Consider the following 41554-nt stretch of genomic DNA (forward strand, 5'->3'; position numbering starts at 1 on the left):
ACGTGCCAGAGGATGCCCCAGATCAGCGGCACGTCGGTGCCGGGACGGAAGCGGATGTACTCGTCGGCCTTGGCGGCGGTGCGGGTGAAGCGCGGGTCCGCTACGATCAGCGGCGCGTTGTTCTGCTCCTTGGCCTTGAGGATGTGCAGCATCGCCACCGGATGCGCCTCGGCGGCGTTCGAGCCGATGAAGAACATCGCCCGCGACTTCTGGATGTCGTTGTACGAGTTCGTCATGGCGCCGTAGCCCCAGACGTTCGCCACACCGGCCACCGTCGTCGAGTGGCAGATGCGGGCCTGGTGCTCGATGTTGTTGGTGCCCCAGAACGCCGCGAACTTGCGGATCAGGTAGGACTGCTCGTTGGAGTGCTTGGCCGAGCCGAGCCAGAACACCGAATCCGGGCCGGAGGTCTCGCGGATCTTCAGCAGGCGGTCGCCGACCTCGTTGATTGCCTGATCCCAGCTGATGCGCTCGTACTTGCCGTTGACCAGCTTCATGGGATAGCGCAAGCGGCGGTCGCCGTGCGCGTGCTCGCGGATCGCCGCGCCCTTGGCGCAGTGCGAGCCTAGGTTGAGCGGGCTGTCGAACGCCGGCTCCTGGCCGATCCACACGCCGTTCTGCACCTCGGCCACCACCGTGCAGCCGACCGAGCAGTGGGTGCAGATGGCCTTCACCTGCTTGATCTCACCGGCGCCGGTGGCGACGGCGGCGGCATCGGCCTTGCGGACGGTGCCGGGAAGGCTGGCCGCAACGGCGGCACCGCCGGCGGCGAGTCCGGAGGCGCGCAGGAAGGTGCGGCGGTCGACGGTGGCGCCGGTGAGGCCGGACACCGCCTTCGACAGGCGCTTGCCGGAGACGGCGGCGGCGGACTTCTTGATCAGCATCAGGGCCTCCTAGAACCGGCTCGATTCGTAGGCTTTGCGGACGTGCTCGGTCTCGCGGTAGCGCTGCGCCGTGCGGTCCCCCGCGGCGTTGGGGTCCGCCTTGGCCTCGGCCGGCGCCGCCGGCAGACCGACCGCCGCCGCGCCCAACGCCCCGGCGCCGAGCCCGGCGGCGCGGAAGAGGTCACGCCGCGCCAGAGTGGCCTTGCCCTTCGTACCCGTCATCGTCGTCACCCCTCCGTTTCCCGCGGGCTCGTCGCGGCCCGTCTTCCCTTACACGGCCAGCGCGAACGCCTGGCCCTCGACATCCATGAAGCGCCGCCCCAGCGTGCCGACCGCGCGATAGAAGCGGGCGGTCGGCGAGCCCTCCAGGTCCGCGAAGAAGCGCGGCGCCCAGGGCTCGACGTGGCGGCCGAAGAAGGCGCGCTGCTCGTCGAGGTCCGCCGGCGCATCGAAGGCGCCGGTGATCAGGCCGGCCATCATCTCGCACAGCGCGGCGATGTGGTCCTCGGACTCGGCGATGCCCTCGGCCCGTTCAATGCCCAGGCGCGCCATGTCGCCGCGCAGGTCGGCCAGCGGCTTCTCGTGCAGGAACCCGGTGCGGTAGTAGGAGCCGAACGGCGTCAGCTCGCCGCCGCCGACGCCGATGAACAGGGCGTCGAACTCCTCCGCCACGCCGCGCGGCGTCGCCTCGCGGGCCGCCGCGCCCAGCGCCGCGTAGGCGGCGCCCAACACGCTGTCATCCCCTTCGATCGCGGCGAGCGCGGTCAAGGCGTCGGCATCCGGCGCGCGCGACAGCAGCCCGGCCAGCAACCCGTAAGCCTGAGCCCGCAGAATCTCCTCGTCCGGCAATGCGGACGCATCGTCACCGATTGGCGACACGTGCAACTCCTCCCTTGCGACAATCCTGGCTCTTCTTAGAGCATCGGGATCGCCGTTTGGCAGCTCTTTCGGCCGCCTTCATCCACTTGTCCCAGAACCGCGCCGGGGAGCCCCGCAGCGTTCCGGGTTTGCCGTGCAGCCATGCTGCGGCCGCGAAAAGCCTTGTCGCGCCAGCAGCTTACCGCTGACCTTCGAGCATTTAAATCCTTGTGGTTAAGCTTGTCAACAATCCGCGCCGACGCAGGCCGAACGGCAAGATCGTACCAAGACAAAAGGGCTATGATTTATTTATCATAACCCCTTCGCCTGGAGGGACACCGGCATCAACTCCGGTAATCGCCCCGGCGTCGTCCTGCGGAGCGGCACCCGCGGGCGGCTTCGGCACTGCAGCATCTTCCGTTGCCGCATCCACCTCTTCCAAGGCATCAAGAAAACCTTTGCCGACGCGGTACGCAGTCTTGACGACGCCGCTGCCGCTGAACAGGCCGGTGTAGTCGCCGGCGTAATCCTTCAGCCCGTCGTCGTTGGCGAAGACGGGGTCGGAGGTCCACAGCTTGCGCAACGCCTGCCGGTGCAGGTCTTCCGGCACGCCGGCGCGCAGGAAGGGCGTGAAGTCGGAGTCAGCGGTCAGGCTCTCGATCGGCGGCAGGTCCTTGAGCGGATCCTCATCCCCAGGTTCCGCCGCCTCCGCCGGGGCGTCCGGCGGCGCTGCGGCGTCAGCCATGGCGGGCGGCGTGGGAACCGGTTCCGGCGCCGCGGGGGACGGCTCCGCCTCCCGGCGCTTCAGGCGGGACCAGCGGGAAAGGAAGGATTCTTCGGTCATGGCTCTCGGATCCGCTCAGGACCGGGCCGGCGCGGCCCGTCGGGGTGGTGGCGCTTACGCTCGCGCTTCTCGAAGGGAACGTCGACATGATGCTGGTCCACGAAGTCGCGCACCAGCGCCAGCACCTCGGGCGGCATCGGCACGGTCTCCACGGTCTCGCTGCCGCTGATCTGGTAGACCTCGCACTCGTGCGCCGAGGCGGTCACGAAAAAGGGAACCATCGCCCCCGGCTCGGCGGCATCGTCCGGCCGCAACGCCACCCAGAGCCGCGGGGGATCCTGCGACAGGTTCAACCGGTAACCGTCGGTGTCGGTCCTATACAGCTCCAGCGGGACCGTCGCGGCGTGGAAGTGCGCCCAATCGTCGCCCTCGCGCAGCAGCCGCCAGCCGCCCTCGACCGGGGGCGCGCCGGGAATGACGGCGACCGGCCGCCACGTCCAGTCCTGCCACGGGCTGTTGCTGCGCCGCCGCTCCAGCACCACGCCGAGCGCCATGATTTCAGTTTTCTCCAGCGTTTCCGCCATTTCCTTCTCCGGCTGCGGCGAATCGCGGTGCCTGCCCGGCGCCGCAAGGGCGATGCGCGTTTCTTGGCGATTCTTTCGCCGTCTTATTATCAGCGGACGCGAAGCCGTGCGACAACCCCGTTGCATGCGTTTTTTCCAGGACTGCCGAACGTCAACTTTCCTTTGACCTTTGGCTGGAATGATCTTTAGCTTGAATTCGCCACAGACCGAAGCAGTCACCCCTTCATGGCAAAGTCCGACGAGGCACCGCCGCGCCAGCGCCGCATCTTTTCGGACCTGTCGTCCGACGCGCACGCGGACATCGCTGTCGACCGGCTGAAGAACGGCGGCCGGCGCCTCGCCTTCGCGACTCTCACACTGGGGCTGGCGGCCACCCTTGCGCTGTCCTTCTGGACCTACACCGTGATCGAGCGCGAGGCGTCGGAGCGCTTCTCCGCCCGCGTCGGCGAGATGCACTCGCGCATCGGCGAGCGCATGCTGGCCTATGCGCAGGTGCTGCGCTCGGCCGCCGGCCTGTTCAAGGTGACGCCGGCGGTGTCGCGCCCGGCCTGGGACTCCTTCGTGCGCAGCCTCGACCTGGAACGGCAGTACCCCGGCATCCCCGCCGTGGCGCTCGCCCGCCTGCTGAAGGAAGAGGAATTGAACCAGGCCGCCGAGGCGGCCTGGGCCGACGGCATCAACGAGTTCACCATCCGCCCGCAGGGCAAGCGCGATTCCTACATGGTGAACGTCTACTCGGCGCCGCCGACGCCGCTGAACCGCGCGGCGCTGGGCTACGACATGCTGAGCGAGCCGGTGCGCCGCGCCGTCATCCTGACCGCCGCCGCCACCGGCGAGCCGGCGATCACGCCGCGCCTGACGCTGAAGATCGACGAGCACCGGGCGCCGCAGCCGGCCTTCATCATGTACTACCCGGTCTACCGCCCCGGCGCGCCGACGCAGACCGAGCGGGAGCGGCTCGACGCGCTGTACGGCATGGTGCTGGCGCCGCTGCGCACCTACCCGCTGATCGAGGGCGTCCTCAGCCACAACGTCCACGACGTGGCGCTCAGCATGTACGACGGGCCGTCCGCGGTGGACGAACAGGAGATGTACCGCAGCCCGTCCTACCCCGAGTCCGCCCGCCTGACCGAGACGCGCCCGATCGCCTTCTACGGCCGGACGCTCACCGTCGCCTACCGCTCCACCCCGGAGTTCGATCGCAGCATCGACGGCGACAAGCCGCTGATGGTGCTGGCGGCCGGCGGCACGATCTCGCTGCTGCTGTTCGGCGTGGTGCTGTCGCTGTCTTCCACGCGGGCGCGCGCCATGCAACTGGCGTCGGAGATGACGATGTCGCTGCGCCGGCGCGAGGCGGAGTTGCATCACTTCTTCACCCAGGCGCCGGTTGGCATCCTGATCCTCGACGCCGAGGGGCGGGTGCTGGACTGCAACCCGATGATCGGGCGCTTTATGGGCGCGCCGGCGGACGAGGTGATCGGCTTCAACATGATCACCGACGCGCGCGACCAGTCGCTCGCCCCCGCCATCCGCCGCGCCGCCACCGGCGAGCCGGTGGAGATCGAGACGCAGTACATCTCGACGCTGGGCAACAAGTCCGGCTTCTACCACGTGCATTTCCAGCCGGTGTACCGCAACGACGCGCTGATGTTCGTGCTGGCCTTCGTGGACGACGTGACCGAACGCAAGGCGGCCGAGCAGCGGGTGCACTACCTGGCGCACTACGACGCGCTGACCGGGCTGCCGAACCGCACGCTTCTGCAGGACCGGCTGGCGCACGCGATCGCCGCGGCGAAGCGGTCCAGCGGCACGGTGGCGGTGCTGTTCCTCGACCTCGACCACTTCAAGGTGATCAACGATTCGCTCGGCCACACCATCGGCGACGAGGTGCTGAAGGATGTGGCGGTGCGGCTCCAGCGGGCGCTGCGCGAGGTGGACACGGTCGGCCGCCTGGGCGGCGACGAGTTCATCATCGTGCTGCCCGACGCCGGCAGCGCCGCCGACGTCGCCCGTGTCGCCGCCCGCATCCTGGACTGCGTCTGCGAGCCGATGCGCATCAAGGACCGCGACTTCACCATCTCACCGTCCATCGGCATCAGCCTGTACCCGGCCGACGGCGAGGACGGCGAACGGCTGATCAAGAACGCCGACGCCGCCATGTACCAGGCCAAGGCCGCGGGACGGCACGCGTTCCGCTTCTTCACCACCTCCATGGACGCGCAGCTGAACGAGCGCCTGAACCTGGAGGCCAACATCCGCCGCGCCCTTGATTTGGGCGAGTTCCGCCTGCACTACCAGCCGCAGATCGAACTGGGCTCCGGCCGGGTGACCGGGCTGGAGGCGCTGATCCGCTGGGCTCACCCGGATCTGGGCATGGTTCCGCCGGGCCGCTTCATCCCGGTGGCCGAGGAGAGCGGCCAGATCGCCGCCATCAGCCTGTGGGTGCTCGACGAGGCGTGCCGGCAGGCCAAGCTGTGGCAGGCCGAAGGGTTGCCGCTGCAACGGGTGGCGGTGAACATCTCGGCCCTGCAGTTCCGCTCCGCCGACCTTCCCGGCCAAGTCAGCGCCGCGCTGACCCGCCACGGCCTGCCGCCCTGGTGCCTGGAGCTGGAGGTCACCGAGGGCGCGCTGATCCGCAACGTCGATATGGCGATCCTGATCCTGAAGTCGCTGAAGGAGATGGGCGTCAAGGTCTCCATCGACGATTTCGGCACCGGGTACTCATCGCTCAGCTACCTGCAGCGATTCCCGGTGGACACGCTGAAGATCGACCGCTCCTTCGTGAACGACGTGCCGAACGACCAGAACGACGCGGCGATCGTCAAGGCGATCATCGGCCTGGGCAGCAGCCTCGGCCTCCACGTCATCGCCGAGGGCGTGGAGACCGAGCAGCAGCTCAACTTCCTGCGCGAGGCCGGCTGCCATGGCGGCCAGGGCTACCTGTTCAGCCCGCCCATCCCGGCGGACGACGCCTCGCGCTTCCTGCTGCGTCGGGTGGAACGCACGGCGCTGGTGCATTAAGGGCCCGGCGCGAACACGCTCCCCGCTACGCCACCATCCCCGCCGCCAGCAGCCGCTCCGCCTCCTCCAGGTCCTCCGGCCGGTTGGTGTTGAAGAACGGGTCCACCGGCTCCGTTCCGAATTCCGCCACCGCCAGCTTGTAGCGGCCGGTCCAGGCATCCACCTTGCGGATCCCCTCCTCCACCATGGCGCGCTTCAGGTCGTCGGCAAGGCGCAGCGGCCATAGCCCGAACACCGGGTGGTCCTGCCCGTCCGAGCGCGCGCAGGCAAGGTCGGCGCCCTCGTCCTCCACCGCCGTCAGCAGCCGCGCCACGAGGTCGGCCGGGATGAACGGCGCGTCGGTGGCGAAGCTGGCCAGCCACACCGCCCCCGGCGCGTTGGCCTTCGCCCATTCCAGCCCGGTCAGCACGCCGGCCAGCGGTCCGGCGTAGCCCTCCACCACGTCGGATACCACCGGCAGACCGAAGGCGGCGAAGCGCGCCGGGTCGCCGTTGGCGTTCAGCACCAGGGGGCCCACCTGCGGGCGGGCCACCGCGACGATGCGCTCCAGGATGGTGCGGCCGCCGAGCGTGCGCAGGTTCTTGTCGCCCCCACCCATGCGGCGCGACAGCCCGCCGGCGAGCAGAACGCCGGCCACATCAGTCTTCATCACGGCTCCCCTTGCGCTGGTGTTCCTTGCCCTCGTCGCCGACGGCGCCGGGGTCGGCGTCGAAGACCAGCCGGTCGGTGCCGGCCAGCGCAATGAAGCGCTTGCCCTTGGCGCGCCCGACCAGCGTCAGGTTGGCCTGCCGCGCCAGTTGCACGCCCCACGCCGTGAAGCCGGAGCGCGAGACCAGGATCGGGATTCGCATCTGCACGGTCTTGATGACCATCTCGCTGGTGAGGCGCCCGGTGGTGTAGAAGATCTTGTCCGTCGGATCGACGCCGTTCAGGTGCATGTAGCCGCGCACCTTGTCCACCGCGTTGTGGCGGCCGACGTCCTCCATGTAGACCAGCGGCCGGTCCTCCTGGCACAGCACGCAGCCGTGGATGGCGCCGGCCTCCAGGTACAGGCTGGGCGTCAGGTTGATCTTCTTCGACAGCGCGTAGATCCACGACGTGCGCAGCCGGACGTCAGGGTTCAGCGTCACCGTCTCGAACACCTCCATGACGTCGCCGAAGGCGGTGCCCTGGGCGCAGCCGGAGGTCAGCGTCTTCTTCTTCAGCTTTTCCTGGTAATCGGTGCGCCGCTCAGTGCGCACGACGACCACGTCGGTCTCCTCGTCGACGTCGATGCCGGTGATCTTGTCATCCGGCTTCAGCATGTTCTGGTTCAGCAGGTAGCCGACGCCCAGGTACTCCGGGTAGTCGGCGATCGTCATCATGGTGACGACCTCCTGCCCGTTGAGGAACAGGGTGAGTGGCCGCTCCACCGTGACCGAAGTCTCGATGGCGCGGCCGTCCTGGTCCAGGCCGGACACGCGCTCGGTGAGCCTGGGATCGGCCGGGTCTGGCCGGATGGTGAATTCGTCGAGCGTCATGCCGTCGGGAACCGTTCAACAGGGAAACACAGCAACACTAGGCGTCCGGGCCGCCGGCCTCAAGGCCGCGGCGGGATCTCCAGGCCGCGCTGCACCGCCGGCCGCGCCAGCCCGCGCTCCAGCCATTTTGGCACATGCTCCAGCTCGCCGTACTTCACGAGGTCGCCGGCGCCGTAGAAGCCGATCAGGTTGCGCACCCAGCCGAGCAGCGCGATGTCGGCCACCGTGTACTCCTCACCCATGATCCAGTCGCGCCCCTTGAGCCGCGCCTCGAGCACGCCGAGCAGCCGCTGCGACTCCGCGCGGTAGCGTTCCAGCGGGCGCTTGTCCTCGTACTCGCGGCCGGCGAACTTGTGGAAGAAGCCGAGCTGGCCGAACATCGGCCCCACCCCCGCCATCTGGAAGAACACCCACTGAATGGTCTCCCAGCGCCGCCCCGGGTCGGCGGGCAGCAGCTTGCCGGTCTTCTCGGCGAGGTACAGCAGGATGGCACCCGATTCGAACAGCCCCAGCGGCTTGCCGCCCGGCCCGTCCGGGTCGAGGATCGCCGGGATCTTGCCGTTCGGGTTCAGCGAGAGGAATTCCGGCGTCCAGCTCTCGTTGGCGCCGATGTTGACGGTGTGCGCCTCGTAGGGCAGCCCAGTCTCCTCCAGCATGATCGAAACCTTGACCCCGTTCGGGGTCGGGAACGAATAGAGCTGCAGCCGGTCGGGGTGCTTGGCCGGCCAGCGGGCGGTGATCGGGAAGGTGGAGAGATCGGCCATGCGGGACTCCTCGAATGGATTACCGCCTGACAGATGTTGGCGCGGGGTCCGTTCGGAAAGGGCCGGGCGTCTCTTTCGGCCACGGTTCCGCTGGACGCGCTATGACACGGCATGCATAACGGAAGCGGCATGCACGATGTCTCCGAAGCCTTTTCCACCGCATTGCGCCTGATCACGTCGCTGGACGCCGATCTGCTGGAGATCGTCGGGCTGTCGCTGCGCGTCAGCCTCACCGCGGTGCTGCTGGCGGCGCTGGTCGGGCTGCCGCTGGGAGCGGCGGTGGCGGCCCTGCGCTTTCCGGGGCGGCGCGTCGCAGCGGTGGCGCTCAACGCGCTGATGGGGTTGCCGCCGGTGGTGGTGGGCCTGATCGTCTACCTGATGCTGTCTCGCTCCGGCCCGCTGGGGGTGCTGGGGCTGCTGTTCACCCCCGCCGCCATGGTGATCGCGCAGGCCGTGCTGCTCACCCCGCTGATCGCCGCACTGGCGCGGCAGACGGTGGAGGACCTGCTGGTCGACTACGACGACACGCTGCGCGTCTTCGGCGCCGGAGCGCTGCACACGGTGGGCACGCTGCTGGCCGAGGCGCGCTTCAGCCTCGCCACCACCGTTCTGGCCGCCTTCGGGCGGGCGGCGGCGGAGGTCGGCGCGGTGATGGTCGTCGGCGGCAACATCGAGCACGTCACCCGCGTCATGACCACCGCCATCGCGCTGGAGACCAGCAAGGGCAACCTCGCCCTGGCGCTCGGCCTGGGCGTGATCCTGATGGCGCTGTCGCTGGCGGTGAACGCCACCGTGACGACGCTGCGCCACGCCGCCGACCGCGCGCGGGGTTGAGAGGAACGGGGGCCGGAGCCCCCCGCCCGCCGGTCAGTACGCCCAGAGATAGCCAACCAGCGCGCCGAGGCCGGCGCCGATGGCCATCTGCGTCTGCACCGTCTGGGTCAGCACGTAGCTGCTGGCGGCCGAGGTCGCCCCAGCGGCGTAGGTGCCCGCGGCGGCGGCGCCTTCGAGCGCGGCGGCGCCGACCGTCGGAGCCGTCGCATAGAGCGCCCCGCCGGTGGCGGTGAGCGCGCCGCCGAGCGGCGCCGCGACGACCGGATAGGCGTAGGGCATCGCCACCGCGCCGAGCGCGCCGCCGACCACCACCGGGAAGAAATAGCGCGTCCAAGAGGGGGCGACGCCGGGCTCCGCCGCGGCGGCCTGTGCCGGGGGCAGCGACGACAGCAACGACACCACAACAACCGCGGACGCTGACAGCAGCCTGACCGACATGGCGCGCACTCCCCCTCGTATGGCGTTTCCTTTGGACGAGAGTACCACAGCGTGGGCTTGGCGGAAGGGGCCACCCACCCCCGGCCGTCGTACGCGCACCAAAAAATATCCCCAGAAAGTCGGGGGTCGCAAACCTCCCGGATAGCCGATATTTACTGTATGTAAGGGTGCACAAACACAGAACCGACGCCCTGTTCGGGAGGTTTTCCGTCGATGAAGCTCAACGGCCGCACCGTCCTGGTCTGCGACTGCGCGCATTCCATGCCGCTCGACGGCAAGGATCTCGCCCGCGCCTGCGGTGCCGACGGCGCCACGGTGCACACGCAGCTCTGCCGCAGCCAGCTCGACCGCTTCGAGGCGGCGGCCAAGGGCGCCACCGGCCCGCTGCTGGTCGCCTGCACCCAGGAAGCCCCCCTGTTCGCCGAGGTCGCCGCCGAGTCCGCGCCGCAGGCCGAGCTGTCCTTCACCAACATCCGCGAGCGCGCCGGCTGGTCCGACGAGGGCGCCGCGGCCCTGCCGAAGATCGCAGCGTTGCTGGCCGAGGCGACGCTGAACGTGCCGCCGACCGGCTCGATCACGCTCAAGTCCGAGGGCACCTGCCTGGTCTATGGGACCGACGAGCGCGCCATCGAGGCCGCCCGCCAGCTGTCGGGCACGCTCGACGTCACCGTGCTGCTGAAGAACCCGAAGGACGTGGCGCCGCCGCGCGTCATGGACGTTCCGGTGTTCCGGGGGACCATCCGTGCCGCCAAGGGCTGGCTCGGCGCCTTCGAAATCGTGGTGGACGACTACGCCTACGCCGTGCCCTCCTCCCGCGGGGCGCTGGCATTCGAACCGCCGCGGCATGGCGCCTCCTCGCGCTGCGACGTCATCCTCGACCTCACCGGCGGCGCGCCGCTGTTCCCGGCGCACACCAAGCGCGACGGTTACCTGCGCCCGGATCCCGACAGCCCCGCCCAGGTCGCGAAGGCGCTGTTCGACGCCGCCGATCTGGTCGGCGAGTTCGAAAAGCCGCGCTTCATCGACTTCAAGGCCGATCTCTGCGCCCACCAGCGCAACGCCAAGACCGGTTGCACCCGCTGCCTGGACGTCTGCCCGACCGGCGCCATCGCGCCGGCCGGCGACACTGTGGCCATCGACCCGCACGTCTGCGCCGGCTGCGGTTCCTGCGCTGCGGTGTGCCCGACCGGGGCCAGCACCTACGCGCTGCCGCCCATGCAGACGGTGTTCGAGCGGCTGCGCACCTTGCTCTCCGCCTACGCCAATGCCGGCGGAAAGGACGCCGCGCTGCTGGTGCACGACCCGCGGCACGGCGACGAGGTGATCGCCCTGATGGCGCAGCACGGCCGCGGCCTGCCGGCCCGCGTGCTGCCCTTCGCGGTGCACGAGGTGACCCAGTTGGGATTCGACTTCTTCGCCACCGCGCTGGCCTATGGCGCGGCGCAGGTGGCCGTGCTGACCGGCCCGACCAACCAGGGGGAGACCGCCGGCCTCGCCTCGCAGGTCGGGCTGATCGAAACGGCGATGTCCGGCCTCGGCTACGGCTCCGGGCGGGTGTCGGTGATCGACGCCCGCGATCCCGCCGCGGTCGAGTCGGAACTGTGGAACCTGCCGCACGCCACGGCCGCGGCACCGGGCCTGTTCCTGCCGATGGGCGGCAAGCGCACCTTGGTCATGCTGGCGCTGCGCCACCTGCACAAGGGCGCCCCTACCCCCGTCGATGTCCTGCCGCTGCCGCCGGGCGCACCGTTCGGCCGGGTCGAGGTGAACGTCGAGGGCTGCACGCTGTGCCTGTCCTGCGTCGGCGCCTGCCCGACCGGCGCCCTGCTCGACAACCCGGACAAGCCGATGCTGAGCTTTGCGCAGGACGCCTGCGTGCAATGCGGCCTGTGCAAGACCACCTGCCCGGAGAAGGTCATCACGCTCGCCCCGCAGATCGACTTCCGCGACAGCGCCCGCGGTGCGGTGGTGATCAAGGAGGAGGAGCCGTTCTGCTGCGTGCGCTGCGGCACGCCCTTCGCGTCGAAGTCCTCCATCGAACGCATCGTGACGGCGCTCAGCGGCAAGCACTGGATGTTCGCCACGCCGGAGGCCGCCAACCGCATCCGCATGTGCCAGGACTGCCGCGTCATCGACCAGGCGGAGCGCGGGGAGGACCCCTTCGCCATGGGCGCCCCGCGGGTGCCGCGCACCACCGACGACGACCTGCGCGAACGCGCCGCCCTGGCGGCGGAGGGCGAAGACGACGGGACCTGACCCTGGTCAAGGCGTCGTTCACCGAAAGGCAAGACTCCTTAGGTAGTGAAGCATGGGGTGCGTCGATTGCACGCACCCCACCCGCTTCCATCACCGCGCCATTTCGAGTGATCCGCCAATGTTTCCTGCGCTCTCCCTGCGCCTGCGCCTGCTCCTTCTCACCATCCTCGCCGCCGGCGGGCTCCTCGTGTTGAGCCTCGTGGCGCTGATGCACCTGCGCGACGTGCAGATGGACGGTTACCGGACCATGCTGCGCAACAATGTCGAGACGGCGCGCGGCATCGTCGAGCATTATCACGCCGAAGTCACGGCCGGCCGCCTGACCCAGGCGCAGGCGCAGGAGCAGGCGCGCGCCGCGGTGCGCCGGCTGCGCTACGCCGGGGCGGAGTACTTCTTCGTCTACGACTACGAAGGCACCGCCCTCGCGCTCGGCCCGCGTCCGCAGGTCGAGGGCACCAGGCAGATGCTCGACGCCAAGGACGCCGACGGCGTGCTTTTCCTGCGCGAGTTGATCAAGGCCGGGCGGTCCGGCGGCGGCTTCGTCGCCTACCGCTTCCCCAAGTCCGGCTCCGACCAGCCGCTGCCGAAGCTCAGCTACGCCCACGGCTTCGAACCGTGGCAGTGGATGATCGGCACCGGCGTCTACATCGACGACGTGGAGGCTGCCTACTGGCGCAACGCGCGCACCCTGCTGGGCGGTTCGCTGCTGATCGTCGCCATCGTGGCCGCGGCGGCGCTGCTGATCGGCCGGCAGGTGACCGGCACCGTCAACCGCTTCGCCGAGGCCATGCGCCGGCTGGCCGGCGGCGACCTCGGCATCGCCATCCCGGCGGTCGGCCGGCGCGACGAGTTCGGCACCATGGCCGAGGCGCTGAGCGTCTTCAAGGACGCCACCGCCGAGAACCGCCGCCTGCTCGGCGAGCAGGAGCGCCTGAAGCGCGAGGCGCACGAGCGCGAGAGCCAGGCGCTGCTGCGCATGGCCGACGACGTGGAGAACCGCGTGCAGACGCTGATCGGCCGCGTCGCCATGGAGACCGGGCGCCTCGGCGGCGCCTCGCAGTCGCTGTCGACATCGGCCGAGCAGACGCAGGCGCGCAGCGCCTCGGTGGCCGCCAACACCGAGCAGACCAGCCGCAACGTCGAGACCGTCGCCGCCGCCACCGAGGAGCTGTCCAGTTCCAGCAAGGAGATCGGCCGTCAGGTCGAGCAGTCCGCCGCCGTCGCCCGCCGCGCCCAGGAGGAGGCGGAGCACACTTCGTCCGCCGTCAAGGATCTGGCCGAGGCGACCAAGCGCATCGGCGAGGTGGTGGAACTGATCAACGCCATCGCCAGCCAGACCAACCTCCTCGCCCTCAACGCCACGATCGAGGCGGCGCGTGCGGGCGAAGCGGGCAAGGGCTTCGCCGTCGTGGCGTCGGAAGTGAAGAACCTCGCCACCCAGACCGCCAACGCCACCGACGAGATCGCCCGCATCATCCAGTCGGTCGAGGCTGGGACTCAGACCACCGTGCAGGCGATCGGCCGCATCGAGCAGACCATCCGCGGCGTCAACGACGGCGCCGCCGCCATCGCCGCCGCGGTGGAGGAGCAGAACGCCGCCATGGGCGAGATCGCCCGCTCCGTCCAGGAGGCGGCCAGCGGCACCCAGCGCATCAGCGCCGAGATCGGCGAGGTGTCGGTGAGCGCCCAGGGGACGCTATCCACCGCCCGCGAGATCGCCGAGGCCAGCCGTTCCCTCGACGGCGAGGCGCAGTCGCTGAAGCACCAGATCGAGGCGTTCCTCGGCGAGCTGCGCACCACGGCCCGCAAGGAGGCGTAGCGCGGCATAGCCCCTCCCCCCGCGAGGGGGAGGGGCTATGGGACCACCCAAAGCTTGACAATCATCAAGGCGGCGCCCGGCGCATACGTGCTTCCATCGTCCACAGTCGGCTTGGGGGAGAAATCGTCCGTCGAAAGGCCTATATTGGGCGGAACGATCGGCGCGTTATCCTCGCCACCCGACACGCAGAGCGCCGACGCCCGGGAGGACGCCCTTGACGATGACCGACGCGACGATGCGCCCCGCTCCCTTGGTGGACCCCTTCGGCCGCGCCGTCACCTACCTGCGCGTCTCGGTGACCGACCGCTGCGATTTCCGTTGCGTCTACTGCATGGCGGAGGACATGAGCTTCCTCCCCAAGGCCGAGGTGCTGTCTCTGGAGGAGATCGACCGGCTCTGCACCGCTTTCGTCAAGCTCGGCACCCGCAAGCTGCGCCTGACCGGCGGCGAGCCGCTGGTGCGCCGCGACATCATGAACCTGATCACGTCGCTCGGCCGCCACGTCAAGGCGGGCGACCTCGACGAGCTGACGCTGACCACCAACGGCTCGATGCTGTTCAAGTACGCCGAGGGGCTGGTAGACGCGGGCGTGAAGCGCATCAACGTGTCGCTCGACACCCTCGACCCGCACAAGTTCCAGGCCATCACCCGCTGGGGCAAGTTCGGCAAGGTCGCGGAGGGCATCCAGGCCGCCAAGAACGCCGGCCTCGCCGTCAAGATCAACGCGGTGGCGCTGAAGGGCGTCAACGACGACGAGTTCCACCGGATGGTGGAATGGTGCGGTGAGCGCGGCTTCGACCTGACCTTCATCGAGGTGATGCCGCTGGGCGACCTGGGCGACGTCTCGCGCCTCGACCAGTACATACCGCTGACGCAGGTACGCGCGGAGCTGGAGACGCGCTGGACGCTGGAGGACACCGACTACCGCACCGGTGGCCCGGCCCGCTACGTGCGGGTCAAGGAGACCGGCTGCCGCGTCGGCTTCATCACGCCGCTGACGCACAATTTCTGCGAAAGCTGCAACCGGGTGCGGCTGACCTGCACCGGCACGCTGTACATGTGCCTGGGCCAGGAGGACGCCGCCGACCTGCGCACGCCGCTGCGCCTGAGCGACGACAACGGCCTGCTGATCGACGCCGTGCGCGCCGCCATCCAGCGCAAGCCGAAGGGCCACGACTTCATCATCGACCGCAACCGCCACGGCGCCGCGGTGTCCCGGCACATGAGCGTAACGGGCGGGTAAGGGGGCGTCTGGTAGAGGTGCCTGCGTTGCCCCCCAGCCGAGGATTCCCCCTGCCCCCGACCTGCGCTATGGTCGCGGCACGATGACCGACCCTGCCGCCCCGACCTTCCGCCACGATCCGCCGCACATCGCCTTCGTGTGCGCCGACACCGAGGAGGCCCGCCGCGCCCGCACGCGGCTGGTGCACCGCTACGGCAACGTGCCGATCGGCATGGCCGACGTCATCGTCGCGCTGGGCGGCGACGGCTTCCTCCTGGAGACGCTGCACCGCGCACTGGGGCGCGGTGGCTGCTCGCCGAAGCCGGTGTACGGCATGAACCGCGGCTCGGTCGGCTTCCTGCTCAACGCCTACCGCGAGGACGACCTGGTGGAGCGCGTCCAGCGCGCCCAGCACGTCACTCTGCACCCGCTGCGCATGAAGGCAACGCGGGTCAGCGGCCCGACCGTCGAGGCCATCGGCATCAACGAGGTTTCGCTGCTGCGCGAGACCCGGCAGGCGGCCAAGCTGCGCATCACCGTGGACGACAAGGTCCGCCTGCCCGAGCTGATCTGCGACGGCGCGCTGGTCGCCACGCCGGCCGGCAGCACCGCCTACAACCTGTCCGCCCACGGGCCGATCATCCCGCTGGGCGCCGGCATCCTGGCGCTGACGCCGATCAGCGCGTTCCGCCCGCGGCGCTGGCGCGGCGCGCTGCTGCCGCACACCGCGCACATCAGCTTCGACGTGCTGGAGACCGCCAAGCGCCCGGTCAGCGCCGTGGCCGACTTCACCGAGGTGCGCGAGGTCGAGCGCGTCGAGGTGACCGAGGCTCGCGACGTCTCGCTCACCCTGCTGTTCGACCCGGAGTTCAACTTCGAGGAACGCATCCTCAAGGAGCAGTTCGAACCCTGACGGCCTGCTCCGCCTCGGACGGCCTATGCGCCCGCCTGGCCGCGGAGCGTGGCGGCGATGTCCTGGCACGCCTCGTTGTACCAGCGGTTTCCTTCCTGCTCGTGTTCGCATTGCGATCGCTCGGCCAGCCTCGCGGCCTCCTCCAGCGCCTCGCGGCGGGTGGCGCGGATCGCGTCCTCGACAACGCGGATCTGCTCGCTCCGGCTCAGACCGAACATCGCGGACACTGCCGACTCGGCTTTCTGTTTCGGGATCATGCGCGACTCCTGGTGGGGAGCACCGGACGGACCATCATCTCCCGGCGCTCCGACGGGCTGTAAACGATATGGCTCGTCCGTTTCCCTTCAACCAGGGAGGGCGCGGCGGCTACTCCGCCGCCCGGCGCGCCGTGCGGCTGCCGGCGTAGGCGCAGATCTCGCGGGCGAGCGCGGTCAGGTCGCGCTGCACCACCGCGAAGCCGGCGTGCTTCTCCAGCGTCTCCTCGTTCATGTAGAGGCGCCGGTTGACCTCCAGCTGGATCGAGTGGCGGCCGCGCCCCGGCTTGCCGTAGCGCCGCACCAGTTCCACCCCCTTGTAGGGGTGGTTGAGCGCCACCGCGTAGCCGTGGGCGCGCAGCGTCCGCACCACCAGATCGACGAAGGCGCGCTCCGACGTGGTGCCGTCCCGGTCGCCGACGACGAAGTCCGCCCCGCCGCCATCGCCGCAGGACGGCATGGAGTGGCAGTCCACATGCCACGAGGCGCCGAAGCCCGCCACGTTGGCGTTGATCGCCGCGGCGACCTCGGCGTGGTAGGGGTGGTAGTAGCGATCGAGGCGCGCCGCCACATCCTCGACGCTCAACTTGCCGGGGTAGAGCGGCATGCCCGGCCGGCACAGCGTGCGGATCAGGCCGAGGCCGCCGGCGCTCTTGGCGCTGGGGCGCAGCGGCAGCGGCCAGCGGCCGTCCAGCAGCTTGGGGTCGAGGTCGTCGGCGGCGCGGTTGGCGTCGATGTAGGTGCGCGGGAACAGCGCGCACAGCAGCGTGGCGCCGAACGTTGGAACCGCGCCGAACAGTTCGTCCACGTAGGTGTCCTCGGCCTGGCGCAGCACCGGGTCCGGGCAGAGGTGGTGGAAGTCAAGCGGGTAGACGCTGCCGCTGTGCGGCGAATCGAACAGCACCGGCAGGCGCAGCCCCACCGGATCATGACGGACGAGGACCCCCTCGATCACGAAGCCCATGGCATCCCGCCGCCGCTTCCTGCCGCAACCGATTCTCAAGTGGCTGCGTATAGACGAGGCGGCAACCCGCCGTCGACCGAAAACTGTCATCATCCCTGTGACCGCCCGGGGCTGGCGTGTCATGCCCCGCTCCGCCATACTCCCCGGCGACCCCGGGCCCGCAATCGCAGAGCGTCCCTTGACCGAGTCCAGCACCGCCATCGACCTGACGCCGCCGGACGTCGCGCCCTACCGCCGCGGCAACACCGGGATCGACTACGTCACCACGCTGGAGAGCGGGCGGCCCGGCCCGCACACGGTGATCAACGCGCTCACCCATGGCAACGAGGTCTGTGGCGCCATCGCCATCGACACGCTGTTCCGCCTCGGCGTGCGGCCGACGCGCGGCCGGCTGACGCTGGCGCTGGCCAACGTCGCCGCCTACCTGGGCTTCGATCCCGACAACCCTTACGCCTCGCGCTGCGTCGAGGAGGATTTCAACCGGGTGTGGTCGCCCGAGGTGCTCGACGGCCGCCGCGACTCGGCCGAGCTGCGCCGCGCCCGCGAGCTGCGCCCGGTGTACGACAGCGCCGACCTGCTGCTCGACGTCCACTCCATGACCAACGACACCGCGCCGCTGACCCTGTGCGGACGCACCGCGCGCGGGCGGGAGTTGGCCAGACGCCTCGGCTACCCGTCCTGGATCGTCGCCGACGGGGGGCACGCGTCGGGGCGGCGCCTGCTCGATTACGGCGCGTTCGCCGCGGCCGACGGCGGCCCCACCGCGCTGCTGGTTGAGTGCGGGCAGCACTGGAAGGCCGCCACCGCCGAGGTGGCGGTGGAGACCTGCCTGCGTTTCCTGCTGAACGCCGACATGATCGACGCCGACGTCGCCCTACCGTTCCTGCGCAAGCGCGACGAGCCGCTGCGCATGGTCGAGGTGACACAGGCGGTGACCCCGCACACCGACTCCTTCGCCTTCGTCCGCGCCTTCACCGGGCTGGAGGTGCTGCCGCGCGCCGGCACGTTGATCGGGCGTGACGGCGACACGCCGGTGCTGACGCCGCACGACGACTGCGTGCTGATCATGCCGGCGCGCCGGGCCAAGGCCGGGCAGACGGCGGTGCGGCTCGGCCGGCTGGTGCGCTGATGCGCGGCCGATGGCGGCCGCTGCTGCTGGCCCTGGCGGTCGGCACGGCAGGCGGCGCGCTGTTCAACCATTTCCGGATGCCGCTGGCGTGGATGATCGGCTCCATGCTGTTCACCACGGCCGCTGCCATGGCGGCGCTGCCGGTGGCGGTACCGAAGCCGTTGCGCGGCACCATGATCACCGTGCTCGGCATCATGCTGGGCAGCGGCTTCACCCCGGCCATCGTGGCGCAGATGGGCGGCTGGACGCTGACGCTGTCCGGGCTGCTGGTCTACATCGTCGCCGCCACCGTGGCCGGCCTCCTGTACCTGCGCCGCGTCGCCGGATACGACCCGGTGACCGCCTACTTCACCGCCACCCCCGGCGGCCTCAACGAGATGGTCCTGGCCGGCACCGCCATGGGCGGCGACGACCGCACCATCTCGCTGGTGCACGCGCTGCGGGTCATGCTGGTGGTGATGGTGATCCCGTTCTGGTTCCAGGCGCTGGGCTACTACGCGCCGGGGCAACGCCGGCCGCTCGGCCCCGACCTGCTGGCGGTGCCGCCGGCGGACCTTCTGCTGCTGGCGTCCTGCGCCGTCGGCTACCCCGTCGCGCGGGCGCTGCGCATCCCGGCGGCGCAGATCGTCGGGCCGATGCTGGTGTCCGCCGCCATCCACCTCGCCGGCCTGACCGAGGGCAAGCCGCCGGGCGCGCTGGTCGCCGCGGCGCAGGTGGTGGTCGGCGCCTCGCTGGGCTGCCGCTTCGCCGGCGTCCGGCTGCGCGAGGTCGGCCGCGGTGCCGTGGTGGCGGCCGGCGGCACGGCGCTGATGCTGGTCCTGGCGGTGGGGTTCGGCAGCGCGCTGAACGCCGCCACCGGATTCGGCATGGCCGGGCTGATCCTCGCCTTCGCCCCCGGAGGGCTGGCGGAGATGAGCCTGATTGCGCTGGCGCTGGGCGTCGATGTCGCCTTCGTCTCCACCCACCATGTGGTGCGCATCCTGCTGATCGTCACGCTGGCTCCCGCCGTGTTCCTGCTGTGGCGGCGCTGGACGGCCCGCCGTTCCCGCGGGGCGTGATAAAGTTCGCGCCAACACCATTGTGCGACGCAGCAATTTCCATTGAAAGTCAATCAAAGAAGCAATAAATTGGTATTACCTGTTTCCGTTATGGTCACTCCGTCATGCTGGTCCGCCGCGATCTCACCCTGATCTCGGAACTGGAAGCGTTCTGGGATCTCCGGCGGGGCGGCCGGACGATGCCGTCGCGCCGCGACTTCATCGCCGAGGAATTCCGGCCCTGGTTTGGCCACGTCCGCATGCTGGCGGTGGAGCTGGAGTCGCTGCGCTTCAAGGTGACACTGGAGGGCACGGCGATCCGCGACCTCGCCGGCGAAGACTTCACCGGTCGCTACCTGGACGACGCCTACAAGGCGGCGCACCGCGAGATCCTGCTGGGCCCCTACCGGGAGTGCGTGCGGACCCGCAGGCCACGCCTCGACACTCTGTTGCCCGGCATGGCGTTGCAGAACTTCACGGTGCTGGAGCGGCTGATGCTGCCGTGCGGCGAGGACGAGCGGGTGACGCACCTGATCGTCGCCCTGTACGCGCACGGCTTCCGGCGCAGCGGCGGTTCGATCTACGCGGAATAAGGCGTCAGGAGGCCCGACGCGCCGCCGTGGACGGGCGGCGCGGCGCGCCGACGTTGCGCGGCGCCGGCTTCGACGGTTCGGAAGCCGGCTGCTGCATCTCGCGGGTGATGCGCGCGGCGATCTCGGCGAAATCGGGCCGGCCGACATGGGCGCTCAGCTCGCGCAGCAGCTCCGTGCGATCCTTCTGCATCGACACCCCTCCTCCAAGCGGTCTCGCCGCCGATTACCTTGGAAGTGTCTAAAATTTTTCTTAACCGTGCAAGCTGGATTTCCTGCCCACACCGTCAGGCACGGCCATGACGAAGGAATGAAGCGACGCGTCACTTCTTCGCCACCGGCCGCCCCTTCTCCCACATCGCGTTGGCCTGGAACAGCGGGACGGTGGAGATAGACATCTTGGCCGAGGCGTCCTTCACCTGCCGCGAATAGACCACGTAGACCAGGGTGTCGTTCACCCGATCGTAGATGCGGCGGATGGCGATCGACTTGAAGATCAGGCTCTTGCGCTCGGAGAACACCTCCTCGCCCTTCTGCGACAGGTCGATGTCGCCGACGCTTACCGGCCCGGTCATGCGGCAGGCAATGGAAGCGTTGGACGGGTCCTCGAACCAGTTGCCCTTCGACAGCCGGTCGATCAGCGAGCGGTCGAAGTCCACCAGATGGCAGGTCACGCCCTTCACCTTCGGGTCCTCGATGGCCTGGACGATCAGGCCGTTGCCGGTCCAGTCGTTGCTGAAGCGGCCGACGTCCTCCGCCTGCGCCGGTCGGGCCACCCCGAGCAGCGCGAGAGCCGACAGGGCGGCCAGGGTGTTTAGCAGGGGCAGGCGCGCGCGCATCGCCGGGTGTCTCCAGGAAAGCGGTGTCGAACCCGCAACATCTGGCCCCGCCCGCGCCGGCTTCAAGAACCTTTGGGGGCCCCGCCGCCGCATGTCCGATCGCACCGCCGACTCCACGCTCGACAATCCCCCGCCGCCGGTGACCGAGCCGCTGCCCCCGGCCAAGCATCCGCGCAACCCGATGACGGTCGCGGTGATGGGGCTGTTCGTCATCGCCGTGCTGTACACCGTGTATTTCGGGCGCGACGTGCTGCTGCCCATCGCGCTGGCGCTGATCCTGAGCTTCCTGCTGCGCCCGCTGGTGCGCGGCCTGTACCGCCTGCGCATTCCCGAGGGGATCGGCGCCGCCATTATGGTGCTCGTGGTGTTCGGCATGGTCGGCGCCGGCATCTACACGCTGATCGGACCGGCGACCGAGTGGATCGACCGCGTGCCGCGCGTCATGCACGAGTTGGAGTTCAAGCTGGGCGACATCCGCGAGGGGCTGGAGCGCGCCCGCAAGGCCTCCCAGCAGATCGAGCGGATCGCCGGCCCCGATGGCGAGGCGGCGCGCGAGGTGGTGGTGCGCGGCCCGTCGCTGGCCGACCAGGTGCTCAAGCAGACCGAGGCGGTGATCGCCAACGTCGTGATCCTGCAGGTGCTGCTGTACTTCTTCCTGGCTCGCGGCCGGCAGAGCCTGGAGGCGCTGATCGGCACCATGCGCAGCATCGACGACCGCGTCCACTACGCCATGGTGGCGGGAACGGTGCAGCAGAACATCGCCGTCTATCTGGCCACCATCACCGTCATCAACGTCGTGCTGGGCATCGCCACGGCGCTCCTGATGTGGGTGCAGGGCATGCCCAACCCGACGCTGTGGGGGGCGATGATTACCTTCCTGAACTTCATCCCGTTCATCGGGCCGGCGGTGATGACGGCGGTTCTGTTCCTGGTGTCGGTGCTGACCTTCGACGGGTTGTTCAACATCCTGACGCCGCCCTTGTCCTTCGTGGCGCTGGCGACGATCGAGGGCAACTTCCTGACGCCGATGATCGTCGGCCGCCGGCTGTCGCTGAACCCCATCGCGGTGTTCGTGTCGATCCTGTTCTGGGGCTGGATGTGGGGCATTCCCGGCGCGCTGCTGGCGGTGCCGATCCTCGCCATCTTCAAGATCCTGTGCGATGCTCACGAACCGGCGAAGGCGATCGGCGCCTTGCTGGGGGACTGACGCGAAGAAGGCTTGGGCGATGGTGAGCGGATTCACGCTGTTCGTGCTGGCGCTGGTGGTGCTCGCGCTGGCGCTGGTGGTGCTGGGCGTCAAGACGGTGCCGCAGGGGCAGGAGTGGACGGTGGAGCGCTTCGGCCGCTACACCCGCACCCTGACGCCGGGCCTGCATCTGGTGATCCCGGTCATCGACCGCATCGGCCGCCAGCAGAGCATGATGGAGACGGTGCTCGACGTCCCCTCGCAGGAGGTCATCACCAAGGACAACGCCATGGTGACGGTGGACGGCGTCGTCTTCTACCAGGTGGTGGACGCCGCCAAGGCGTCGTACGAGGTCAACAACCTGCAGCTCGCCATCCTCAACCTGACCATGACCAACGTGCGCACGGTCATGGGCTCCATGGACCTGGACGAGCTGCTGTCCCAGCGTGACAAGATCAACGCGCAGCTGCTCTCGGTGGTGGACGAGGCGACCGGCCCGTGGGGCGTCAAGGTCACGCGAATCGAGATCCGCGACATCCAGCCGCCGCGCGACCTGGTGGACAGCATGGCCCGCCAGATGAAGGCGGAGCGCGACCGCCGCGCCGTCATCCTCGAGGCCGAGGGTCTGCGCCAAGCCGCCATCCTGCGCGCCGAGGGCGAGAAGCAGGCCGCCATCCTCCAGGCCGAGGGCCGGCGCGAAGCCGCCTACCGCGACGCCGAGGCCCGCGAGCGCGAGGCCGAGGCCGAGGCGCGCGCCACCACCATGGTGTCGCAGGCGGTGAACACCGGCAGCGTGCAGGCGATCAACTACTTCGTCGCCCAGCGCTACGTCGAGGCGCTGACCAAGATGGCCTCGGCGCCGAACCAGAAGGTGCTGTTCCTGCCGCTGGAGGCCACCGGCGTGATCGGCGCCATCGGCGGCATCGCCGAGATCGCCCGCGAGGCGTTCAAGGGCGGTGGCGATGGCAGAGGTGCGGCCCCCACGCCCGAACCGCCGCCGCGTCCGACGCCCCCGCCGCCCCCGGCCCCACTGCCAGAGCCGCCGCGCTCGGGCCCCTGGGGGGAAACGGGCGTGGAGATCGCGTAGACGATCCTTGTCCCTCCCCCGCCCCCGGCGGGGGAGGAAGGGACCCGCGCCGCAGGCGTGGGAAGGTGGGGGCTACGGCGTCTGTGGCAGGCGTTGAGTCTCGGGGACGCCGCTGCCCCCACCCAACCCTCCCCCAGCGGAGCTGAGGGAGGGCTTACGACAGCCCCGCCCTATCGCTCCGATCCGCACATCCGATTGGACGCGGCGCCCCTCGCACACCATCCTCTCCTGTAGGGACCATCCGAAGGAGAGCCGTCATGCAACGCCACAAGAGAGCCATCGCCCAGGCCGCCGCGGCGGACGGCTGGGTTCTACCGGCCGGCAGCCTGATGTTCGCCGCCTCCGTCCTCACCCTGTGGACCCTGCTGCACTGATCAGCGCCGCGGCTTCGCCCGCGCGGTGGGCTCGGCCTGCATCGGGTCGTCCGGCCAGTAGTGCTTGGGGTACTGCCCCTTGAGGTCGGCCTTCACCGCCTTGTAGGCGTTCGCCCAGAAGCTCGCCAGGTCGCGCGTCACTTGCACCGGCCGGCGCGCCGGGCTCAGCAGGTGCAGCAGCAGCGGCGCCCGGCCGCCGGCCACCCGCGGCGTCTCCGCCAGCCCGAACATCTCCTGCAGGCGCACCGCCAGCACCGGCTCCTCGCCCGTGTAGTCGATGGGCACGCGCGAGCCGCTCGGCACCTCCACGTGTGTCGGCGCCTCGGCGTCCAGGCGCTTCTGCATCGCCCACGGCAGCAGCCCCCGCAACGCGCTCGACAAATCGATGCGCTCCAGATGCGCGCGGCGCGACACGCCCTCCAGGAAGGACGCCAGCCACTCCTCCAGGCCTTCCTGCAACGCCGCGTCGCCGACGTCCGGCCACTCTTCCCCCTCGATGCGGCGCAGGAAGGAGACGCGCGCCTGCCACTTGCGCAGCTCGTCGCTCCACGGCAGGCACGCCAACCCCATTTCCCGCACGCCCTGGAGCATCGCCGCCGTCACCGCCTCGGCCGGCGGATTGCCCAGGCGCTCGTCCTTGAGGATCAGCGCGAACAGCATGCGCCGCCGCCGCGCCAGCACCAGCTGCTCGCGCGAGTCCCAACTCACCACCGTCTCGGTGCGGACATGCTCGGCGAAGGTCTCCTCCAGCTCCGCCAGGGTAACCGGGGCGGCCAGGAAGATGCGGGACTCGCGCGCCGCACCGTCCAGGTCGGCGACCGCCAGCCAGTCTTCCGCCGACAGCGGCTCCGGCTCGGGGAAGAACGCGCCGCGGCCGTTGGACAGGCGGTACTGCGTCGCCGGGCCGCTGTTCCCCGGACGGCGCTGGCCGATGCGGTCGGGATAGGCCAGCGCCACCAGCAGCCCGGTGGACCCGACTTCGCCCTCACCGTCGCGCACGCGCAGCTGACGCATCCACTGCCGCGATTGCCGGAGCGCCTGCTGCGCCCCGGCGCGCTCCACCGTCAGGCCGCGCCCGGCCCGCATGCGGCCGTCCTCGTCCAGCGCACGAAGCAGCTCGACGCGCAGGCGCAGGTCGGCGTCACGGAAGCCCGGCTGGGCGCGGACGATGTCGCGCTCGCCGAGCAGCGCCGCCACTTGGCAGGCCAGCCCGCCCAAGCCCATGTCCTTGCCAGCCAGCATCATGTGGGCGAGGCGCGGGTGCACGCCGAAACCGGCCATGCGGCGGCCGTGTGCGGTGATGGCGTTGTTGGCGTCCAGAGCGCCCAGTTCGCGCAGCAGTTCGCGCGCCTGCGCCATCGCCGCGGCCGGCGGCGGGTCGAGCCATGCCAGCGAATTGGGATCGCTCACCCCCCACATCGCCAGCTCCAGCGCCAGGGGAGCCAAGTCGGCGTCGAGGATCTCCGGCGGGGTGAACGGGGCGAGCGCCTTGTGCGTCGCCTCCGGCCACAGGCGGTAGCCGATGCCGGGCTCGAGGCGGCCGGCGCGGCCGCGGCGCTGCTCGGCCGAGGCCTGGGAGACCTTCACCGTCACCAGCCGCGTCATGCCCGAGCGCGGATCGAAGCGCGGCACCCGCATCAGGCCGCTGTCGACCACCACGCGGATGCCTTCGATGGTCAGGCTGGTTTCGGCAATCGGTGTGGCCAGCACCACCTTGCGCGTGCCCGGCGGCGTCGGGCCGATGGCGCGGTCCTGTGCGTCGGCCGGCAGGTCGCCGTACAGCGGGGCGAGTTGCACGTCGCTGGGAACGGCGCCCTCCAACAGGCTTTGCACGCGGCGGATCTCCCCCGCGCCGGGCAGGAAGACCAGCACGTTGCCGCGCTCCTCGGCGAGCGCCCGGCGCACCGCGGCGGCCACCGCGTCCTCGACGCGGGTGCCCTGGGCGGGCGCGTCGAGGTGGCGGGTCTCCACCGGGAAGGCGCGGCCCTCGCTGGTGACGATCGGCGCGTCGAGCAGCGCCGCCACCGGCCCGCCGTCCAGCGTCGCCGACATCGCCACCAGCCGCAGATCGTCGCGCAGCGCGCAGCGCGATTCCTGGACCAGGGCCAGCGCGAGGTCGCTGTCGATGCCGCGCTCATGGAACTCGTCGAACAGCACGGCGCCGACGCCGGACAGCTCCGGGTCGTCCTGCAGCTGGCGCAGGAACAGGCCGTCGGTCACCACCTCGACGCGGGTCTTCAGCCCCACCTTGGTGTCGAGGCGGACGCGGTAGCCGACCGTCTCCCCCACCGCCTCGCCCAGCATGGACGCCATCCGCCGCGCCGCGGCGCGCGCTGCCAGCCGGCGTGGCTCCAGCACGACGACCTTGCGCCCGGCCAGCCACGGCTGGTCGAGCAGCGCCAGCGGCACCCGCGTCGTCTTGCCGGCGCCGGGAGGGGCCTGAAGGACGGCAACGCCGCGCCCGGCCAGGGCGGCCAGAAGGTCGGGGAGGACGGGATCGATCGGCAGGGGAGGAAGAGGGGGAATCGCCATGCCCCTTGCTGGCGCGCCGCGCCCCAGAAATCAAGAGCAGGAAATCAAGAGGCGGGTGCGAGCCGCCGCACCCAGCCCAGCGGCCGCCCGTCGATCACCGCCAGCCCCAAGCCGATCAGCGCCATGCCGGCGGCCTGCCGCGGCTCCACCGCCTCGCCCAGCACCACGGCGCCGAGCAGCAGGGCGCTGACCGGGATCAACAGCGTGACCAGCATCGCGTTGGTCGCCCCCGCCCGCGCCATGATGCGGAAGTACAGCACGTACGCCCCCGCGGTGCCGAGCAGCGCCAAGCCCACCAGCGCTCCCCACGTCTCCGCTCCCGGCACGGCACCCTCCCATGGCCGGTCCACCAGCAGCGCCACCGGCAGGATCATCAGCGCCGAGGCGGTGACCTGCCCCGCGGCGGTCACCAATGGCGGGGTGCCGCGGAATCGCCGGCCGTAGATCCCGGCGCAACCGTAGGACAGCGCCGCCCCCAGGACGGCGAGCTGCGCCAGCACCGCCGTCCCGGCACCGCCCAGCGCCTCCGGTCCGACGATCACCCCCACGCCGCCGATGCCCAGCAGCACGCCAGCCAGCCGCGGCGCGGTCAGGCGCTCGTCCGCCGTCAGCGCGTGGGCAAGGACGACGCCGAACAGCGGCGTGGTGGCGTTGAGGATGGCGGCCAGCCCGCTGGCGATCTGCGTCTGCCCCCAGACGATCAGGCTGAACGGCACGAGGTTGTTCAGGAACCCCAGCACGAAGAACGGCCGCCACGCCCGCGCCGAGTCCGGCATCCGCAGCCCCGCCGCGCGCACCACCAGCGCCAGCGCCGCGGCGGCCAGCCCCACCCGGGCGAGCACCACGGTGAACGGCCGCAGTTCAGCCACCGCCATCTTGCTGAACAGGAACGCGCCGCCCCACAGCACGGACAGCAGGATCAGCATCAGCCACTCAGTCAAGCCCATGCGCGGCGCGGTCATGCGTTCCCATCCCCCGGTTCGCTTTTCGGCAGAATGGCGGGGCCGGGGCGGCAGGGCCACCCGGTTCTTGCGCCGCTTGGCGGGGAGTGCTCACCCCTGGTTCGCCCGCCGCTCGGCGATCAGCTCCTCGACCAGCCTGGTCAGGCGGGTGATCTCCTGTTCGCGCAGGAGGTCGAGCTTCTGGTGCAGCAGCTCGATCTCCAGCTCGGCCTTGAGGTTGATGTGGTAGTCCTGCTCGGCCTTGCGGCGGTCGATGTCGGCTTGGCGGTTCTGGCTCATCATGATGATCGGCGCCGTGTAGGCGGCCTGGAAGGACAGCACCAGGTTCAGCAGGATGAAGGGGTACGGGTCCCAGCGGTAGGCCCAGGCCAGCACGTTGGCGAGGATCCACAGCGCCAGGATCGACGACTGGATGATGATGAAGCGCCAGGAGCCGACACTCGCCGCCACCCGGTCGGCGACGCGGTCGCCGAGCGACAGCGCCTCCTGGTGCACCCGCCGGTGCGCCGGGCGCAGCTTGCGCAGGTGATCGAGGTCGAGGGTGTGGTTGGGCGTCTGGCCTGGCATGGGCGGGGCTCTCCGGAACGATGCCGAGGGGGCCGGGTCGCGGCCCCCTCGCATCATCGCTCAGCCCTTCAGCGCGGCCCAGTCGATTTCGTACTGCTTGTCCGCGGGCTTGAAGCCCTTGAACGCGGCGATGACATCCTCGTCCGGCACGCCGGCCGGGATGTTCTGCACCTCGTAGACCACCGACGACCCGCTCGTCGGCCCGACGTCCGCGTTGCGGTGCGCCTTGGAGACCAAGCCTTCGCCCGCAACCTTGATCATCATCGATGCCATGTCCTGCTCCCGTGGATTCATCCGATCCCGGGGGCGATTCCAAACGCGCGGCGGGCGTTGGCCGCCCGTCCGATGCTTCGTCTTGCGACGATATAACCTCAAAATAAATATGGTTTCCAGCGGATCGTGCGATCAGGGCGCGGCAGCCGCGTAGTCCCGCAGCCGCACCGGCACCCGCCGCGATCCCCATTCGCCGTGCGCCGCCTCGAACACGCCCGCCAGCGCCGCACCGCACCGGCCGCACGCACCGCACGCGTCGAGGTTCCAAGCGGACAGCGTGTAGCCGCTGCGCCCGATCAGCAGCTGCCCGCAGCACGGGCAATAGGTGCTGGAGTTCGCCAGGTCCCGCACGTTGCCGACGTAGACGTGGTGCAGCCCGTTCCGCTTGGCGATGGCCCGGGCGCGCAGCAGCGTGCCGTGCGGCGTCCAGTCCTTGTCGCGCATCTTGTAGTCGGGGTGGAACGCGGTGAAGTGCAGCGGCACGTCCGGCCCCAGGTTCTCGCGGATCCAGCCGGTCATGGCGTCCAGCTCGGCGTCGCTGTCGTTCTCGCCGGGGATCAGCAGCGTGGTGATCTCGAACCAGACCTCGGTCTCGTGCTTCAGGTACTTGAGGGTGTCCAGCACCGGGGCGAGGTGGGCGCCGGTGACCTTGTGGTAGAAGTCCTCGGTGAACGCCTTCAGGTCGACGTTCGCGGCGTCCATGTGGCGGTAGAACTCCGCCCGCGGCTCCGGGCAGATGTAGCCCGCCGTCACCGCCACCGTCTTCACCCCGCGCTCGTGGCAGGCCTGCGCCACGTCCACCGCGTATTCCAGGAAGATGACGGGATCGTTGTAGGTGAACGCCACCGAGCGGCAGCCGGTGTCCGCCGCGGCGCGCGCGATGACCTCCGGCGCGGCGGAGTCGGCCAGCGTGTCCGTCTCCCGGCTCTTGGAGATGTCCCAGTTCTGGCAGAACTTGCAGGTCAGGTTGCAGCCCGCCGTGCCGAAGGACAGGACCGGCGTGCCGGGCAGGAAGTGGTTCAGCGGCTTCTTCTCGATGGGGTCGATGCAGAAGCCGGAAGAGCGCCCGTAGGTGCTGAGCACCAGCTGGTCGCCCTGGCGCTCGCGCACGAAGCACAGCGCCTGCTGCCCGTCCGACAGCTTGCAGGCGCGCGGGCAGAGGTCGCACTGGATGCGCCCGTCGTCGAGCGCGTGCCAGTAGCGGGCAGGAAACATGTGGGTCATGTGACAGGCGGTGCTGTGTTGAAAAAGCCGACGGGACGACCGACATTCGGTCTATCCCCGAATTCATAGATGGGCAGCGCCCAACCCATGTCCAACACCATGACGCATCTGCGCGCGCCGGCCGTGGCGGGCTCGTTCTACCCCGCCGACCCGGCACTTCTCGACCGGGTGGTGGCCGAGTGCGTGGCGGGCGCCGGCATCGGCCCGGTGCCGGCCAAGGCGATCATCGCGCCGCACGCCGGCTACGTCTATTCCGGCCCCATCGCCGGCACCGCCTACGCCGCGGTGAAGCATCTGGGCGACCGGGTGACGCGCGTCGTGCTGCTCGGCCCGGCGCATCGTTGGCCGTTCCGCGGGCTGGCGGCGCCCAGCGCCGACGGGCTGGTGACGCCGCTGGGCGTGGTGCGGGTGGACCGCGCGGGGCTGGACGCCATCCTCGGCCTGCCCGACGTGCAGATCCTCGACGATGCCTTCGAGGGCGAGCACGCGCTGGAGGTCCACCTGCCCTTCATCCAGCGCACCTTCCCGAACGCCGCGGTGGTGCCGCTGGTGGTCGGCCACTGCGCGCCGCAGACGGTGGACACGGTGCTGGAGCGGCTGTGGGGCGGGCCGGAGACGATGATCGTCGTCTCCTCCGACCTCAGCCACTTCCACGACTACGACACCGCGCGGCGCCTGGACCTCGCCGCCTCCCAGGCCATCGAGGCGGCGGAGCCGGAGACGTTGAGCGGCGACGCGGCCTGCGGCTTCCTGCCGATCTCCGGCCTGCTGCTGCGCGCTCAGGCGCTGGACCTGCGCGTCACCACGCGCGACCTGCGCAACTCCGGCGACACGGCGGGCGACAAGCGGCGGGTGGTCGGCTACGGCGCCTACACGCTGGAGCCCGCCGACACCGCCCGTCTGACCGACGCCGAGCGCCGCCAGCTGCTCGACGCCGCGCACAACGCGCTGGAGCACGTGGTGCGCACCGGCCGGCCGCCCGAGGTGGCGGTGGAAAGCTTCCCCATGGCCCTGCGCGCGGTGCGCAAGACCTTCGTGACGCTGGAGATCGACGGCGACCTGCGCGGCTGCATCGGCAGTGTGCAGGCGGCGAACCCGCTCGTGCGTGACGTGGTGACCAACACCTGGAAGTCGGCGATGCAGGACCCCCGCTTCGGCCCGCTGACCGCGGCCGAGCTGCCGAAGGTGGCGATCACCGTGTCGATCCTCAGCCACAACCGGCCGATGGCGTTCTCCGACGAGGCGGACCTGCTGCGCCAGTTGCGCCCCGGGGTGGACGGGCTGATCCTACAAGATCGTGGCCGTGGCGCCCTGTTCCTGCCCAAGGTGTGGGACGTCCTGCCGGACAAGCACCTGTTCCTGCGTCACCTCAAGGCAAAAGCGGGGCTCGATCCCGATGTCGAAACCGGGACGATGAATGCATTTTGCTTCACAGCGGAAACGTTCGGCACGGATGAACCCTAGGTGCGCTGCAATGTAAGCGCGTTCAGAATTTATTAATTACACGTACATTACTATGATGGTGGGGTGGAGGATCCACGGAGGCTGACATGCCCGCCGTTATGGACGCCGAACAGCGCCACAAGCTCGAGGAGGCCTTGATCCGCAAGGCGGAGGAGCACGTGCGCGCCATGCGGCGGATGGCGGAAGGCAACGACCCCGACGTGGTCGAGCAGCAGGCCAACACGCTGGCCGATCTGCTGAAGGCCAAGGAGTTCCCCAGCCAGCGCGCCACCGAGTTCCGCGAGACCGCCAAGGCGCTGCAGCGCAACGCCTACCAGCTCAGCGTCGACACGCTGATCCGCGAGGCGGAGCGCAAGGGCCACGCCGGCGACGACAAGGGCCGCAACGAGGTGCTGACCAAGGCGAAGACCCATTTCGCCAAGGCGGTGCGCTACGGCGCCGACGACGAGTTCCGCTCGGGCGTCGAGCGGCGGGTGCAGGCGGCGCTGCTGACCAGCGCCGACGGCGTGGACGAGCGCACCAAGAAGGCCAACGCCCGCAAGCTGGAGCTCACCGAGAAGCCCGGGCCGAAGCCGCCGGGCGGCGTCGAGCGCCGGCGCGCCATCCGCTACATGGACCCGGTCCTAACGGTGGACATCGCCGGCCACCGCTACCGCACCGTCAACTGGTCGATCCGGGGCCTGCTGCTGGAGACCTACCGGGGCGAGCTGATGGTGAGCGCCGGAACGCGCCTGAAGCTCGACATCCGCTGCGAGGACGTCCCCGACCACCCGGCGGTCCACGCCATCGCCCACGTGATCCGCCTGGACAAGGAGCGCCATGCGTTGGCCGTCGCCTTTCCGGAGATGAGCGAGGCGATCATCGAGCTGTGCCGGGCGATGAAGAGCGTGGGCATCCAGCCGGAGATGGAGCGGTAGGGGCACAGCCCCCGGCCGCTCCCCCTGCCTCTCATCCGCGTCCGAGCAGATCCTTCACCCGCTCCGCCAGCTCGCCCAGCGGCACCTCGACCTGTTCGCCCTTCACGAGGTGCTTCACGGTCGCCGTGCCGCGGGCCTTCTCGTCGGAGCCCATGAGGACCACCACCGGGATGCCGGCCTTGTCGGCGTACTTCATCTGCTTGGCGATCTTGCCGCCTTCCAGCTGGATCTCGGTGTTGAGCCCGGCGGCGCGCAGTCCGGCGGCCATGCGGAAGTAGTCCGGCCCCAGCGCCGCGTCCATCTGGGTGACCAGCACTTGCGCCGTGGCGCCGGCGTCCTTGATCAGGCCGGCGTCCATCAGCTGGTAGAACAGGCGGGTGGCGCCGATGGAGATGCCGACGCCGGGCAGCGTCGACTTGGTGTAGTGGCTGGCCAAATTGTCGTAGCGCCCGCCCGAGCAGACCGAGCCGATGCCCTTGTGGTCGTTCAGGAAGGTCTCGTAGACGGTGCCGGTGTAGTAGTCCAGGCCGCGGGCGATGGCGAGGTTGATGCGGACGTAGCCGTCCGGCACCTGGAAGGCCTTCAGGCCCTCGATGACGGTGGTCAGCTCATCGACGCCCTTGAGGAACGTCTCGTTCTGGATGCCGAGCCCGCGCAGCGCCGCCAGCGTCTCGTCGTTCGACTTTTCCTCGGCGATCAGGGAGAGGATCTTGTCGGCCACGTCGCCGGGGACCTTCAGCTCCTCGCCGGTGAGGTTGGCGCGCACCTTGTCGCGGCCGATCTTGTCCAGCTTGTCGATCTCGCGCAGCACCAGCACGCGGGTCTCCGCTTGCGCCAAGCCCAGCCCGTCCAGCAGGCCCAGCAGGATCTTGCGGTTGTTGACGTTGATGGTGAAGCCGCCGAAGTCCAGCTCGCGGAAGACGTGGTAGATCACCGCCGGCATCTCGGCGTCGTAGTGCAGGGACAGGCTGTCCTTGCCGATCACGTCGATGTCGCACTGGTAGAACTCGCGGAACCGGCCGCGCTGGGCGCGCTCGCCGCGGTAGACGCGCTGGATCTGATAGCGGCGGAAGGGGAAGGCGAGGTCGCGCTCGTGCTCCGCCACGTAGCGGGCTAGCGGCACCGTCAGGTCGAAGCGCAGCGCCATGTCGGGCTTGTGGCCCTGGGCGATGGCGCCGGTGCTCTGCACGAAATAGACCTGCTTCTCGGTCTCGCCGCCGGACTTGGTGAGCAGCGTCTCCACCGTCTCGAACACCGGGGTTTCCACGGGGACGAAGCCGAAGCGCTCGTATCCGCGGCGGATGGTGTCCAGCATGCGCTGGAAGGCCACCTGCTGGCGCGGCAGCAGTTCCATCACGCCGGGCGGGGTGCGGGGGGTGATCAGGCTCATGGTGTCCGGTTCCGGTCTCGGGAGGTGCCGTTTTTAGCGGCTTTGCGGGCGTCCGTCACCCCCGCACGAAAAATCGCGAGACCCCCGAAAATTTGGCGCGAAAAATTTTCGGAAGGGCGTGGAATGAAGGGCGCGGGGGCCGCGTTCGTATAGGTGCGATCCACTTGATCGCGACACACGCAATCGGAGGTCATTTATGACTCGCTTCGCCAATCGTGGGATTTTTGCCTCGGCGTTCTCCACCTTCGCGGTTGCCGCGGCCCTGGTGGCTGGCCCCGTGGCCCTGGCCCACGCGGCGGACACCGCCACGCCCCCGGCCGCCCAGCCGTCCACCTCGACGACGGCTGTCGCTCCGGGCAAGAGCGTGCAGACCGGCACCAGCGATACCGCGGCGCCGGCCCAGAAGACCGACAAGGTGACCACCATGGGCAAGGCGACCGACAAGACCGCCACGCCCTCCGTCGCCGAGACTCCGAAAGCCGCCGACGCGGCCAAGCCGGCCAAGGGCGACGCCCACAAGGCCGACGCCGCCAAGGCCGCCCAGAGCAAGGAGCACGCCCCTGCCCCGCAGGCGAACGAGCACGCGACCACCAAGAAGCCCTGACGTCGCGGCCGGACGGGCGGCGCCCCTCCCCACCTGGGAGGGGCGCCCTCGCCCCGGTTGAGCCCGGCGCCGGGAGCGTCTAAAAGACGCGGGTCCTCCCCGGCACCCGGAGCCTCGACCGCCATGCCCACCGACCGCCTGATCCTGCGCCGCCCCGATGACTGGCACGTGCACCTGCGCGACGGTGCCATGCTGAAGGCGGTCCTGCCCTTCACGGCGCGCCAGTTCGGCCGCGCCATCGTGATGCCGAACCTGAAGCCGCCGGTGGTCACCGCCGCCGACGCCCGCGCCTACCGCGAGCGCATCCTGGCGGCGCTGCCGGAGGGCTTCGCCTTCACGCCGCTGATGACCGCCTACCTGACCGACACCACCGACGCCGACGACCTCGCCCGCGGCACGGCGGAAGGCGTGTTCTCGGCCGTGAAGCTCTACCCCGCCAACGCCACCACCAACAGCGCGCACGGCGTCACCGACCTCCGCAAGGTCGAGGGCGTGCTGGAGCGGATGGCCGAGATCGGCCTGCCCCTGCTGATCCACGGCGAGGTCACCGACCAGAGCGTGGACGTCTTCGACCGCGAGGCGGTGTTCATCGACACCGTGCTGGCCCCGCTGCTGGAGCGCCATCCCACGCTCCGCGTCGTGCTGGAGCACGTGACGACCGAGGAAGCGGTGAACTTCGTGCGCTCGCAAGCCGCATCCGGCCGGCTGGGCGCCACCATCACGGCGCACCATCTGCTGATCAACCGCAGCCACCTCTTCCAGGGCGGTATCCGCCCGCACCTCTACTGCCTGCCCATTGCCAAGCGCGAGAAGCACCGCCGCGCCCTGCTCGAGGCCGCGACCTCCGGCGAAGGCCCGTTCTTCCTGGGCACCGACACCGCCCCGCACACGGTGTCCGCCAAGGAGTCCGCCTGCGGCTGCGCCGGCTGCTTCACCGCGTCCAACGCGCTGGAGCTGTACGCGCTGGCCTTCGAGGAGGCCGGCGCCCTGAACACGCTGGAAGCCTTCGCCAGCCTGAACGGCCCGCGCTTCTACCGCCTGCCCGCCGCCGAGGAGAAGGTGGTGCTGGAGCGCACCCCCGGCCCGGTGCCGGACATCATCCTGCTGCCCGAGGGCGACGGCGTCCTGCCCTTCAAGAGCGGCGAGACGCTGCCCTGGCGGTTCGCCGGCGGGGTGTGAGGGTCGGCGCCGGCACGTTCCCTAAAACAGGCTCCCCTGGGCCGGCGCCCGCACCGCCTTCTTCGGCTCGGCCTTTGAGGGCTCGGCGGGCTTCGGCTTGGCGGCCTTGGGCGGAGGCTCCGTCACCGGAGCCTCGCCGCCCACCATCGCCGCCGCACTCCCGTCATGGAACTGCAGGGTGACCGCCAGCCCCGGCGTGGCCCCGGCCACCTCGGTCACCGGCTTGCCGTCCGCCCCCCGCACCACCGTGTAGCCGCGCTTCAGAACGCCCTCGTAGGAATAGCTCTCCAGCAGCTGACCCAGCGCCTGCACCCGCGCCGCCCGCTCCTCGATCAGCTTGCGGTAGCCGCGCTCGACCCGTGGCGCCAGGTCGGTCAGCCGCCGGCCGCCCTCGCCGATCTTGATCGCCGCCGGCCGGATCGACAGCCGCCCGGCCACCCGCTCGAACTTGCCTTCCGCGGCCACCACGGCGTGCCGCAGCGCGCCCGCCAGTGCCCGCGACTCGGATGTCAGCCGCGCCTCTGCCTGCGCCAGCTTCTCGCGCGGGTGCCGCAGCGTGGCGCCCAGCTCGCCGACCCGCGTCCGCCGCCGCTCGACGAGGGCGCGCACCGCCATGCCCAGCCGTTCGGCCCGATCGTCGAGGCGTTGCGCGTGCCCCTCCAGCAGCGAGCGCGGATCGCCCAAGCCCCGCGCCAGCCCCTCCACCCGCGTCCGCCGCTCGGCGATCCAGCGGTGGGCGCTGGCCATCAGCCGGCGCTCGTCGTCGAGCACCTGGGCCAGCAGCTCGGCGCGCACCGGCACCGCCATCTCGGCCGCGGCGGTCGGGGTCGGGGCGCGCTTGTCCGAGGCGAAGTCGATCAGCGTGGTGTCGGTCTCATGCCCGACCGCGGAGATCAGCGGGATGCGGCTGCTTGCGGCGGCGCGCACCACGACCTCCTCGTTGAAGGCCATCAGGTCCTCCAGCGATCCGCCGCCGCGCGCGACGATCAGCAGGTCCGGCCGCGGCACCCGGCCGCCCGGCTCCAGGCGGTTGAAACCCTCGATGGCCGCCGCGACCTGCGCCGCAGCACTGTCGCCCTGCACGGCCACCGGCCACAGCAGCACCCGGCGCGGGAAGCGGTCGTTCAGGCGGTGCAGGATGTCGCGGATCACCGCGCCGGTCGGCGAGGTGACGACGCCGATGACCTCCGGCAGGAAGGGAATGGGCTTCTTGCGGCCCTGGTCGAACAGGCCCTCGGCCGCGAGGCGGCGCTTGCGCTCCTCCAGCATCTTGAGCAGCGCGCCCTCGCCGGCCAGCTCCATCGACTCGATGATCAGCTGGTACTGCGAGCGGCCGGGGTAGGTGGTGACCCGGCCGGTGACGATGACCTCCAGCCCCTCCTCCGGGGCGACCGCCAGCTTGGACACGGTGCCGCGCCAGCACACCGCCTCGATCACCGCGGTCTCGTCCTTGAGCCGCAGGTAGCAGTGTCCGGAGCTGTGGCGCTTGGGCTGCGAGATCTCGCCGCGCACGCGCACGAAGCCGTAGGTGTCCTCGATGGTCCGCTTCAGCGCCCGCGCCAGGTCGCCGACCGAGAATTCCGGGAGGTTGGAGCCGGGGCGCGGCGGCTCGGCGATGAGGGGGGTGCTGTCGAAGTCTTGTGTCATGGCCGCGCCATGATACAAGGCTGCCGGTCGGCAACAAGCATGGAAGGACGGGGTCCCATGAAAGTCCTGGTCGTCGGGTCGGGCGGGCGCGAGCACGCGCTGTGCTGGGCCATCAAGCGCTCGCCGCTGTGCGACCGGCTGGTCTGCGCCCCCGGCAACGCCGGCATCGCCGAGGTGGCCGAGTGCGTCGCCATCGGCGCCGAGGACGTGGACGGCATCCTGCGCTTCGCCCAGGACCAGGGCATCGACTTCGTGGTGGTCGGCCCGGAGGGGCCGCTGGTGCTCGGCCTCGTGGACAAGCTGGAGGCCGCCGGCATCAAGGCCTTCGGCCCCAGCGCCGCAGCGGCGGAGCTGGAGGGCTCCAAGGGCTTCATGAAGGACCTGCTGGCCAAGTACGGCGTGCCGACCGCCTTCTACCAGCGCTTCACCGACGCCGACGCCGCCAAGGCCTTTGTGCGCCAGCACGGCGCCCCCATCGTGGTGAAGGCCGACGGGCTGGCCGCCGGCAAGGGCGTCACCGTGGCCCGCAGCGAGGAGGAGGCCTTCGCCGCCATCGACGAGGCGCTGGTGGGGGGCCGCTTCGGCTCCGCCGGCGCCGAGATCGTGGTGGAGGAGTTCCTGGACGGCGAGGAGGTCAGCTTCTTCGCCCTGGTGGACGGCGCCACCGCGGTGCCCCTGGCGTCGGCGCAGGACCACAAGGCGGTGGGCGACGGCGACACCGGCCCGAACACCGGCGGCATGGGCGCCTACTCCCCCGCCCCCGCCCTGACGCCGGACCTCGAGGCCCGCGTCATGCGCGAGATCGTCGAGCCGACGGTGCGCGGCCTCGCGGCCGAGGGGCGGCCGTTCAAGGGCGTGCTGTTCGGCGGCCTGATGATCGTCCGCGGCCCAGACGGGCAGCCGGTACCGAAGACCCTGGAGTTCAACGTGCGCTTCGGCGACCCGGAGTGCCAGACGCTGATGGCCCGCTTCAAGTCCGACGTGCTGGCCGCCCTGCTGGCGTCCCGCGACGGCACGCTGAAGCCGGAGGACGTGCAGTGGCACGACGCGGCGGCGCTGTGCGTGGTCATGGCCGCCCAGGGCTACCCCGGCGACTACCTCAAGAACACCGAGATCAAGGGTCTGGCGGAGGCCAACGCGGTGGAGGGCGTCACCGTCTTCCACGCCGGCACCAAGGCGGACAACGGCCGCGTGCTGGCGACCGGCGGGCGCGTGCTGGGCGTCACCGCCATGGCGCCGACCGTCAAGGACGCGCAGGCGCGGGCGTACCGGGCGGTGGACCGGATCCAGTGGCCGGAGGGCTTCTGCCGGCGCGACATCGGCTGGCGGGCGGTCGAGCGCTGAGAAAAGCAGCCGCCGGAGTCGCCTCCGGCGGCTGACCTTCGTCCTATCGGTCGAGGATGGCGCGGTCGTTCTTGGCGACCAGCGTGCGGAAGTGATGCTCCAGCGTCGCGTCGTCGAAGCCGAACGCCCGCTGGAAACGGATGATGAGGTCGCGCTCGCCCGCCTCGGCCTCGCCGTCGGCCATGGCGCTGTCGATCATGTTCAGCAGGATGCACAGACGCTGCGCATCGCTGAGCTTGGGCGCGGCCTCCGCGAGGAAGGCGTCGGCCGGCGTGCTGCGCGCGTACTTGAAGCAGCGGTCCAGTTCCTCGCGCGTGGCGTTGCGGCCGAGGACGGAGACGAGGTGGCCGACCTCCTCCGGGTCGATCTCGCCATCGGAGCCCATGCAGTAGATCAGCGAAACCACCAGCGCGCGCCGCGGCGTGATGTCGAGCGGCGCGCCGCCCTTGAACATGTCGAACAGACCCATGACGTACCCCTCTCGTGGTTGGCGCCGCGGATTTGGGGGTGTCGCCCGGCCGGTACAAGACCCCGGAAGATCAGCCCCGCCGCTCCCGGAAGAAGCCCTTGAGGAGATCCGCCGCCCGCGTCTCGTCGATGCCGCCGTAGACGTCCGGGGCGTGGTGGCAGGTCGGCTGGGTGAAGAAGCGCGGGCCATGCTCCACCCCTCCCCCCTTCGGGTCGTAGGCGCCGAAATAGACCCGGCGCAGCCGCGCGAAGCTGATCGCCGCGGCGCACAGCGCGCAGGGTTCCAGCGTCACGTACAGGTCGAGGCCCGGCAGCCGCGGCTCGCCCAGCGCGGCGCAGGCCTCGCGGATCGCCAGCACCTCGGCGTGGGCGGTGGGGTCGTTCAGCTCCTCGGTGCGGTTGCCGGCGCGGCCGAGCACGGCGCCGGTCGCCGGGTCCACCAGCACGGCGCCGACCGGCACCTCGCCGCGCGCCGCGGCGGCTTCGGCCTCGGCGAGCGCAAGGGCCATGGGAGACGTGTTCGACATGGCCGCGACCCTGCCCCGCGGCAATCCGCCGGTCAAGGCCGGGTTGATCCGGGCGGCGTTCGGGGTCAAGCTCACACCACAGAACCGTCACGACGGAGGACGCGCGCCATGGAAAACCACGTCTACAAGAAGGTCGAGATCGTCGGCACCTCGGACATCTCCATCGACGAGGCGATCAAGAACGGCATCGACCGCGCCTCGAAGACGCTGAAGCACGTGGACTGGTTCGAGGTGATGGAGACCCGCGGCAACGTGCGCGGCGGCAAGGTGGCGCAGTTCCAGGTGGTGATGAAGGTCGGCTTCCGCCTGGAAGAGTAGGCTCCTTCCGCCATTGCGGGCGGGCACGGCAGGCCCTATGGTCCGTGCCCATGGACACCTCTTCCGACACCACATCTGACTCCGGCGCGCCGCCCGAGGGATCGGGCGGCGAGCGCATCGCCAAGCGGCTGGCGCGGGCCGGGCTGTGCTCGCGCCGCGACGCCGAGCGCTGGATCGCCGAGGGCCGCGTGGCGGTCAACGGCAAGACGCTCGACAGCCCGGCCTTCGTGGTCCGGCCCGGCGACGACGTGATCGTCGACGGCAAGCCCGTGCCCGAGCCGGAACCGACCCGCCTGTGGCGATACCACAAGCCGGCCGGGCTGGTCACCACCGCCCGCGACGAGAAGGGCCGCGCCACCGTCTTCGACAAGCTGCCGGAAGGCATGCCGCGCGTGGTGTCGGTCGGCCGCCTCGACCTCACCACCGAGGGGCTGCTGCTGCTGACCAACGACGGCGAGCTGGCGCGCTTCCTGGAGCTGCCGGCCACCGGCTGGACGCGGCGCTACCGCGTGCGCGTGCACGGCACGGTGGACGAGGTACGGCTGGCCGGGCTCATGAAGGGCGTCACCATCGACGGCGTCCAGTATGGCCCGATCGAAGCGGTGCTGGACCGCGTGCAGGGCTCCAACGCCTGGCTGACGGTCGCCATCAAGGAAGGCAAGAACCGCGAGATCCGCAAGGTCATGGAGAGCCTGGAGCTGTCCGTGAACCGCCTGATCCGCACCGCCTACGGCCCCTTCCAGCTCGGCAAGCTGCCGGAAGGCGAGGTGGAGGAGGTGCCGAAGCGCGTGGTCCGGGACCAGATCTCCGGCTTCTTCACCCAGCGCGACGGCGCGCCCGAGCCGCCGAAGTCGGCCGGCGGCACCGCCAAGGCGGCGCCCAGGGCGGCCAACCGCGGCCCGCACAAGGCCGGGCCGAAGCCGGAACCGAAGCTAGTCAACTCGCCGCTCCGCGCGCCCAAGGCGCGGCCCAAGCCGGACGTCAAGCCCGTGCGGGAGTTCGACGAGGACTTTGCCGAGGTGACGGAGCGGCCGGCCCGCAAGTTCGACGTGCGCACGGGCAAGCCCGCGGCGCCCAGGCCGGCGGCCAAGCCGGCATCGGAGCGGCGCGCCGAGGAGCGCGGCGACCGACCGGCCGGCAAGGGCAAGCCCCCGGCCAGACCGTTCGCCAGGGCGGCAGCCGAGGCGGAGCACCCGAAGGGCGACCGGCCGGGCAAGCCGGGGCGGCGGCCCGACCAGCGAAGCGACGGCAAGGAGCGGGGCGAGCGCAGCGAGCGCAGCGCCGCCAAGCCGGCGCGCGGCCCGTCCGCCGACAAGCCGGCCGGCGCGGCGCGCGGCCGTCCGCAGGCCGAGCGCGCAGGCAAGCCCGGTGGCAAGCCGGGCGGCAAGCCCGAGCGGGGTGGTCCGGGCCAGGGCGGTCCCAAGCCGGGCGCCGGCCCGCGTGGCGGCGGTTCCCGCGAGGGCGGCCCGCGCGGTGGCGGCCGGCCCGGCGGGGCCGGAGGCGGCGGCCGTGCGGATCGTCGCCGGTAGGCACCGCGGGCGGCGGCTGCAGGCACCGGCCGGGCGCGACACCCGGCCGACCACCGACCGCACCCGCGAGACCATCTTCAACATCCTGGCGCACTCCGGCTGGGGGCCGGACGGCGGCTCCCCGGTCGAGGGCGCCGTGGTGGTGGACGCCTTCTGCGGCACCGGCGCGCTGGGGCTGGAGGCGCTGTCGCGCGGGGCGGACCGGGCGTCGTTCCTCGACCTCGGCCGCGGCGCGCTCGACGCCGTGCGCGCCAACATCGTCGAACTGGGCGAAGCCGGGCGGACCGCCGTGCTGCGCGCCGACGCCACCAAGCCGCCGGCGGCGCGGGAGCCGGCGACCCTCGTCTTCCTCGATCCGCCCTATGGCCAGGACCTCGCCCCCAGGGCGCTGGCGGCGCTGGCCCGCGCCGGCTGGCTGGCGCCCGGCGCCGTGGCGGTGGTCGAGGAGGAGGCCGGCGCCGTGGTCGAGCCGCCGGAGGGGTTCACCGTGCTGGAAGACCGGCGGTACGGGGATACGCGGGTCCTGTTCCTGGTGTACGGGGGACATGGGACTTCCTGAGCCGGGCCCCCACCCAACCCTCCCCCACTTCGCGGGGGAGGGCTTCGTTCCTCCTCCCCGAAGATGGGAGGGAGGTCAGGAGGGGGCCTGACGCGGGCACGCCGCCCGAAACCAACACACGAGAGGCATGATGGCGTGGATCTATCTGCTCATCGCCGGCCTGTTCGAGACGGGCTGGGCGATCGGGCTGAAATACACCGAAGGCTTCTCCCGGCTGTGGCCGTCGCTGGCCACCGTGGCGGCCATGGCGGTCAGCTTCGTGTTCCTGTCGCTGGCGCTGAAGACGCTGCCGGTCGGCACCGGCTACGCGGTGTGGACCGGCATCGGCGCCGTCGGCACGGTGATCCTCGGCATCGTCCTGTTCGGCGAGCCGGCGTCGCTGGCGCGGCTGGCCTGCATCGGGTTGATCGTCGCCGGCATCCTCGGGCTGAAGCTGGTCAGCCCGGACTGAACGGCCGGTGAATGGAACGCCGTGGAACACTATGGAACAGTGTGCAGGGCGTGTTCAGTTCACATCCCCCGGCGGCGACCCCGGCGGTGGACACACCTCCGCCATCTGCGACTATAATCCTACATTGCGCGCCCCGGCCCGTCAACAGGGCAATCGCTTGAAGATCGGGCTTGTAGGATTCCCTTTCGGTGCGGTGTGTGATTCCTAGGAACCTCCTCAGTGCTGGAGGTTGCGATGGAGGG

Annotated in this window: 42 protein-coding genes; 20 read left to right on the top strand and 22 right to left on the bottom strand. The window is 70.6% G+C overall.

Features of this window, described 5'->3' with window-relative positions:
- The 5 genes from ACRWK7_RS02240 to ACRWK7_RS02260 all read right to left on the bottom strand — a co-directional run.
- Nucleotides 1-884: molybdopterin-dependent oxidoreductase (locus ACRWK7_RS02240; protein WP_431854537.1), on the bottom strand; the 884-nt coding region annotated here is incomplete at its 3' end.
- 9 nt (nt 885-893) lie between these two features.
- Nucleotides 894-1106: a formate dehydrogenase gene (locus tag ACRWK7_RS02245; RefSeq protein WP_431854538.1), complete on the bottom strand. Its 213-nt coding sequence runs from the start codon at nt 1104-1106 to the stop codon at nt 894-896.
- Between the two features lie 48 nt (nt 1107-1154).
- Nucleotides 1155-1763 (bottom strand): TorD/DmsD family molecular chaperone, encoded by a 609-nt coding sequence (locus ACRWK7_RS02250; protein WP_431854539.1) that lies wholly within the window; start codon nt 1761-1763, stop codon nt 1155-1157.
- Between the two features lie 277 nt (nt 1764-2040).
- Nucleotides 2041-2586 (bottom strand): DUF3306 domain-containing protein, encoded by a 546-nt coding sequence (locus tag ACRWK7_RS02255; RefSeq protein WP_431854540.1) that lies wholly within the window; start codon nt 2584-2586, stop codon nt 2041-2043.
- The gene (locus ACRWK7_RS02260) at nt 2583-3110 is read right to left on the bottom strand and encodes a DUF3305 domain-containing protein (RefSeq protein WP_431854541.1); all 528 of its coding nucleotides are present in this window, start codon (nt 3108-3110) and stop codon (nt 2583-2585) included. The genes ACRWK7_RS02255 and ACRWK7_RS02260 overlap by 4 nt, the downstream gene beginning before the upstream one ends.
- A gap of 225 nt (nt 3111-3335) precedes the next feature.
- Here ACRWK7_RS02260 and ACRWK7_RS02265 point away from each other — a divergent pair, with 225 nt between their 5' ends.
- Complete coding sequence (locus ACRWK7_RS02265; protein WP_431854542.1) at nt 3336-6131, top strand: bifunctional diguanylate cyclase/phosphodiesterase; 2796 nt, start codon at nt 3336-3338, stop codon at nt 6129-6131.
- Between the two features lie 25 nt (nt 6132-6156).
- On the opposite strand, the gene mobA is transcribed toward ACRWK7_RS02265, so the two are convergent.
- The 3 genes from mobA to ACRWK7_RS02280 are packed head-to-tail and all read right to left on the bottom strand — an operon-like array spanning nt 6157 to nt 8415.
- Nucleotides 6157-6780: a molybdenum cofactor guanylyltransferase MobA gene (mobA, locus tag ACRWK7_RS02270; protein ID WP_431854543.1), complete on the bottom strand. Its 624-nt coding sequence runs from the start codon at nt 6778-6780 to the stop codon at nt 6157-6159.
- Nucleotides 6770-7651, bottom strand: a complete 882-nt coding sequence (fdhD, locus tag ACRWK7_RS02275; RefSeq protein WP_431854544.1) for a formate dehydrogenase accessory sulfurtransferase FdhD — start codon at nt 7649-7651, stop codon at nt 6770-6772. The genes mobA and fdhD overlap by 11 nt, the downstream gene beginning before the upstream one ends.
- A gap of 59 nt (nt 7652-7710) precedes the next feature.
- Nucleotides 7711-8415, bottom strand: a complete 705-nt coding sequence (locus ACRWK7_RS02280; protein WP_431854545.1) for a glutathione S-transferase N-terminal domain-containing protein — start codon at nt 8413-8415, stop codon at nt 7711-7713.
- A 129-nt stretch (nt 8416-8544) separates the two neighbouring features.
- Between ACRWK7_RS02280 and ACRWK7_RS02285 the strand changes: the two genes are divergently transcribed.
- Nucleotides 8545-9249, top strand: coding sequence for an ABC transporter permease (locus ACRWK7_RS02285; RefSeq protein WP_431854546.1), 705 nt, complete (start codon nt 8545-8547; stop codon nt 9247-9249).
- A gap of 33 nt (nt 9250-9282) precedes the next feature.
- On the opposite strand, the gene ACRWK7_RS02290 is transcribed toward ACRWK7_RS02285, so the two are convergent.
- Nucleotides 9283-9687 (bottom strand): hypothetical protein, encoded by a 405-nt coding sequence (locus tag ACRWK7_RS02290; RefSeq protein ID WP_431854547.1) that lies wholly within the window; start codon nt 9685-9687, stop codon nt 9283-9285.
- A gap of 213 nt (nt 9688-9900) precedes the next feature.
- On the opposite strand from ACRWK7_RS02290, the gene ACRWK7_RS02295 reads away from it, so the two are divergent.
- The 4 genes from ACRWK7_RS02295 to ACRWK7_RS02310 all read left to right on the top strand — a co-directional run bounded on the left by ACRWK7_RS02295 (nt 9901) and on the right by ACRWK7_RS02310 (nt 15897).
- Nucleotides 9901-11943: a 4Fe-4S binding protein gene (locus ACRWK7_RS02295; RefSeq protein WP_431854548.1), complete on the top strand. Its 2043-nt coding sequence runs from the start codon at nt 9901-9903 to the stop codon at nt 11941-11943.
- A 118-nt stretch (nt 11944-12061) separates the two neighbouring features.
- Nucleotides 12062-13762, top strand: a complete 1701-nt coding sequence (locus ACRWK7_RS02300) for a methyl-accepting chemotaxis protein (protein WP_431854549.1) — start codon at nt 12062-12064, stop codon at nt 13760-13762.
- A gap of 220 nt (nt 13763-13982) precedes the next feature.
- Nucleotides 13983-15005, top strand: a complete 1023-nt coding sequence (gene moaA, locus ACRWK7_RS02305) for a GTP 3',8-cyclase MoaA (protein ID WP_431854576.1) — start codon at nt 13983-13985, stop codon at nt 15003-15005.
- A gap of 82 nt (nt 15006-15087) precedes the next feature.
- Nucleotides 15088-15897: an NAD kinase gene (locus ACRWK7_RS02310; protein ID WP_431854550.1), complete on the top strand. Its 810-nt coding sequence runs from the start codon at nt 15088-15090 to the stop codon at nt 15895-15897.
- 23 nt (nt 15898-15920) lie between these two features.
- Here the strand turns inward: ACRWK7_RS02310 and ACRWK7_RS02315 are convergent, their stop codons facing one another.
- Together ACRWK7_RS02315 and ACRWK7_RS02320 are read right to left on the bottom strand one after the other, a co-directional pair.
- Nucleotides 15921-16154, bottom strand: coding sequence for a hypothetical protein (locus tag ACRWK7_RS02315; RefSeq protein ID WP_431854551.1), 234 nt, complete (start codon nt 16152-16154; stop codon nt 15921-15923).
- A 109-nt stretch (nt 16155-16263) separates the two neighbouring features.
- The gene (locus ACRWK7_RS02320; RefSeq protein ID WP_431854552.1) at nt 16264-17115 is read right to left on the bottom strand and encodes an N-formylglutamate amidohydrolase; all 852 of its coding nucleotides are present in this window, start codon (nt 17113-17115) and stop codon (nt 16264-16266) included.
- Between the two features lie 178 nt (nt 17116-17293).
- Between ACRWK7_RS02320 and ACRWK7_RS02325 the strand changes: the two genes are divergently transcribed.
- From ACRWK7_RS02325 to ACRWK7_RS02335, 3 genes are all read left to right on the top strand, one after another.
- Nucleotides 17294-18244: a succinylglutamate desuccinylase gene (locus ACRWK7_RS02325; protein WP_431854553.1), complete on the top strand. Its 951-nt coding sequence runs from the start codon at nt 17294-17296 to the stop codon at nt 18242-18244.
- Entirely contained in the window at nt 18244-19302 is a 1059-nt protein-coding gene (locus ACRWK7_RS02330) for an AbrB family transcriptional regulator (protein WP_431854554.1), read from the top strand. The genes ACRWK7_RS02325 and ACRWK7_RS02330 overlap by 1 nt, the downstream gene beginning before the upstream one ends.
- Nucleotides 19303-19406: 104 nt before the next feature.
- Nucleotides 19407-19874, top strand: coding sequence for a PAS domain-containing protein (locus tag ACRWK7_RS02335; RefSeq protein WP_431854555.1), 468 nt, complete (start codon nt 19407-19409; stop codon nt 19872-19874).
- A 4-nt stretch (nt 19875-19878) separates the two neighbouring features.
- Here the strand turns inward: ACRWK7_RS02335 and ACRWK7_RS02340 are convergent, their stop codons facing one another.
- Nucleotides 19879-20064 carry a hypothetical protein gene (locus tag ACRWK7_RS02340; protein ID WP_431854556.1) on the bottom strand — a complete coding sequence of 62 codons (186 nt, stop codon included), beginning with the start codon at nt 20062-20064 and terminating at the stop codon, nt 19879-19881.
- A 130-nt stretch (nt 20065-20194) separates the two neighbouring features.
- Nucleotides 20195-20710 (bottom strand): CreA family protein, encoded by a 516-nt coding sequence (locus ACRWK7_RS02345; protein WP_431854557.1) that lies wholly within the window; start codon nt 20708-20710, stop codon nt 20195-20197.
- A 91-nt stretch (nt 20711-20801) separates the two neighbouring features.
- On the opposite strand from ACRWK7_RS02345, the gene ACRWK7_RS02350 reads away from it, so the two are divergent.
- Nucleotides 20802-21917 carry an AI-2E family transporter gene (locus ACRWK7_RS02350; protein WP_431854558.1) on the top strand — a complete coding sequence of 372 codons (1116 nt, stop codon included), beginning with the start codon at nt 20802-20804 and terminating at the stop codon, nt 21915-21917.
- Nucleotides 21918-21936: 19 nt separating this feature from the next.
- Nucleotides 21937-22983: an SPFH domain-containing protein gene (locus ACRWK7_RS02355; RefSeq protein ID WP_431854559.1), complete on the top strand. Its 1047-nt coding sequence runs from the start codon at nt 21937-21939 to the stop codon at nt 22981-22983.
- A gap of 374 nt (nt 22984-23357) precedes the next feature.
- Here the strand turns inward: ACRWK7_RS02355 and hrpB are convergent, their stop codons facing one another.
- From hrpB to amrS, 5 genes are all read right to left on the bottom strand, one after another.
- Nucleotides 23358-25889, bottom strand: a complete 2532-nt coding sequence (gene hrpB / locus ACRWK7_RS02360) for an ATP-dependent helicase HrpB (RefSeq protein ID WP_431854560.1) — start codon at nt 25887-25889, stop codon at nt 23358-23360.
- A 44-nt stretch (nt 25890-25933) separates the two neighbouring features.
- Nucleotides 25934-26851, bottom strand: a complete 918-nt coding sequence (locus ACRWK7_RS02365; protein ID WP_431854561.1) for a DMT family transporter — start codon at nt 26849-26851, stop codon at nt 25934-25936.
- Between the two features lie 90 nt (nt 26852-26941).
- On the bottom strand, nt 26942-27418 hold the full coding sequence (locus ACRWK7_RS02370; protein WP_431854562.1) for a DUF1003 domain-containing protein: 477 nt from the start codon (nt 27416-27418) through the stop codon (nt 26942-26944).
- A 60-nt stretch (nt 27419-27478) separates the two neighbouring features.
- Nucleotides 27479-27691 (bottom strand): hypothetical protein, encoded by a 213-nt coding sequence (locus ACRWK7_RS02375; RefSeq protein ID WP_431854563.1) that lies wholly within the window; start codon nt 27689-27691, stop codon nt 27479-27481.
- 132 nt (nt 27692-27823) lie between these two features.
- Entirely contained in the window at nt 27824-28906 is a 1083-nt protein-coding gene (gene amrS, locus ACRWK7_RS02380; protein WP_431854577.1) for an AmmeMemoRadiSam system radical SAM enzyme, read from the bottom strand.
- Between the two features lie 96 nt (nt 28907-29002).
- Here amrS and amrB point away from each other — a divergent pair, with 96 nt between their 5' ends.
- Both amrB and ACRWK7_RS02390 read left to right on the top strand, forming a co-directional pair.
- Nucleotides 29003-30379, top strand: coding sequence for an AmmeMemoRadiSam system protein B (amrB, locus tag ACRWK7_RS02385; RefSeq protein WP_431854564.1), 1377 nt, complete (start codon nt 29003-29005; stop codon nt 30377-30379).
- A gap of 86 nt (nt 30380-30465) precedes the next feature.
- A complete protein-coding gene (locus ACRWK7_RS02390; protein WP_431854565.1) occupies nt 30466-31296 on the top strand; it encodes a hypothetical protein in 831 nt (276 codons plus the stop codon).
- A 31-nt stretch (nt 31297-31327) separates the two neighbouring features.
- Here ACRWK7_RS02390 and hisS read toward each other — a convergent pair whose 3' ends face one another.
- Nucleotides 31328-32686 carry a histidine--tRNA ligase gene (hisS, locus tag ACRWK7_RS02395; protein ID WP_431854566.1) on the bottom strand — a complete coding sequence of 453 codons (1359 nt, stop codon included), beginning with the start codon at nt 32684-32686 and terminating at the stop codon, nt 31328-31330.
- Between the two features lie 196 nt (nt 32687-32882).
- Between hisS and ACRWK7_RS02400 the strand changes: the two genes are divergently transcribed.
- Both ACRWK7_RS02400 and pyrC read left to right on the top strand, forming a co-directional pair.
- On the top strand, nt 32883-33290 hold the full coding sequence (locus tag ACRWK7_RS02400) for a hypothetical protein (protein ID WP_431854567.1): 408 nt from the start codon (nt 32883-32885) through the stop codon (nt 33288-33290).
- Between the two features lie 123 nt (nt 33291-33413).
- Nucleotides 33414-34469 (top strand): dihydroorotase, encoded by a 1056-nt coding sequence (gene pyrC, locus ACRWK7_RS02405; RefSeq protein WP_431854568.1) that lies wholly within the window; start codon nt 33414-33416, stop codon nt 34467-34469.
- Nucleotides 34470-34490: 21 nt separating this feature from the next.
- Here the strand turns inward: pyrC and xseA are convergent, their stop codons facing one another.
- Entirely contained in the window at nt 34491-36116 is a 1626-nt protein-coding gene (gene xseA, locus ACRWK7_RS02410; RefSeq protein ID WP_431854569.1) for an exodeoxyribonuclease VII large subunit, read from the bottom strand.
- 57 nt (nt 36117-36173) lie between these two features.
- On the opposite strand from xseA, the gene purD reads away from it, so the two are divergent.
- Nucleotides 36174-37460, top strand: a complete 1287-nt coding sequence (gene purD, locus ACRWK7_RS02415) for a phosphoribosylamine--glycine ligase (protein ID WP_431854570.1) — start codon at nt 36174-36176, stop codon at nt 37458-37460.
- Between the two features lie 43 nt (nt 37461-37503).
- Here the strand turns inward: purD and ACRWK7_RS02420 are convergent, their stop codons facing one another.
- Together ACRWK7_RS02420 and ACRWK7_RS02425 are read right to left on the bottom strand one after the other, a co-directional pair.
- Nucleotides 37504-37929 carry a TerB family tellurite resistance protein gene (locus ACRWK7_RS02420; protein WP_431854571.1) on the bottom strand — a complete coding sequence of 142 codons (426 nt, stop codon included), beginning with the start codon at nt 37927-37929 and terminating at the stop codon, nt 37504-37506.
- Nucleotides 37930-37999: 70 nt separating this feature from the next.
- Complete coding sequence (locus ACRWK7_RS02425; RefSeq protein ID WP_431854572.1) at nt 38000-38455, bottom strand: nucleoside deaminase; 456 nt, start codon at nt 38453-38455, stop codon at nt 38000-38002.
- Between the two features lie 108 nt (nt 38456-38563).
- Between ACRWK7_RS02425 and ACRWK7_RS02430 the strand changes: the two genes are divergently transcribed.
- The 4 genes from ACRWK7_RS02430 (at nt 38564) to sugE (ending at nt 41312) form a co-directional block, all read left to right on the top strand.
- Nucleotides 38564-38773, top strand: a complete 210-nt coding sequence (locus ACRWK7_RS02430; RefSeq protein ID WP_431854573.1) for a dodecin — start codon at nt 38564-38566, stop codon at nt 38771-38773.
- A 50-nt stretch (nt 38774-38823) separates the two neighbouring features.
- Complete coding sequence (locus ACRWK7_RS02435) at nt 38824-40302, top strand: pseudouridine synthase (RefSeq protein WP_431854574.1); 1479 nt, start codon at nt 38824-38826, stop codon at nt 40300-40302.
- Nucleotides 40283-40861 (top strand): 16S rRNA (guanine(966)-N(2))-methyltransferase RsmD, encoded by a 579-nt coding sequence (gene rsmD / locus ACRWK7_RS02440; RefSeq protein WP_431854575.1) that lies wholly within the window; start codon nt 40283-40285, stop codon nt 40859-40861. Before ACRWK7_RS02435 ends, rsmD begins: the two co-directional genes overlap by 20 nt.
- A 130-nt stretch (nt 40862-40991) precedes the next feature.
- Nucleotides 40992-41312: a quaternary ammonium compound efflux SMR transporter SugE gene (gene sugE, locus ACRWK7_RS02445; RefSeq protein WP_431854578.1), complete on the top strand. Its 321-nt coding sequence runs from the start codon at nt 40992-40994 to the stop codon at nt 41310-41312.
- Nucleotides 41313-41554: the final 242 nt, after the last annotated feature.

The sequence above is a fragment of the Azospirillum sp. genome, assembly GCF_050789165.1.

Coding starts and splice junctions, on each gene's coding strand:
- ACRWK7_RS02245 (WP_431854538.1), bottom strand. CDS start 1,106: ATGACGGGTACGAAGGGCAAGGCCACTCTGGCGCGGCGTGACCTCTTC.
- ACRWK7_RS02255 (WP_431854540.1), bottom strand. CDS start 2,586: ATGACCGAAGAATCCTTCCTTTCCCGCTGGTCCCGCCTGAAGCGCCGG.
- ACRWK7_RS02260 (WP_431854541.1), bottom strand. CDS start 3,110: ATGGCGGAAACGCTGGAGAAAACTGAAATCATGGCGCTCGGCGTGGTG.
- ACRWK7_RS02265 (WP_431854542.1), top strand. CDS start 3,336: ATGGCAAAGTCCGACGAGGCACCGCCGCGCCAGCGCCGCATCTTTTCG.
- mobA (WP_431854543.1), bottom strand. CDS start 6,780: ATGAAGACTGATGTGGCCGGCGTTCTGCTCGCCGGCGGGCTGTCGCGC.
- fdhD (WP_431854544.1), bottom strand. CDS start 7,651: ATGACGCTCGACGAATTCACCATCCGGCCAGACCCGGCCGATCCCAGG.
- ACRWK7_RS02280 (WP_431854545.1), bottom strand. CDS start 8,415: ATGGCCGATCTCTCCACCTTCCCGATCACCGCCCGCTGGCCGGCCAAG.
- ACRWK7_RS02285 (WP_431854546.1), top strand. CDS start 8,545: ATGCACGATGTCTCCGAAGCCTTTTCCACCGCATTGCGCCTGATCACG.
- ACRWK7_RS02290 (WP_431854547.1), bottom strand. CDS start 9,687: ATGTCGGTCAGGCTGCTGTCAGCGTCCGCGGTTGTTGTGGTGTCGTTG.
- ACRWK7_RS02295 (WP_431854548.1), top strand. CDS start 9,901: ATGAAGCTCAACGGCCGCACCGTCCTGGTCTGCGACTGCGCGCATTCC.
- ACRWK7_RS02300 (WP_431854549.1), top strand. CDS start 12,062: ATGTTTCCTGCGCTCTCCCTGCGCCTGCGCCTGCTCCTTCTCACCATC.
- moaA (WP_431854576.1), top strand. CDS start 13,983: ATGACCGACGCGACGATGCGCCCCGCTCCCTTGGTGGACCCCTTCGGC.
- ACRWK7_RS02310 (WP_431854550.1), top strand. CDS start 15,088: ATGACCGACCCTGCCGCCCCGACCTTCCGCCACGATCCGCCGCACATC.
- ACRWK7_RS02315 (WP_431854551.1), bottom strand. CDS start 16,154: ATGATCCCGAAACAGAAAGCCGAGTCGGCAGTGTCCGCGATGTTCGGT.
- ACRWK7_RS02320 (WP_431854552.1), bottom strand. CDS start 17,115: ATGGGCTTCGTGATCGAGGGGGTCCTCGTCCGTCATGATCCGGTGGGG.
- ACRWK7_RS02330 (WP_431854554.1), top strand. CDS start 18,244: ATGCGCGGCCGATGGCGGCCGCTGCTGCTGGCCCTGGCGGTCGGCACG.
- ACRWK7_RS02335 (WP_431854555.1), top strand. CDS start 19,407: ATGCTGGTCCGCCGCGATCTCACCCTGATCTCGGAACTGGAAGCGTTC.
- ACRWK7_RS02340 (WP_431854556.1), bottom strand. CDS start 20,064: ATGCAGAAGGATCGCACGGAGCTGCTGCGCGAGCTGAGCGCCCATGTC.
- ACRWK7_RS02345 (WP_431854557.1), bottom strand. CDS start 20,710: ATGCGCGCGCGCCTGCCCCTGCTAAACACCCTGGCCGCCCTGTCGGCT.
- ACRWK7_RS02350 (WP_431854558.1), top strand. CDS start 20,802: ATGTCCGATCGCACCGCCGACTCCACGCTCGACAATCCCCCGCCGCCG.
- ACRWK7_RS02355 (WP_431854559.1), top strand. CDS start 21,937: ATGGTGAGCGGATTCACGCTGTTCGTGCTGGCGCTGGTGGTGCTCGCG.
- hrpB (WP_431854560.1), bottom strand. CDS start 25,889: ATGGCGATTCCCCCTCTTCCTCCCCTGCCGATCGATCCCGTCCTCCCC.
- ACRWK7_RS02365 (WP_431854561.1), bottom strand. CDS start 26,851: ATGACCGCGCCGCGCATGGGCTTGACTGAGTGGCTGATGCTGATCCTG.
- ACRWK7_RS02370 (WP_431854562.1), bottom strand. CDS start 27,418: ATGCCAGGCCAGACGCCCAACCACACCCTCGACCTCGATCACCTGCGC.
- ACRWK7_RS02375 (WP_431854563.1), bottom strand. CDS start 27,691: ATGGCATCGATGATGATCAAGGTTGCGGGCGAAGGCTTGGTCTCCAAG.
- amrS (WP_431854577.1), bottom strand. CDS start 28,906: ATGTTTCCTGCCCGCTACTGGCACGCGCTCGACGACGGGCGCATCCAG.
- amrB (WP_431854564.1), top strand. CDS start 29,003: ATGTCCAACACCATGACGCATCTGCGCGCGCCGGCCGTGGCGGGCTCG.
- ACRWK7_RS02390 (WP_431854565.1), top strand. CDS start 30,466: ATGCCCGCCGTTATGGACGCCGAACAGCGCCACAAGCTCGAGGAGGCC.
- hisS (WP_431854566.1), bottom strand. CDS start 32,686: ATGAGCCTGATCACCCCCCGCACCCCGCCCGGCGTGATGGAACTGCTG.
- ACRWK7_RS02400 (WP_431854567.1), top strand. CDS start 32,883: ATGACTCGCTTCGCCAATCGTGGGATTTTTGCCTCGGCGTTCTCCACC.
- pyrC (WP_431854568.1), top strand. CDS start 33,414: ATGCCCACCGACCGCCTGATCCTGCGCCGCCCCGATGACTGGCACGTG.
- xseA (WP_431854569.1), bottom strand. CDS start 36,116: ATGACACAAGACTTCGACAGCACCCCCCTCATCGCCGAGCCGCCGCGC.
- purD (WP_431854570.1), top strand. CDS start 36,174: ATGAAAGTCCTGGTCGTCGGGTCGGGCGGGCGCGAGCACGCGCTGTGC.
- ACRWK7_RS02420 (WP_431854571.1), bottom strand. CDS start 37,929: ATGGGTCTGTTCGACATGTTCAAGGGCGGCGCGCCGCTCGACATCACG.
- ACRWK7_RS02425 (WP_431854572.1), bottom strand. CDS start 38,455: ATGTCGAACACGTCTCCCATGGCCCTTGCGCTCGCCGAGGCCGAAGCC.
- ACRWK7_RS02430 (WP_431854573.1), top strand. CDS start 38,564: ATGGAAAACCACGTCTACAAGAAGGTCGAGATCGTCGGCACCTCGGAC.
- ACRWK7_RS02435 (WP_431854574.1), top strand. CDS start 38,824: ATGGACACCTCTTCCGACACCACATCTGACTCCGGCGCGCCGCCCGAG.
- sugE (WP_431854578.1), top strand. CDS start 40,992: ATGGCGTGGATCTATCTGCTCATCGCCGGCCTGTTCGAGACGGGCTGG.